Below are 53,423 nucleotides of genomic sequence, written 5' to 3' on the forward strand. Positions count from 1 at the left end.
CACGCCGTCGCATCATCTCCCACGGCCAGAGCCGACAGCAGCGGCAGCAGCGCGACGAACGCCGCACCCTGTGCCAGCGCGGCAAGCGCGGCCAACGCAATGAGCCACGCCAGCGTCATCTTCGAGCGCCGATCCGTCATCGACCACAAGTCCCGGATCATCGGTTCCCTGCCTTTTCATCGTCTGCTTCAGTGCCCCGCGGGGCGGATGGTTCGTCGTCGAGCGCGAACGCGCGCCACAGATCCCGGTAGCGGCCACCGCGCGCAAGCAACTCGTCGTGGGTGCCCGCCTCCGCGACCGCTCCCCCATCGAGAACGAGGATGCGGTCGGCGTTGCGGATCGTGCTCAATCTGTGCGCAATCACGATCACCGTCCGCGAACGAGCCAAACGCTCGATTGCGGACTGAATGAGGGCCTCGGAAGCCGGATCCGCGTAAGCGGTTGCCTCGTCGAAGATGAGCACCGGCGCGTCCGTGACAATCGACCTCGCGATGGCCACGCGCTGCGCCTCACCACCGGAAAAGGTCACGTCGACGTTGACCACCGAATCCAGGCCCTTCGGCAGCGCCGCGATGACCGTATCGAGGTTCGCGAGCTTCGCGGCCGCCATGATTTCGCCGTCGGTGGCGTCTCTCCTGGCCAGCCGGATGTTCTCCCGCAAGGGCAGCGTGAGCAACTGCGGATCCTGGAACACCACCGACACCGAACGGTGCACGTCGCGCACGGCGATGTCGCGAAGATCGTCGCCGCCCAGCAGCACCGAGCCTTCGACAGGGTCGTGGAAACGTGCCAACAGCCGGGCGACGGTGGACTTTCCGGAACCGGAGGACCCCACCAGCGCCGTGAGGGTCCCCGGTTCGAACGTCGCGGACATCCCGTCGAGGACCCGCGGCCCATCCCCGTAGGAGAAGACCAGGTTCCGAACCTCGAGCGCGCCCCCGCGCGCGGGCACCGGATCGGCGGGCTCGGCGATCGGCGGCGTGCTCAGCACCTTCGCAATGGACTTCAGAGCGGCGAGCCCCGCGATGATGGGTTCGGAGTTCATGGCCACCCGCACGATCGCCGCGGAGAGTCCAAGGCCGAGAACCAGCCCGGCGACGAGACCCTCGGGTTTGCCGCCCGCGGTGTCCCTCAAAGCGAGGCCGGCGCCGCACACCACTGCGAGGACCGTGATCGGGGACGTCACCACGTCGATGAGCCCGAGATAGATGTTCGACTGCCGGGACCAGGCGGACCACGCGCGGACGAACGACGACGCCGCGGCATCGTAGCGGCCCGCGCCCTGGTTGGCGCGTCCGAAGGACTTCATCACAGGGATGCCGCGCACCAACTCGATGACCGCAGCCGTCACTTTTTCAGAGGCTCGCTCGTAGTCGCGCTGAAGATCGGCTCCGCGCGAAATCATCATGCCCATCAGGGCGAAGGTGACCAGCACTGGGACGACCGCCACCGCCGCGATCCGCCAATCGACCGCGACGAGCGCGATGAGGGAAAGCAGGGGAACCAGCACCGCCACCACGGTCTCGCCGACGGTGTGGCCCATGAGCTGGTGGACGGCCGCGACGTCCTTCTCAACCGACCCGATGATCCCCGACGAGCGCCGGGCGTCCAGCCAGCCCAGCGGCAGCTTCCGGATATGGGCAACCAACCGGCGCCGGAGGTGGAGCTGCAGGTCGTTATCCGCCCGGTGCGAGAGCATGCCGGCGGCGCCGTCTGCAGCCATTCGCACCGTCGCGGCGACGACGATGACAGCCACGGCCAACCACGTCCGATGCACCGGGGCCTCCGGGTACGTCATCGCGATGTCGATGATGCCGACCAGCGAAGCGACGGTAGCCACCGACGACAGGACGGACAACGCGACCACCGCACGCATCCGGGTCCGGATCGGGGCGAGCAGCGACCACGGGCCGACGGTCCCGTCCACGGCGCTCACTTCCCCGCCTCCCCGATCACGCTTTTCTTCGCGAGAGTGCAGAAATACACCATGCCGGCGCGTGAGGCTCCGTCCAGCTTCAGCCCGTTGGCTTCGGCGAGGTCCTCGAGCTCGCTGCCCCGGAACACCCGGTGGCCCATCTTCGCCATGACGGCCATGTCGACCCGCTCGTTCACGTCGGGATCCTCGACGAACGTCTGCACGTAAGCGATGCCGCCGTCGGCGAGCAGCCCGGAGACCCTGCCGAGCGCGGCTCCCGCATCCTTCATTTGGTGGAGCGCGCCGCACACCCAGATTTCACAGGCCCCGCCGGGCTCTCCCGCGAGCGGCGTGAGGATGTCGGCAACGTGGAATTCCGTCCGGGCCCCGAGCCCGTCGGCGGCGGCGCGTTCGCGGGCGATGCGGATCGCATTGGGCGACAGGTCGTAGCCGACGATGTTCGCCCTGCGATAGCGAGACTCAGCGGCGAGCGTGCGGGCGAGCCACCCGGTTCCGCAACCGAGGTCGAGGACCCGGGCCGGCGCATCCGGCCCGGGATCCAGCGCACGGAGCTTCCGGTACACGGCGGCGGCGTCCATCGGTTCGCGCGCATAGCGGCTTAGGAACCTCGGCTCGACCTTGTCCTCGTAGGCCGCGAGGAGCCTGCGGTTGTTCTGGACGATCTGGGCGATCGACTTCATCTGGTTCTGTCTCCGGGTGTGTGGGCCGCGTCCACGCGGCGGTTTCGGGTTAGATGCTCGGATTCGCGGGCCGTCATGCAGACTCCCCCGGCCTCGTTTTCACGGCGATGCCCCACGCCGCGAGCACGGCGATACCAAAGAACCAGGCCGCGCAGACCACCAGACCCGCAGCCCCGGTGCCGTTGACGGCCTCGCCGGCCGCGGATACGGGGGTGTGCCCGGCGATTCCGCGCAGGAGGGGACGGAAGTGGTCGGCGGGCATGAGCACCGTGTTGACGAACATCGCAACGATGATCAACGGGATAAGGGCCACGGATCCCTGGGGGCTAGTGATGGAGAACGCGATGTACGTGCCGGTGCATGCGGCCGCCGCGGCAACCATCGCGCCGGTCACCGTGATCCTCCACCACCAGGACACCTCCGGGGGGCCGTCGGAAAGCAAGGCGGCCACCGCCGCGACGACGACCGTCATCGCCATGATTCGGATGAACTCGGCGATGATCCGTGCGGTCGGCACGGCCGCGTACGGTGCCGGCATTGTGATCAACCGCTCGTGGAGGCCATTGCTGCGTTCAACGAACACGGTGGACGATCCCGTGATGGCCAAGATGAACGCCCACGCCGTCACGACAAGGATGACCGCGTCCCGGAGTTCGAACTCTCCGGTGAGCTGCCTGACCAGGCTACCGAACATGCGGTTGACGATGAACAGGTACACGAGCGGAGCAATGAACGTCATGAACCAGAAGTCAGGGCGCCGCAGCCAAGTGTGGACGATGCGCCGCAGATGCAAGAAAATAGCGTCGATCATGATTCGCTCCTCAAGGTGAACCGGCGGATGAACAGGACGATTCCGACGACCGCCGCGACACCGAGCCACAGGGCGGCCTCTTCCCCGGCGTGATCCGGGAAGGCGCCCGGGGACGCCGCCCTGATCACCTCGATCACCGGCGAAAAAGGCATGTGGCGCACGATGTCGCGCAGGGAGCCGTCCAAAGCGGTCGCCGGAATGAACGCGGTGGAGAACATGAGCAGCAGCATTTCCAGCGCCTGGATCGATGAGGCCGTCGACACCGGGGCGGGCACCATCAGGATCACCCCGTCCGTGACCAGGGACAGGACCGCCGCGGCGAGCAGCGACCACAGGACAGTCCACGCGACGTCACCGACAGCCATGTCGAGGCCGCAGGCCCACGCGACGACCAGCAGCGCCGCGATCGACGCGGACATCCGCAGCACATCGGTGGCGAGCCTGCCGGCGACATAGCCGCCTGTGGCCCCGGGCAACACACGCACGCGGTCAACGAGCCCGGATTCGACGTCCTGTCCCACCGCCATCGCCGACGCCGCGGCAGTGAACATCGCCGCTTGGAACAGGCAGCCGCCGAGCACGAAACGCAGGTACCCGAAGCCGGATTGCCCCGCCGAGTACCCAAACACCGCGTACAGGCACAGCAGGAAGAGGGTCGGAACTACGAACATGGAGATCAGCGACGCGGTGTTGCGTCGCAACAGCAGCAAATCCCGACGGAGAAACGCCGCGACCGACGTCGCACTCATCGCGCCGCACCCCCTGCGTTCATCGATATGAACACCTCGTTGAGGGTGGGCGGCGACACGCTCAGCGAATCCGGCGACGCTTCCGAGGCCTCCATCGCCTGCGCCACCGCCTCGAGGACCTGAGGTCCGGGGTCGACGTCGAGGGACACCGACTTCCCCGCGACGCGGGCGCCGTCTAGGCACGTTCCCCCGAGGCAGCAGGCGAACGCCTCCGCCTCGGCGGCGGTGGCGAAGGACACGCGGAGCACGTGCGACCCGAAGTCACGGCGCAATGCCTCCGGCGTTCCGCTGGCGACGATGCGGCGATCCTTGAGCAGATGGACGTGGTCGGCCAGCGCCTCCGCCTCTTCCAGGTACTGGGTGGTCAGCACCAGGGTCATTCCGTCGTCCCGCAGTTGCCGGATGAAGCCCCACAGCTCTTCGCGGCTGACCGGGTCCAGCCCCGTCGTGGGTTCGTCGAGGAACAGCAGCCTGGGCACGACGCACAGCGACGCGGCGATGTCGAGACGGCGCCGCATGCCACCCGAATAGGCCGACGCCAACGTCGAAGCACTGTCCGCGAGCGAGAATTGCGCGAGCAGTTCCGTCGCGCGGGCGGCCGCGTCGGCGCGGTCGAGTCCGCGCAGCCGCCCGAAGAACTCCAGGTTCTCCCGGCCGGTGAGGTTCTCGTCGATCGCCGCGAATTGGCCGGTGGTGGCAATGTCGGCGCGCACGCCCGCCGGATCCTCTTTCACATCGCGCGAGAAGATGCTCACCTCGCCGGAGTCTGCGGTAATGAGCGTCGACAGGATTCGGATGAGGGTGGTCTTGCCTGCGCCGTTGTGGCCGAGGAACGACACGATCGACCCGGCGGGCACGGTGAAACTCACGCCGTCGAGCACATGCTTGCGTATCCGGGCGCCGCGCTTTCCCTTGCGCCCGCCGTCCGGCGGAGCACCTGCCCCGCCTTCGGGCGCGGTGCCGGCTTTGCCCGCAATCGGGTAGCTCTTCGTGAGGTCGCGGACGACGATCGCCGCACCCCGTTCAGCTTGATCTGTCATCGTTTCTCCTTTTCTTTGGTGTCGCAGTGGGCCGCTGCCGGCAGTGGCCCCGTGGTCGGGTTGTCATGCGGCGTTTCGATATGGATGCCCGCATCGCGGGCGAAGGCGAGGACCGGTTCGAGGAGCCGGGGGTGGCCGACGAGATCCCGGCACCCCGGCGCGACCGGCTTCCCCGCGACCGACGCAACGGTGGCGGCAGCAATCGCCGCGGTCATTTTGTAGGAACCTGGGCCGGTCGCCCGGACTACGGTCGTCTCGGCCGCCGACCCCGCATCGCCCGCGCCGGCGGAGGACAGTGCGATGACCAGCTCGGCGGGTTGCGGAGTGCCGTTCGCCCGCGCCTTCCGCGACGTCACGGCCGCCCCGAGACGGGCGAGCAGACCGGAGACGACGGACATCGCGTACAGTCTCGACGTGCGGATCTTCTCCACCGACTCATCGGGGAGAGCATCGAAGGCGACGTGGTAGGAAAATCCGAGGATCGAGGGGCACACCCCGCGTACGACGTCGATGTCCGGGCATTCGTAGCCGATTCCGCTTTGCGACGACACCAGGTTGCGCCACACTTCGACGATGGCGCCGCCGAGCATCGCGCGGTATCCGCCGCGAATGGTCCGGAGCATCGACTCGACCGACGCGGCCCCGGATTCCTGGTCGGCGCCAATTCGCAGATCGACCCGCACATCGCGGACCTCTTCGGCCCCCGCAGCGCAGGCCCCGAGCATCAACAGGGCCGTCGACAAGCCCGGGCACAGGCCGAACCCGGTGAGCACGGGAACCCCCTCCCGCCGAGCATCCCCGTCGAGGGCCATGATTGCGCGGCGGGCGTCGATCGAATCGTTGACGTCGATGTACCCGGTGCCTGAGTCGATGCAAGCACGGGCGAGTGAGTCTGCATGCACCTCGAACGGGCCGATGCCGGCTTCGGCCAGCCGAGTCGCAGCCGCCACCGCCTCCGCATGGACCCGGCCGTACGGGACGAGGACGTCCCGCCGATTCTCGACGAAGGTGATCCCCTTCTTCGTCTCATCGGCCTTGTCCCGAAGCACGTCGCTGATGGTCCGGATCGTGTTCACTGGTACCTCTTTCGGTTGCCGGCGCCATGCCGGTGCCGGGCGGACCGGGCCCGCATGGCGCGACCCGGAGGATGTGTCTGAAGGGTTGAAGCAACTGGGTGGGGCGCGTCTCCGTACAGGCTCGGAAACGCTCGCGGGCTCGGGGCCCGCCGGTTCCGGGTGCCCGTCAAGTCACTGCGGACACCAGGGCGGCAACGAAGGCCGCGGCGGACGCTGCGGCCGCGAAACCGTCACGCACTCGCCAGGGGTGATCGGTGCGGAAGGTACGTCGCGGATGGCGGCCGAAGTTGCGCATCACCAGGGTCAGGGACAGCTTTTCGGCGCAGCGCACGGCGCTGACGAACAGGGGAAAGGCGATGCGCGCGGGCGTCGTCGCGCGAATGAAGCCGGAGCGGAAAGACTGCCCCGGTCGCATCGAGCGCAATCTAATCGCCCATGTCAGCTGGGGGATTTCGCTGCGCAGGAACGCCGCGATGCTCACCCCGGAAATCGCTATGGTGCACCATGTGTAGGGCACCCGGAGGCGTTGCACCATGGCGTCGAAAAGCTCCTCGACGCGCATACACGCGGAGACCAGGACCGTCCCCGCAAACACGGCCGTCAGTAGCAGTCCGTGATGGATGCCGTGGCGGACAGCCTCCGCCGGATCCCCACTGCCGTAGAACTCGGAGCGCCACCCGAGCAGGCCGAAGAACACCCCGATCAACAGGACGAGGAGGACCTTCCCCGCCGTCGCCCGAACGTCGCGTTCCGCGATCGCAGCGAGTGCGAGGAACGCGACCCCCGTCAGAGCGAGAACGGCGTCTCCGCCGGAGAGCAGCCCGGCGACGAGGACGAGCATCACCGCCGCGACAATCGTGATGGCGTTCAACCCCGCGCGCCTTCGAGCGGCGGATCCACTGGTCCAGGGGCTTTCGTCCAAGGACGTCCGTGCGCCGGCCGCGGGCAGTGCGCGATCCCGCCGGGACGACTCCGGGGAAGCCGGCACGTCGGCTGCGGGACCGGACCAGGCGACCTTCCCTTCGGCGACGATGCTCGCCCGATCCGCCCACGTTCGCGCAGCACGGCGGTCGTGGCACGTGAACACAACGGTTCCGCCGGCCCCTGCGTATTCCGCTAGGGCATCCAGTACGATGCGCGAGCTCGGCGAATCCAGATGCGCCAACGGCTCGTCGAGAAGCAGCAAACGGCGATTGGCCGCCACCGCCAGGAAGATGCCCAACCGTCTTTTCTGTCCGCCCGACAGGACGAACGGCGAGACGGGGTCAAGTGCCCGGGGGCACAAGGCTTCCCGCAGTTTCCACAGCTCATCGGCGCCGAGTGGTCCGTGCGGGTCCGTGCCGGCCAGCGCGGAGTCGATTTCCGCGGCGACGGTCGCGCGGGTGAACTGGTGCTCGGGGTTCTGGAACGCCAACGACGCGAAGGCGTCGGGGACGCGCCGGGCGGACGCGCCGTCAATCCGGAGGTCCGCTCCCGCCTTCATCTGGCCCGACAGCACCGCCAGCAAGGTGGACTTACCGACTCCGTTGGCACCGACTAGGGCATGAATCTCGCCCCGTTCCAGTGTCAGATCGGCCCCGTTCAGGATCCGCTCCCTGCCCCGGGCCACATGGGCTCCGGTCAAGGCCAGCAGTGGAACGGCGTCCGCCTCCGATTCCGGATCGGCGCCATCCCCGGCTCCCCGGGGCCTTCGCCGCCGGTCCGGACTGAGACGGTCCGGTGCCCCCGTGCCCGGCGTACTGGCGTCCGGCGCTCCGGCGGTCGCGGCCGACGTCGCAATGCCCTTCACCGCGATACCCTCCGGCGCTCCGTGCGCGGCGACGCTCCCGTCCGCATCGAGGATTGTCACCGTGTCGACCCACCCGTCGAACGGACGGAGGTCGTGCTCGATGAGCAGGATGACGCGCCCCGGGGCCCGCAAATCACGGATGGCGGCGAACAGCGCCCGCCGACCGTCCTCGTCGACGTGGGCGGCGGGCTCGTCGAAGATCATGACCTCCGGCGCCCTGGCCACCGCACCAGCGATGGCCATCCGCTGGCGTTGCCCGCCCGACAAAGCCCACGGATCCTTCTCCGCGAGCTCTGACAGCCCGAGCTCCGATAGAGCCTCGGCTGATCGCTTGGCGACGATACCGGCTTCCACGAGGGAAAACTCGAGGGCCATGGCCACGTCATCGACGACTCGGAGCGTGAGCACCTGCGTCGCCGGGTCTTGCCCGACGAAGGTGACCCGGTCCCCGTCCACGGGGCGTTCGGTGCCGTCGGCATCGACGATGTGCACGAATCCGGCATGGTCGATGGGGATGTGCGAGGGAATCAGTCCAGCGATGAGGTGGGCCAGGCTTGTCTTTCCGCATCCCACGGGTCCCGTGATGGCGTTGATCGTGCCGAAATCGAAGGAGAGATCCACCATGTCGGGTGCCCATCGCCCATCGGCGTGCCGCACGCCCGCGCCCCTAACCCGTAACCGGGCCGGGGCCGTCCCGCGTGTCGCACCGGCGCACGCGGGTGCTCCGCCGGTCACCGGGTGACCCCGCGGCTGCGAAGCCCCTTTGCGACGGCAAAGCCCAGGACCAAAAACACCAAGCTCGAGGCCAAGGCTACGGCGAAGCTGATCAGGGTCATGGGCGTGGTCGGCGAGTCGACGCCAACTGCGCGCGGGGCCATCGTTCCCATCAGCGCGGAGAACAACATCGCCGACGCCACGAACTGGGTACGCGTCCACCGCCGGTACAGGGTGACCATGAATGGAAGCTCGATGAGCAATCCTTCCATGATCAGCGCCCCGATCGCGGCGACGCCGAACGGGGTGGTCGCCGCGGACACGACGCCCATGGCAAGGCACGCAATGAGGCTCGCGCCAGGCTTGCGGACGACGATGAGGGGAACGACGCACTGCAGGAACCACAACCCGAGCGTCGCCGCGACGAGATAAACGTGGGCGATGCCGGCGAACACCTGCAGGTAGGTCAGGGGCACGACGACGAGAGACCCCGCGACGCCGATCGCGGCGGCGACGAGCATATCGCGGGTGGATGGTCGGCCACCCGCTGCGACCGGTGCGACGTGTACCAACCGCCCGTCGTCCGTCTGCGACGCCACCGCGTCGCCGTCGCCCGTCCCGTCCGGGCCCGCGTCCCCGACTCCCCCTCCGGAGAGGGGTTCTCTGGTCGATCCACGTTTTCTGTTCATCGTCGCCGCCTCGCTTCCGTTGCCGATTCCCGATCGGAACATAACTTGAAACAGTATTAGGTTAGGCAATCCTTATCAACTTATGCCAGACTCGAATTATTGACTTTGCCCCCGCTTCCCCCCATTACGTTGTTAGCAGTTCCACCTCAGGGCACCGAAGATTCATAGCCTGTCCACCCGATTGGGCTGGTTATGTTTATTTCCGGTCCCTCCGTCTGAAAGGACAGTGGAACTAGTCGCTGGCTTCGGTATGGCTTGTTCCCGCCCCTGTCTGAAAATGATCCGGGGGTGATGCCGCCGAAGACAGTGACATCCTCAAACTGCTAATAGGAACCCGACCCAGCCCAGGTGGTATGAGGTCTCACAGTAATGTGGATGCCAGCGCAAGCATGTCCGACAACCCCAGCGATGAAGCTTAAATAGTCCAACTTCTCATTCATCGCTAGGAGGCATACACCCATGGCCTATGACTTCGTCATTGGCGTAGACGTCGGCAAATACTTCCACCACGCCTGCGTCCTCGATCCCCAAGGCAGGCAAGTCCTGTCCAAACGCATCAATCAGCATGAAGGCTCGCTACGCAAGCTCTTCGGCCAATTCCTCGCCGACAACGCCTCGGTCCTTGTTATTCCCAACAACATCGGCCGGTTGACCGTCGCAGTCGCCCAAGACATGGGGGCAGATGTTCGCCATCTACCAGGGCTTGCGATGCGGCAGCTCTCTCGCATCCACGTCGGCAACTCCAAGACCGATGTACGCGACGCCTACGTCATCGCCCATGCCGGTCTTAACCTTCCAGATTCCCTGCGCAGTGTCGACCGCGTTGAGGAAGTCTTTATCCAGCTGATTTAGGCCGTGACAGCGGCATCCTCCGAGATGGGCTCGATTCCCAGGCGGTTGAGCATGTAGAGCACGCGGGCGCCGAGGTCATCGGCCAGCTCGCGGGTCTCCTCCACGGTCTCGGCGGTGGCGATGTCCCAAATCTTGATGTCCTTGCCGGCCTCGTCGCGCGGGATCTCGCGGCCCAAGTACACGATGTAATCCGGGATGGTCACCAGACGCAGGTCCTCGAGGTAGCGGTCCGGGTGCTCCGCCATGCCGCGCTCTTGAAGCACGTGGGCCATGTGGGAGTCGGGGTCGTTTTCGGGGTGGGCTACCGCGGCATCGACGAGCAGGGCCTCGCCGGCGTACTTCTTCGTCAGCGCCACGGCAGCCTGCGCCAGCGCATGGTCGGCACCTGCCGAGAAACGCACGTGGATGCGGTGGGTGCCGAAGTGCTCGCGCACCTCGCGCTCCACCATCACGGGAATGAACTCTTCTAAAGTCGCGCCAGCCTCGTGACGCTCAATGGTGGCATCGAGGAAGGAGTCAATCTCCTGGGCGGTGTACTCGTGGCCATAATCTGCGTGTAAATCCTGGCGCAACGTATCGAAACGGCGGGCGTTCGGGGAAGTCATCTCTAAACTCACTTTCTGTTCGCCTATTGTTAACCTGCTGTTAACTTTAATCAATCGTTGAGCGCCCGACAAGTTTTATGTGCGGCATCCCGGCCCCGTGCGCTGGCGAAACCTCCCAAAGAAAGGCCAAAGGCCCGCCGGGTGTTCCGGCAGGCCTTCCTGGATTGTTCCTTCTTCTTATCGGGAATGCGCGTTGCGCGACTGCGCAGCTTAAGGTGTTCCTCGAGCCGCTCCGGGGACATCTTCCACATGCTGCGGTCTGCGCGCTTCTTCTTGCGCTGAGCCATGCCGTCACCTCCTTCCATCGAGGTGTCTCAGCATAGCGCGCCACGGGGACTAACCCGTACAGGCCGCACGCGGCTTAGTGGCCGCGCTCCTGTTCCAGGGCCTTGCCCTCATTCCAGAACGGGGCCAGCTTGTTATCGAACATGCTCAGCGCGGACGCGATGGCCATGTGCATGTCCAGGTACTGGTAGGTGCCCAGGCGGCCGCCGAATAGGACCTGGTTTTCGCGGGCCTCCGCGGCGGCGAGCTTACGGTAGGCCTCCAGCTTGGAGCGGTCCTCCGGGGTGTTGATCGGGTAGTACGGCTCATCGCCCTTCTCCGCGAAGCGCGAGTACTCCTTCATAATCACCGTCTTGTCCTTGGGGTACTTATCGGCGCGCTCCGGGTGGAAGTGGCGGAACTCGTGGATGCGGGTGTAGTCCACGTCCGCATCGTTGTAGTTCATCACCGGGGTGCCCTGGAAGTCACCGGTCTCCAACACCTCCAGGTCGAAGTCCAGCGTGCGCCAGCCCAGCTCACCCTCGGCGAAATCGAAGTAGCGATCCAGTGGGCCGGTGTAGACCACCGGCGCGCTTGGCGACGCCCCCCGCACCTCCTCGCGCACGTCAAACCAGTCGGTGTTGAGACGGACGTCGATAAGCTCGTGCTCCGCCATCTTCTCCAGCCAGGCTGCATAGCCGTCGACGGGCAGGCCTTCATAGGTGTCGTTGAAGTAGCGGTTGTTGAAGGTATAGCGCACCGGCAGGCGCGTGATGTTGCCGGCCGGCAGCTCCTTCGGGTCGGTCTGCCACTGCTTGGCGGTGTAATCACGGATGAAGGCCTCGTAGAGCGGGCGGCCAATGAGCGCGATCGCCTTCTCCTCCAGGTTCTGCGCCTCATCCACGGCGAACTCGCCGGCCTGCTCCTTGATGAGCTCACGCGCCTCGTCCGGGGAGTAGTAGCGGCCGAAGAACTGGTTAATCAGGCCCAGGCCCATGGGGAACTGGTAGGCCGTGCCGTCGTGCATGGCGAAGACGCGGTGCTGGTAGTCGGTGAAATCGGTGAACTGGTTGCAGTACTCCCACACGCGCTTGTTCGAGGTGTGAAAGAGGTGTGCGCCGTACTTGTGAACCTCGATGCCGGTCTCCGGCTCGGCCTCCGAGTAGGCGTTGCCGCCCAGGTGCTCGCGGCGCTCCACGATGAGCACCTTCTTTCCCAGCTGGGAGGCTGCGCGCTCGGCCACGGTCAGGCCAAAGAATCCGGATCCAACAACGATGAGGTCATATGCAGTCATGGCCATCAGCTTAAAGCAGCAACACGTGCAAAACGGCGGGTGACACCCAAGCGAGGAAACTCGCGTGTCACACCTTCTTTCACTCCAACACCTGACGTAACATCTGTCCCGTTAGTTAACTTTTTGCGCTTCTCTTAACCTTGTGGCGCCACCATCCTAGGGAGTAACAGTGCACCTCAAACGTCGTCTTGTTCCCGCGAAATCGACGTGGTCAACGCCGGTTATCGCCACGGTCACCTCGATCGCTGTGGTCGCTGCCGCAGCCGTGGGCGGCCAAACCCTCATCCAGACCCAGGAAGCGGGCAGCGGCCCCATCGAAGTGAGCTCGGCCTCCGAAACCTTCGGCTCTGGCGAAACGGTCGTCGTGGATGACCCGGCCATCGCAGCCCAGGGCGAGGGCGAAGGCCCGCGCGCCGTCAAGCAATTCCACCGCGATGAGACCTTCTCCTCCTTCGCCGTCACGTGGAAGGGCACGCGCGATGTCGCGGCCTTCGTCCGCGCGAAGCAGCCGGACGGGTCCTGGTCCGAGTGGTACGACATGGACTCGATGTCCTACAACAACGATGACCCCAACGCCACGAACGGCACCGAGCTCATCTTCGTGGGCGATACCAACGACGTGCAGGTCTCCATCAACAACGTGGACCTGGTGACCGGGTCGAACTTGGATGAGAAACTCACCGAGTCCCCCGTTGAGGACGCCGCGCTTGACGACGCCCCCTTCAACGTCGGCGACATCGCCCCCGTTGCCGAGACCGAAGAGCTTCCGGCCAACAGCGACGTCGAAGGCCTCGAGGCTGTCTTCATGGACGGCAACGCCCAGGAGGGCGAGGGCATTGAGCCAACCGCTGAGACCGATGGCATGCCGCGCGTGGTTTCGCGCGCCGGCTGGGGCGCGAATGAGAATATCCGCTGCAAGGGCGCCGACTACGACGACGGTGTGAAGGCCATCGCGCTGCACCACACCGCGGGTTCCAATAACTACACCCGCGCGCAAGCAGCCGCGCAGGTGCGCGCTGCTTACCAGTACCACGCCCAGAATTTAGGTTGGTGCGATATCGGATACAACGCGCTGGTGGATAAGTACGGCACCATCTACGAGGGCCGCTACGGCGGGCTCGCTAAAGCTGTGCAGGGTGCGCACATCGGCGGTTTTAACAAGAACACGTGGGGTATCTCCATGATCGGCAACTACGAGACTGCGCAGCCGACGGAAGCCCTCTTGGAATCTGTCACCGACCTTGCCGGCTGGAAGGGCGCCATTTCCGGTGTCGATCCGACCTCCCGCGTCTCCCTTCGCTCGGAAGGCTTCGGTGGTTCGCGCTACCCGGCTGGTGCCCCTGCCCCGGTCTACGGCCTTTTCGGGCACAGCGACGTTCACTTCACTGCCTGCCCGGGGCGCTACACCATCGCCCAGTGGCCGAAGATCCGCCAGGCGGCGCACAAGAAGTACCTCGCCATCAAGTCGGGCGCGTCGGGCTCGACGTCAACGGACTGGGGCAGCGGCAATACCTCTACCCCAGACTCCTCTGGCTCTGCGCCGAAAAACAATGCGCCGTCTGCTCCCGCACCGGCTGCCCCGGCACAGGAGGCAACGTCCTCGCTGGGTGATACCGAAATCCCGATGGGCACCATCACCGCACTAGTCGGCCTGGCTGGCACGCTCTTCGCCATCATGTACGCCCGCTCGGACCAGCAGATTGACACGGATAAGACGGTCAATGGCCTGCCGGTGGAGCAGATCCCGGGCATCGTGACCAAGGTGTTGGCCCTGAGCAAGAACAAAGGCCTGAAGCAAACGTGGACGGCAGTTCTCAATGCCTTCGGCCCAGCACTTGGCCTGGCAGTTGGCGGTCCGGATGAGTCGGCAGGCATCATCTACCAGCTCTTCCAAAACGGCGTCGTGCTCAGTTCCGAAGACACCGGTACGCACGCGCTCGTGGGACGCATCGCCAAGGAATGGGCGTCTGGCAACAACTCGGCAACGCTCGGCTTGCCGACGTCCGACGAAGTCCCCACCGGCCTCGGCAAGGAAGTCCGCGTGCAGTTCCAGGGCGGATCCATTGTCTACAACCCGGAGACTGAGCAGATTCAGGTCTTCACGAACTAATCCCAGCCGCACCATGTGCGCGTGCAGCTCTGTGGGATCGCCGATGTTGCGGGAGCCACCCGGTGGCTTCCGCTTCGGCGTTTATTTGCGCTTGGGGTTTAGGTATCCGGTGGTGCTGAACCTAATAAGTCCCCTGTGGCTTGCTGTTTCAATGCTGCCTGTGCCGCTTGGTATGCCGGCTGCGAAGTAATCGGCTCCGCCCAGGGTGGTACATACCCCACCCCGCCCCGCAACCTAAAGACATAGCCGGCACCAGTCGGCTTATCCGGGTCATCATCATTGATGCCATTGTGATAAGCACACAACATCGTCAGATTCGGCGGATCCGTCGCCCCACCCGCCTGCCACGGCACTAAATGATGCACCTGGCAATAATCCGCCGGCTTATTACACCCCTCACGCGCACACGTCGGATGCTCCGCACTCGCCATAATCCGCTGCTCAAACCCCGCCAAACGCCGCACACGATGCAACCACACCGGCCCTATAGTCGGATGCACCAACGTCACATACCCAACCTCCGCAAACTTATAAGACACAAACTCCCGGCCCGTCATCCGCCCACCGTTGGTAAGCACGAGCTCAATATCATCGCCCTCACCCCGCACAATCTGGTCCAACTCATCCAAGGTGACCACCACATTGGTTGCTACCGCAGGCTTCGAACCCCCATGCGCCTGGTTAAAGAACACCTGACCTGCCGCATCCAATAAATCAGCCGGATTAATCGACTCCAAAGTCCCGCGCATCTCACTAATGCGCAAGGCTGAATCAGTAATCGTCAACGAATGCGGCCCCACCTTCCGATACGTCAAGCGCACCCCAGGTTCAGGCACCCGCTGCGGCCGCAACTGCTTCAAGCGTTCCTTCGCTACCTTTGGGATTTGGTGTGCTGGAGTCCCTGCCAACCTGACACGCAGATTCCACGCATCCAACTCCTTTTTCACCTTGGCGGTATACGACTCAATCAAACTCAACGTCGCCACATCATGCCTTTGAGCAACCGCAGCCGCACGCGCTTGGCGCTGCTTGCCCGTAAAACGCGTCGACCCAAAATACACACGATGCAGCCCAGCTAACTCCACCGCATCAGCCAATGAAGCGCCACGCGCGCGTAAATCATCCACACTGCCTACCGCAAGCCCCACAAGATCCAACCCCGAACTGCGGTAGGAGAAATAAGTCTCCAAATCCCCCATGCGACAAAGACTAAAACACCACCACACACCCCGCAACCGGAGATATCAGAACCAGCGCTCGAGGACCTTTGCCACACCTGCTTGATGGTGCGGCAGCGTCACTGCATCTGCAGCGGCCACGACATCCGGATGCGCATTCTCCATGGCAACACCGCACCCGGCCCACTCAAGCATCTCGATATCGTTGGGCATATCTCCAAAGGCGATGATGTCTTCGCGGGCGATACCGTGATGCTCAGCCAGCCACTTCACTCCGCGGCGCTTCGTCACGTTGGGGGCCGCAACCTCTAGAACGCCCTCGGACATCGAGTAGGTCACGTGAGCAAGCTCGGAATCAATGTGCGGCGCGATGAGTTCGTAGAGTTCCGGCGCCGAGAACGCGGTATTACGAATCAACAGCTTGACCGCCGGTCGAGACACCAACTCCCCCACGCTCACCAGCCCGAAGCCCTCAAAGAGCGCGTTCTCTGAATAGTGCGATTCCACCACGAAGAGTTCCTCAACCGGGTCCAAGACCGAGCCTCCCGCGCGCTCCGCCCCGAAGCCAACCCCGCCATGCGGTTCGAGCACCTTTGCAGCGATCTTCACGGTTTCAGCGAGGGCCTCAGGCGAAAGCTCGTGGGCGGAGAGAACGCGGTCCTCCGCCGAGTCATAAATCACCGCACCATTTGATGTCACGCAGACTGGGCGCACGGTCAGCTGCTCGAGCACGGGCATGATCCACCGGAAGGGGCGCCCAGTTGCCAGCGCAAACTCGCTGCCCGCGGCGACCGCACGGGCCACAGCTTCGCGGTTTCGCTTGGGCACCCGGTGGTTTCGGTCCAACAAAGTACCGTCGATATCGCTGATGATGAGGCGCGGAGCGTGGTCCGAGAATACTTCATTGGCCATAGCCCCGAGTCTACGTCAGGTTGAGACACACGACGGCACGGATAAGCGCCCAACGACGAAAGCGGCCGCCACGAGATTACTCGTCACGGCCGCGTCCTCGTGCGTCGTTCAGGTCTTAGGCAATCACGTCGTCATCGTCCACGTCTTCCCAGTTCAGGGAACGCTTGATGGCGCGCTTCCAATCGCGGTAGAGAGCCTCGACTTCTTCCTTTTCGCGTTGCGGCTTCCACACCTTGAAGTCACCCTGCTGGGAGCTCAGCACGCTGAGGTCATCCCAGAAGCCGGAGTCAAGGCCCGCGGCGAATGCAGCACCGGTGGCGGTGGTCTCCACGTTCTTCGGGCGGTGCACCTCCACGCCAAGCATGTCCGCTTGGAACTGCATGAGCAGCTCGTTCATCGTCATGCCGCCGTCGACGCGCAGCTCGGTGATCTCCACGCCGGAGTCCGCCACCATGGCATCGGCGACGTCGCGAGTCTGGTACGCCGTGGACTCGAGGACCGCGCGGGCCAGGTGTTTGCGGTTGGCAAAGCGGGTCAGGCCCACGATGACGCCGCGGGCATCCGGGCGCCAGTACGGGGCGAACAGACCAGAGAAGGCAGGAACGATGTAGACGCCACCGTTGTCCTTAACCTCACGGGCCATGTTCTCGATGGAGGCAGAGTTCGGGATGATCTGCAGGTTATCGCGCAGCCATTGCACCAAGGAACCGCCCATGGACACGGACCCTTCGAGCGCATAGACAGGGCGCTCGCCCTCGCGCTGGAAGCACACGGTGGTGAGCAGGCCGTTCTCGGAGAACTTCGGGGTAGTACCGGTGTTGAGCAGGAGGAACAGGCCGGTACCGTAGGTATTCTTGGCGGAACCCGGGCGGAAGCAGCCCTGGCCGAACATGGCGGCCTGCTGGTCACCTAAAATGGCGCGAATCGGCACGCCGGCCAGCGAGCCGCGCTCGCGCACGGTTCGGAAGTCACCCAGGGACGGGCGGATCTCCGGGAGCATGGACGTCGGGATACCCATCTCCTTGCACAGTTCCTCATCCCACTCGAGCTTCTCGATGTCCATGAGCAAGGTGCGCGAGGCATTGGTGACGTCGGTGGCGTGCAGGGCCTCCTGGCCGTTGTCACCGTCGGCACCACCGGTGAGGTTCCACAGCAGCCAGGTATCGATGGTGCCGAAGAGCAGCTCGCCCTTTTCAGCGCGCTCGCGCGCACCCTCGACGTTATCGAGGATCCACTTGACCTTCGGACCGGCCGGGTACGAGTTGATGATGAGGCCGGTGCGGCGGCGCCACTTGTCCGCACCCTCGTCGCCGGCGAGCTCCTTACAAATCTCTGTGGTGCGGGTGTCCTGCCAGACAATGGCGTTGTACACCGGCTTGCCCGTGTTCTTGTCCCACACAACGGTGGTCTCACGCTGGTTAGTAATACCGAGGGCGGCGATGTCTTCGACGTTGATATCGCCGTTGGCCAAAGCCTCACCCACCGCACGGCGGGTATTGCTCCAGATCTCCTCCGGGTCATGCTCGACCCAGCCCTTCTCCGGGAAGATCTGCTCGTGCTCGAGCTGGCCGACGGACACCTGTTCGCCGTCGTGGTTGAAAATAATGCAGCGGGTAGACGTGGTTCCCTGATCAATTGCTGCAACGTAGCTCTTGGTAGACATTGTTTTCTCCTTGTCGGGGTTGGTTTAAAGAACCATGGACAACAGGCCAACGGCGACGGCCGCCAGCATCGGTGCAACTACCGGGACCCATGCATAGCCCCAGTTGGCGTCTCCCTTGTCCTTGATGGGAAGGACGAAGGCGTACATGATGCGGGGGCCAAGGTCACGGACCGGGTTAATCGCGTAGCCAGTGGCGGTGCCGAGGGACAGACCAATAGAGACGATGACGAAGGCAACACCGAAGTAGCTCAGCGGGCCCAGCTCTCCTCCGGTTGGGCCGAAGGCGATGAACATGAGCAGCACGCAGGTAGCGATGAACTCGGTAACCGCGTTCCACCCGTTATTCGGGTGCGCGGGCTTGGTAAAGAAGATGCCCCCGGTGTTCTTGTTGGCGCCGGTGACGTTGCCGGCTTCGTCGAGGTTGTTGGCGTCGAAAAGCTGCTTAAAGGTAGCCCAGGCAAGGAATGCACCAAGCATGGCGCCGAGAATCTGCCCCAGCAGGTAGTAGGGAACGAGGCCCCACTCGAGGGAACCGTTCACGGCCAGCATGATGGTGACCGCCGGGTTGAGGTGGCCACCGGTGGGGTCGGCAACACTAGCGCCGATGAACACCGCGAGGCCCCAGCCCATAGCGATGACGATCCAATCCGAACCGCGTGCGCCCGAGGTTCGAAGGTTAACAACGGCGCACACGCCGTTACCGAGCAGGAGCAGCAGCGCAGTGCCGATGAACTCCCACAGGAATGCATCCATTCCGGTCATTAGATGTCCTTTCTTATCTGCCTAGGCCAAGGGCCCAGCGAGGGATATCCACCGCTCGCTGGGCCCCGTAACTTTTAGGCTTCTTCCTTGGTGGCTCGTGCGCTGCCTGCGCGCTCGAGGATGTCATTTGCCTCACGGTCGGTCAGCGCTGCCTCGGCGGCGAGCTCTGCCTCGGTGTGCTTGGTGAAGTGGGAGACTTCGCGCTCAATATCGGCCTGATCCCAGCCCAGCAGCGGGGCAACGAATTCAGCGATCGGCTGCGCAGCGGCGACGCCGCGGTCGGCGAACTCGATGGCCACGCGCAGACGACGGGTCACGATGTCGTCGATGTGCAGGGCGCCCTCGTGGGTGACGGCGTAGCGAACCTCAGCCCAGATGTAGCTCTCGGCGCCTGGAACCGGCTCGAGCAGCGTGGCGTCCTCAGCGGCTGGGGCCAGCACCTCACCGATCAGCGAGCCATAGCGGCCGAGCAGGTGCTCGATGCGGTCTTCGCTGAGGTTATAGCGGCGAGCCAGCGCCGGTACCTGGTTGGCCAGCGCGTGGTAACCATCCGCGCCCAGAATCGGGGTGCGCTCGGTAACGGACTCGGACACCTTGGAACCCAGCTCCTTCACGGCCAGGTCCACGGCGTCCTTACCAATGACGCGGTAGGTGGTGTACTTGCCGCCGGCGACGGAAACCATGCCCGGTGCCACGCGGGCCACGGCGTGGTTGCGGGAAAGGTTGGTGGTGGAATCGGACTTGCCGGACAGCAGCGGGCGCAGGCCGGAGTACACGCCGACGATGTCATCGCGGGTGATCTTGTTGCGCACGCGCTGGTTGACCTGGTCCAGGATGTAGTCAATATCCGCCTTGGTCGGGGCCGGATCCGGCAGGGATAGGCCCTTTTCCCAATCGGTGTCGGTGGTACCGATGATCCAGTATTCGCCCCACGGGATGACGAAGAGCACGGACTTTTCGGTGACGAAGCACAGCGCGGCTTCCGCGTCGAGGGCATCCTTCGGAACCACGATGTGCACGCCCTTGGAGGCATGAACCGTGAACTTTCCTTCGACGCCTGCCATCTGCTGGAGCTTGTCGTTCCACACGCCGGTCGCGTTGATGAAAACCTTGCCCTTGACGGTGGCCTCGCGGCCGGTTTCCAGGTCACGGACCTTCGCAGCGGTCACGCGCCCGCGGGCGTCCTTCTCAAAGCCAATGACCTCAGTGCCGGTACGCACGTTGGCCCCGTATTCGGCGGCGGTGCGCAGGACGGTCATGGTGTGGCGGGCGTCGTCGACAAGCGTGTCGTAGTAGCGCACGCCACCGACGACGGCGTCCTCCTTGAGGCCCGGGGTCACCTTCAGCACGCCCTTGCGGGTGAGGTGCTTCTGCATCGGAACGCTCTTGGCGCCACCCATAAGGTCATAGAGGGTAAAGCCGCCAAACATCATGACGCGCTCCCAGCCGCGGTGGGTCAGCGGGAAGATGAACTTCAGCGGCTTCACCAGGTGCGGTGCGAGGGTGGACATGTTGAGCTCGCGCTCCTTGAGGGACTCCGCCACCAGGCGGAAATCAAACATGGCCAGGTAGCGCAGGCCACCGTGGAACATCTTGGAGGAGCGCGACGAGGTGCCAGCGGCGAAGTCGCGGGCCTCGAGCACAGCCGTCTTCAGGCCACGAGTGGCCGCATCCACGGCGGCGCCGGCGCCTACGGAACCTCCGCCGATGATGACGACGTCATAATCCTCGGTGGAGTAGTCGTTCCAGGTCTTTTCAAAATACTCAGGGTTGAAGCTTGTAATACTCGTCGTGCTCATTGTTGACTGAGTCTCCTCTCTCGCTGCACGGCGTCAGAAAGTCCTGTCCAGTTGACGGAATGCGCAGCATATCGTGCTCATCCACCACGAGCGCCCTGCTCACCGATACCTCGGCTACCTGCCCGAAAGGCGGATGAAGAAGAAGTTTTCTCCCAAAGCCAATGCTATATATCACCTGGATTTCTCTCCGGAGACGCTACTCACACGTAGGTTTCGTTGCCGTAAGCTGGCGTTTTTAAGGCATTCCATAGGTGAACAAAATAAAATAACACCCCCTTGCGGGGGTGTTTGCGGACTTTTGCAACCCTCGGCACACCGAGGATGTTAACGCCTATTCCTTCTCACGCTGCAGGCGTGCCATCGCCTCCAACACCTCAGCCATGCCATAACGCTCCGAGGAATACGTCACCGCACGGGCAGCCTTAATCACCTCAATGGGGGCGGTCTCCAGCGCCACCATATGCACAGCGACGCCTTCCCCACCCTCCGCAAAGGTCTCATCCCCTGGCTCGTTGGCAAAGAACAAGAGATCCTTGGACTCGGCGCCGATCTTCTTCACCACGGCTGCCAACCCCTCCGCAGGCGAAGACGCGGTCACCACTGCGCCGCCAGGGGCATCGTTAAACTGCACCCCTTCGGCCCCGTCCGCGCAGGCAATGCGCCAGCAGGTTTGGGGGAGATCCCCAAAAGCCGCAGCGTCCAGCACCTCGCCCTGCGGCGAAATCACGATCACTTCCTCAACCTGCGGGTGCAGTTGTACAAGCGCCTCCTGGAGCCGCTTCGAAATCTCGCCGTTCTCCATACTCAACGCACTCTGATCTGCCGCAATCACCCGCGGCGCTTCAGAGTATTCAGCCTTCACCCGGTGAGGCAGGCGGGAAACGATGATGCGCGATTGCGTCGCCGCAGACAGCAAGCCCTGCTCCACCACGGATCCCGCGAAAATCTCCTTGCTGCTCGCCGTCATCGAGGCCTGGGCTTCCATCACGTCGGATTTCAGTTGCGCCATGACCTCCGTGACCTTGTCGCGGCCTTCCCCGACGCCGCGCATGGCTTCCTCAACCACCGAGTTGAGGTTCTCCTTGATCCACTCGAGGGTTTCCGGCGCAGTACGCGGGCGATTCTTCTCTGCGGCGTCGGCTCCAGCTTCTGCGGTACCGGTTTCCTCGTTACTGCCCGGCTTCATCAGCGCCATCCGGTCGCGCATAAGCTCCACCGTGGCCTCGGAGACGCGGTCCTTAAGGCTTGTCAGATCATCGCGCAGCCGACGCACGCGGTAGCGCTCACTCTCCACCTCGGAGTCCTGGGCCTCTGCCTCCTCCAACGTCGGGGCGCCGCCGCCCTTGCGTGCCGGCACCCAGAACTCGCCGGCCGGCATCGGGCCAAACTCCGCTTCGTAGTCGGCCCACAGGCCCTCCAGGGCCTCCTGCATCCGGCGGCGTACCTCAGCGATGTCCGCGTCAAAGTCACCCGTCGTGTAATAAGGCTCCAAGGCCTTAATCAGCACAGGCGTCTTCGTGCGGCCCAGGTGCTTCTTCTGCCCCTTCGTCCACAGGCGCTGGGAGCCAAAGATAACCTGCGGAATAATCGGCACCCCCGCGCCATGAGCAATCCGCGCTGCGCCATTGCGCATGCTGCGAATCTCGAAGCTGCGGGAAATCGTCCCTTCCGCGAACACCCCAACGAGCTCCCCGCTCTTGGCCAGCTCAATGCCCTTCACAATCGACGCCCCACCATCGATACGATCCACCGGTACATGGCCCATCAGCCGAAACAGTTGCCCCGCCACCGGCGTCTTAAAGATAGAGGCCTTAGCCAGGTAGCGCACCAAGCGGCGCTTGCGGTACGCCAGGAAAGCCCCAAAGAGAAAGTCCATGTAGCCGGTGTGATTGCACACGATGACGGCCCCGCCCTTATCCGGGATATTCTCCTCCCCGGACAAGCGCATCTTGAGCCCCTGAGCAATAGTCACCCCGCGCCCGATGTGCGTGATCTGCCGGTAGAGGAAGTTAGCCACAGCGCTCATAGTGCTCCAAATGCTTAAGACCTCGCCGCCGGCGGAAGGCAGCAAGGAGGGGACAAAAGTAAGCGGCGCGCGAGCCGCCGCGCGCCGCGTTCTTCTAGGAGTTTACGGGGTACAGAACGTCCTTGCCCACGAATGGGCGCAGTGCCTCCGGAACCACGACGGAGCCGTCCGCCTGCTGGTGGTTCTCCAGAATGGCCACGAGCCAGCGGGTGGTAGCCAGGGTGCCGTTGAGCGTAGCGGCGTACTGGGTCTTGCCGTTCTCATCGCGATAGCGCGTGGACAGGCGGCGGGCCTGGAAGGTGGTGCAGTTCGAGGTCGAGGTGAGCTCGCGGTAGGTCTCCTGAGTCGGCACCCACGCCTCGTTATCGAACTTGCGCGCCGCGGAGGAGCCCAGATCCCCGCCCGCGATGTCGATGGTGCGGTAGGGAAGCTCCATCGCCGCGAGCATGTCCTTTTCCATGTTCAGCAGCTTCTGGTGCATCTCCTCGGCGTCTTCCGGCTTGCAGTAGACAAACATCTCCAGCTTGTCGAACTGGTGCACGCGCAGGATTCCGCGGGTGTCCTTGCCGTGAGAACCCGCCTCGCGGCGGAAGCAGGAGGACCAGCCCGCATACTGCAGCGGCCCCTTCGACAGGTCGATGATTTCTTCCTTGTGGTAGCCGGCCAGAGCCACCTCGGAGGTACCAACCAGGTAGAGATCATCCGCCGGCAGGTAGTAGATCTCATCCGAGTGCTGGCCCAGGAAGCCGGTGCCTTGCATGACGTCCGGGCGCACGAGCACCGGCGGGATCATGAGCTGGAAACCGGCCTCGCGGGCCTTCTGCGCAGCCAACATCAGCATGCCCAGCTGCAGGAAGGCTCCATCGCCGGTGAGGTAGTAGAAACGTGCGCCACCGACTTTGGCGCCCCGCTTGACGTCGATAAGCCCCAGCGTTTCACCCAATTCCAGGTGATCCTTCGGTTCGAAGTCGAACTGCGGCTTCTCGCCGACCTCCTCGAGCACGATGAAGTCATCCTCACCGCCCGCCGGGGCACCCTCCACCACGTTGGAGAGCTGGTACTGCAGCTCCGTCACCTTGGCCTCGGCTGCGGCCGCTTCCTCGCCGGCCGCCTTGACCTTCTCCTTCAGCTCGTTGGAGCCCTCCAGCAGCGCGGGGCGCTCCTCCGGGGAGGCCTGGCCAATCTTCTTGCCAAAGGCCTTCTGCTCCGAGCGCAGCTGGTCTGCCTTCACAATGGCCGCGCGGCGCTGTTCATCGGCGGCGAGCAGCTGGTCCACCAAGGCGGGGTCCTCCCCACGGGTTACCTGGGAGGCGCGGACGACATCGGGATTTTCGCGAAGAAACTTGAGATCAATCACGCCGGACAGTTTAGCGCACGGCCACACCTTTGCGCTGGTAATAACCAGCGGATTATCATGGATAACATGGCACCTCACATTATTACCGACGGCCCCGTGCCCAAGCACGCTCAGCTGCGGGATATTCTCTCCGAGCTCTGCCGAACCACTCTCAAACCCGGTGACATCCTTCCGGGCGAGCGCATCCTCGAGGAAACATACGGCGTTTCCCGCATCACCGTGCGCCGCGCCATCGGTGACCTAGTAGCTGAAGGCCGCCTGCGCCGCGTGCGAGGAAAAGGCACCTTCGTGGCCCCCAACCCGCTGGTCTCCCGGCTTCATTTGGCCTCCTTTTCTGATGAGATGGGCTATCAGAAAGTACAGGCCTCCTCGCGCATCCTGCTGGGTGAACGCAGCGCCGCCCCCGGTGAAGTCTGCGCCTTTTTCGGTACGGAAGCCTCGGTTTCCCATACCCACCTGCGGCGCCTGCGCTTGGGCGATGGCGAGCCTTATTCCATCGACGATGGCTGGTATAACTCTGCCTTCGCGCCCACGCTGCTGGAAAATGACATCTACAACTCTGTCTACTCGATTTTGGATAACACCTTCAAGGTCCCCATCACCGAGGCCGAACAAACCGTCACCGCCGTGGCAGCTGAGGAGGACATCGCCGAGCTTCTCGACGTCCCCCCAAACACCCCGCTCCTGCACATCACCCGCCTCGCCCGCTCCGGGGACCGCCCGGTTGAATGGTGTTCCTCGGTCTACCGCACCGACCGCTACCGGCTCACAACACACGTCTCCCGCTCGCGCATCTAGTGATTCTCCCGCCGCCTTAGCCTTGGGCGGGCTAGAAGCCCGGGCCGTTGAGGGGGTAGTATGAAGAGTTCTATGAGCACTTCATCTGCGTGGCGCTCCGCCTCCGCCATCCGCGTCGTCCTCGTTGCTGCCGTGGCCGCGGCCGTCTTCTTGGCGTTCTACGGTCTCTTCAGCGGCGGGCCAACTGGCACCGATTCGGCCGCACATGACTCCGCTTCCCCCAGCGCCGACGGTAGCCAGGCCGCTGATTCCTCCGAAGGCGAAGCCGCATCCTTCACCACCGCCTCCGCGGGCTCGTGTGTGACGTGGGATATCGCCCCGGACGGCACTGCCACAAGTTTTGAGCAGACCAGCTGCGATAAACCGCACCGCTTCGAGGTCTCCGCCCGAGAGGATCTCAGCGCCTACCCCACCAGCGAGTTCGGCCCCAACGCCAAGCGCCCAGACGTCACGCGGCAAAACGCCCTGCGCGACGAGCTATGCGAGGCCCCCACGGTGAGCTACCTCAACGGCAAATGGGATCCCAACGGACGCTACGACATTGCTTCCATCCTTCCGCCGGCCGGTTCCTGGGATCAGGGTGACCGCACCCTCCTGTGCGGCCTGCAGACTACCGACGCCAACGGCGTACCGCAGGAGTCCACGGGCAAGGTCAGCGAGGTGGACCAGGCGATCGTCGCCAAGCCCGGCGAATGCCGCAAGGTGGATGACAAACAGGTAGTCAGCACCGTGCCGTGCCAGGAACCGCACCAGATGGAGACCGTGTCCGTCATCAGCCTGGCAGAGAAGTTCCCCGATGCTTACCCCAGCGATGAAGAGATGGATAAATTCCTCTCCGAAACGTGTACCCAGAACGCCATGGATTACCTGGGCGGCGAGGAGAATCTCTACCAATCCACGCTGCAGCCTTTCTGGGGCGCGATGAGCCGCGAATCGTGGGAGGGAGGCTCCCGTTCGGTGAATTGCTCGCTGATCCACATCAAGGACGGCCACTTCTCCGAGATCACCGGCTCTGCCACGGGCGGCCGTGATGCCCTGAGCATCAATGGCGCCCCGCCCACGGAGCAGCCGAAGCGCAACCCATTGCGCGACCCGAATGCCCAGCCAGCCGAGCAGAACTCCCAGCAGGGCAGCGAGAATGCCCAGCCGGCCGGGCAGAACGCCGATCCCGCCGCGCCTGAAGCCGTGGCACCGGCCCAATAAACCCCCGTCCGCTCAACAGGGAGTAAGCACATGTACGAGGTCAGCGAGGAACGCTTCGAGGAATTAGTCGGCGAGGCCCTGGACAAGATCCCGGATCGCTTCGTCGATCAGATGCGCAACCTGGTCATCCTCGTCGAAGAAGAGCACCCGGATAGCCCCAACCTGCTTGGGCTTTACGAGGGCGTGATGCTCACCCACCGCACGGCCTCACACACCGGCCACCTGCCAGACACCATCTCGATCTACCGGCAGCCTTTGCAGGCGATAAGCAACTCGGAAGAAGAGCTCGCCCACGAAGTCATGGTGACTGTCTTCCACGAGGTCGGGCACTACTTTGGTTTCGAGGAGGACCGTCTCCACGAGCTCGGCTGGGGGTAGGTACCTACCGTGGCCGCAATGAACTAAACTTCGGTATCCGCCCAGCGCCTCAGCACCCACTGGCCAAAGGGCTGGCCCTGGGGCTCCATGAGGGTAAAGCGGCAGTTAGGCATGTATCCGGTGTAGGCAAAATCGGGGTCCACGCCGCAGGCGTGCGTCGTCACCACACGAATGGCGGCGCCGTGGCTAACGACGACGATGTCTTCATCATCCTCCAGCTCAGCAGCGAGATCCTCCAGCACAGGCTGGTAGCGCCCCAACACGTCCACGTAGCTTTCACCGCCCGGCATTCGGGCCTCCGGGTCGCCGTCAACCCAGCCGCGCAGCGCCACCATGTACTCGCGGTGGGTATCCTCGCTGCCGCTCATCTCGTGTTCGCCGGCGAAGACCTCGTGCAGGCCCACGAGCACCTCCACCGGAACGCTGCGCTCATCGGCTGCCTCGCCGTATGTGCGGGCGGCCAGCATCGCCGTCTGCTGGGCGCGCAGGGCAATAGAACACACAAATCGCACGCGGCGGCCTGCGCACAGCTCAGCCAATTCGCGGCCGACATCTTCCGCCTGGCCGCGGCCGCGCTCGGTGAGCTCGGCGCCCGGCGGGCGGGTATCCATGATGCGGTCAATATTGGAATAGGTCTGGCCGTGGCGCAGGAGGATGATTCTTCCGGTCATGCTTCACCACACTATTGACCGGTGCGCGCCTGCGCTACCCAGTCATCGGCCTCTTTCAGCCGCGCCAAATCCCGTGGGCCCTCCCCGAGTTTTACCGCGGAAGGCCAGGAGCCGACAAAAACGACGTTCTCCGCGCGCAACCACAGCGCCCGCAAAGCCTCCGCCACCGGTTGGTCCTCGATGTGCCCGATGAGGTCGGCGTGGAAGCGATAGTTACCGAAGACGGTGCGCAGCGGTCGGGATTCGATGCGGGAAAGATCCACCCCGCGGTGCGCGAATTCTTGGAGGGCGCCGACGAGGGAGCCGGGCTCGTTGGGCAGGGTGAAGATGACCGACGTCCTGTCGTTGCCGGTCCGCTCGGTCGGTTTTCCGGCTGGCCCCACCAGGACGAAGCGGGTCGTGGCCCCGGCAACGTCCGCGACATTCTCCGCAATCGAGTCCAGCCCGAAGACCTCCGCTGCCCGGGCAGGGGCAGCCGCAGTGTCCACCTCCCCGCGCGCCACGGCCTGCGCTGCCGCGCCATTCGACGCCGCCGGGACATACTCCACGTCCGGCAGGTTCTGCTCCAACCAACCGCGTACCTGCTGGTAGGCCACAGGATGCGTGGAGAAGGTTGTGTGGCTGGAACTGCCGGGGCGCACCAGAATGGAGAAGGACACCGGCAGGTCTACCTCGCGGTAGATCTGGACCCGGGAGCCGTCGGCAAGCGCGTCAAAAGTAGCCGTGACGGGTCCGTCCACGGAGTTCTCAATGGCCACGCAGGCATAGTCCGCCGCACCGGAGCGCACCGCCGCCAGCGCCTCGGCCGGCGAGCTCACCGGAAGGCCCTCGGGGGAGTCAAAGTCAGCGGCAAAATGCTGCATCGCCGCTTCTGTGAAGGTTCCGGCGGGCCCGAGGAATGCGATGGTGGTGCTCATGGCAGCAACTTTATCCCACTCAACTACTAGACTGAGCCGCCATGGAGAGAACCGAGTTCACACTGGACAAGCTGCGCGAGGATCTAGCGGGCCTGAGCCCTGCTGAGCACGGCTTCACGTATCTCGATCTCGAGCGCCGGCCACAGGCACACGGGCGCTTGAGCGGGTGGATTCTCTCGGTCAAGGATCTCAACGACGTCGCCGGCATGCCCACCACGCTCGGCCATGCCGAGCGTGCCTACGTGGCGGAGGAGACTGATCCTTTTGTGCAGGAGCTTATCGACGCCGGCGCGCGAGTCGTCGGCAAGTCCGCCGCACCCGAGCTGGGCCTGCGTGTGGACACCGAACCTGTCGGCCTGCCCCACCCGGATAATCCTCTCTATCCCGGCCATACGCCGGGCGGTTCCTCCGGCGGGGCAGCGGTCCAGGTGGCGCGAGGATTGCTGCGCGCCGCGCATGCTTCCGATGGCGGCGGTTCCATCCGCGTTCCGGCCGCTGCCTGCGGCGTCGTCGGGTTTAAGCCCGGCGGCGAGGACCTCTCGGTGCAGGGGTTCATCACGCGCAGCATCGCCGATACCGCCGCGCTGCATGGCCTTCGTCCGCGTGCCCAACGCGCCCGCATTGGCGTGCTAACGGATTCCCTCTTCGCTAAAACCGAGGTGGCCCCGCACATGCTGCGCGCGGTCGCGGAGGCCACCGCCACCTTTGAAGGCGCCGGCTTCGAAACCGTCGCCATCTCTGCCTACCCTCAAGCTGCCCGCACCTTTGAGGCCTTCCAGCACATCTTCACCCGGAGATTGGCGGGCCTCGACTTTGCGGAGGGTTACGCGGAATGGATTCGCGCGAAGGGCCGCCGCGTCACGGATTCCGAATTCGCCGCGGCCCGCGCCCATGCCGCTCAGCTGCCGGAGATGCTGGCCCAGGAATGGGACGTGGATGCCATTTTGAGTCCCATGCTGGCTTTCGATCCGCCGCGGCGCGGGCATTTCCTGGCGCTGGATCACCAGGCCAACTTCGATGAGCAAACGCGGTGGTCACCGTGGGGCTCGCTGTTCAACGTGGCGCAGCTGCCTGCCATCTGCGTGCCGTGGCCGGTGCGCGATCACCCGCCGGTGGGCGTGCACTTAGGGTCAATCACGCTTGACGAGTCCTCCCTCCTCGGCCTCGCCCAGGTGCTTCACCCATGAGCGCGCGCTCACGCCTGCGGGCGGAAATACTCATCGTCCTCACCATCACCTTTGGTATTTCGGGTGTGCGCGCCGCGTTGCGTCTGACCGATTCTCTGCTCAACCCGGCGCCGCTCAATGAGCAATCGGTCACCATCAACGCTTCGCAGTCAGCGACTACGTTGCTCGACCTCGCCTTCCAGCTGTGCAGTGCCGCGGTGCTCTTCGCGTGGGGAGCGCTTGCTCTGTACTTGATTTCCTCTCCACCCCGCCCGCAGTGGCGGGATGGCCTGCATGGCGCGGCGTTGGCGGCGGTAATCGGTCTGCCGGGTCTGGCGCTGTATTACATAGCGCTGCACTTCGGCTGGACCAAGGAGGTCGTCCCGGGAGCTTTCGATACGCGGATTGAGATTCCCGTGCTGCTCATCAAGTCCTTTGCTAATGCCTGGGCGGAGGAGCTCGTGGTGGTGTATTGGCTCATGACCAGGCTTAAGCAGTCTGGGTGGGCCCTGCCCGCAACGCTGGCGGCTTCCTCCATCCTGCGCGGCTCTTATCACCTTTACCAGGGTGTTTCCGCGGGCTTCGGCAATATCATCATGGGCGTGGTCTATGGCTGGTACTTCCACCGCACGGGCAAGGTGTGGCCGTTGGTCATCGCGCACTTTCTTATCGACGCCATCGCTTTCGTTGGCTACGCCCTCCTCTTCGGCGCTTAAATAAGAGCTATCAGCAAGCCACAGCGAAAAGACAGCTACCGCCCCCTGTGTGATAGGTGGGGCAGAAGTTGTTTCGCGGTACAGTGTTCCCCATGACCTACCAAGGACGCGATCCAGAGCGCGAAGCCCGCCGTGCCGGCGAGCCCCACGGCAGACCTCGCCGCGCGGACTCCGCTAGCTCTGCAGGCCCTTCCCGCCCCCGGAACATGGCCAGCCCACGCGGCTCACACGCAGCCGGTGATGACGCTGGCGAGTTCGTCCTTGGTGCCGACGGGCAGCCCTTGCGTGATCGCTACGGCCGACCGGTGCGCCGCCGTCCATCCGCGCAGCAAGCTAATCCTGCGCATTCATCCTCCCGCGCTCAGCGCCCCAGCGCGCGGCGTTCCCGGCCGGAGGAGACCCGCTTCGACGTCGACGCCTACATGGCCCAGCGCTCCCCTGCGCGCCCAGCGCCCCGCCGGAGCGTACCTTCGCAACAGCCTGCTGTCCGCGCCAATCGGTACACCCCGGATGCCCCACCGCGTAGCTATGCTCCGCAAGCCCCCACCCGCAGGCGTGCCGAAGGTCGCCCGCACAGCCGCCGCAAGAAAGTAAACCCAGCCAAGCAGGCTTTCGGTTGCCTGGGCTGGATCGTCGTCATCGCCCTCGTCTTCATGGTGCCCTTCACCCTGTGGACGGATTCGCGTTTAACGCGCATCGATGCCCTGCCCACCGAGCAGGTGGCACAAACCTCTGGTACAAACTGGCTGCTCGTAGGTTCGGACTCGCGCCAGGGGCTCACTGAAGAACAACAGGCGGAGCTAGGCACCGGTGGCGATGTGGGCGTCGGCCGCACCGATACCATCATGCTGCTGCACATTCCCGCATCCGGAAAGGCCCAGTTGGTCTCCATTCCACGCGATAGCTATGTCGACGTTCCCGGCTTTGGCATGGACAAGGTCAACGCAGCCTTTACCTACGGCGGCCCACAGCTGCTGACCCAAACCGTGGAGCAAGCCACCGGCCTCCACATCGACCACTATGCGGAGATCGGCATGGGCGGCTTGGCCAACGTCGTGGATTCCGTCGGCGGCGTGGATATCTGCGTCAAGGAGCCCATCAACGATCCGCTTGCCGGCATCGACCTCCAAGCGGGCTGCCAAAAGCTCCGCGGGCCGGATGCCCTCGGCTACGTGCGCACCCGCGCCACCGCGATGGGTGACTTGGACCGCGTGGAGCGCCAGCGCGAATTCTTCGCCGCACTGCTGGATAAGGCAACGTCTTTCTCCACCATCGGCAACCCCTTCAAGGCAATTTCACTGGTTAACCACACCGCCGACTCCTTCATCGTCAACGAGAAGGACCACGTCTGGCACCTTGCCCGCGTGGCGCTATCCATGGCCTCCGGCGTGGAGACGAAGACGGTTCCCATCGGCGGCTTCGAGGACACAGTCGTGGGCAACGTCGTCCTCTGGGACGACGCCGAAGCCCAAGCGCTCTGGGACTCCATGCGCTAAGGCTTCGGCCGGTCGTTTCGATCAAATAAGGCTCCAAAACCTTGTGGTTTTGGAGCCTTATTTGATCGTTTCGTACCCGCGCCTCGGGGGCGAAGGCACCGAGATACTAGCGCAGCGTCACCTGACGGGACTTGATGTTCTGCAGCTGCTTGCGCTCATCGGCGTCGAGGTTGGCGTCGTTGGAGATCTCCTCCTCCAGCGCCTTATTCACGCGAGACAACTCTGCCTCGTAGGAATCGTGCGCAACCTCCGGATCGAGGTCGAAGACCGGAGCGATGAGGCCGTGGGTACGGAAAACGCCGGCAAACTTGGTGTTTTCTCCCAGGTTGAGCTCACCGCGAGCGGCGATGCGCGCAAGGGCGTTAAGGAAAGCATTCTCGTCATCGCAGGGGCGGACCCAGCGGATGTGCGCCTTGCCGCCACCGGCATTAGCCCAGAAGGCGGTACCCACAAAACCCTCGGCCTCCTGGCCTACCTGGTAGGACTCAATGACGGAATCGTTGGCGCGCTGCAGAGCCTGCGCCATATGCGGCGGGACCTGCGCGCCCTCCGGCATCCACCACGCGAAGTCCTGGTAGACGTTGATCTCCAGCTCGGCGTCCTCCTCCAGCAGCTCCTTGAGCTCCGGCTGGGAGCCATCAGCAGCGGTGGACTCGAGAGTGGAACCCGGCGCGTTGTTCTTCACCCAGTTCAGGGCGAAAGCCAGGTCGCGGCCCGGATTGTGCGTGTGGGACTGCACCTGCAGGCCCACGAAGGCCTCACCGCCGGACTCCTCATCACGGATGAGTGCCGCGGTAGCACCGGGCAACACGGTGGCGACGTAAACGTCCTTGTCAAAGCCTTTCACAGACAGCTTCGCCGTTGCGGAAGGAACGAATTCCTGCAGGGCGACGAGGCTAGCCTCAGCGGCGAGCCCACCGAAGGGGCGGGGGTCCTTTTCCAGGGCAGCGCGCTCGGCGGCGCGGGCAGCGAGCTTAGCTTGGCGGCGGGACATGCCCTCCGGCAGCTGTTCGTTCTTCTTTTTCTTCTTGGCCATACTGAACAACTTACCTGTTCATTACAGCTCAATGGCATGCAGGGCCACTTCCGGCTGGTTCGTGGCGAGAATATCCACCCCATTGGCCCACGCCCACTTCATATCCTCAGGTTTATCGATGGTCCACATGTACGTGGGCAAGCCGTGCGCGCCAATGGCACCAGGTTGGAGCTTGCCGCGCAACAGCGACATGCCTAGGCCCGTGGGCTGCGATAACAGGATGTCCGGGCGGTTGAAATGGCGCTCCCAATCGCGGCGCAAGTAGATGCGGTCGATATGCGGGGCGAGCGCCGCCATTCGACGGATGGCCCGGTGGGAAAAGGAAATCATGTGGATCCGGGGGTCGTCGACAAGCCCTGCGTAGCGCAACCGCAGCACCATCTGTTCTTCGAGGATGTCGCCCTGCCCCGAGGGATGCTTGGTCTCGATGTAGAGGTGATGCTTCTTATCGCCGAGCATCTCGAGGAGCTCGTCGAGAAGCAGCATGCGCTGGCCGCCGCCAATCTTGAGGCGGCGCAGCTCCTCCCATGTCATGCGAGACACTCGGCCTGAGCCATTCGTGGTGCGGTCCAGGGTGGGATCATGGTGAACCACCACCTTGCCGTCGCTGCTCAGACGGATATCGCACTCGATGCCGTGAATGGGAAGCTCGAGCGCTTTTTCAAAGGCAAGAGGGGATAGCTCCGGATATTTCCCGGAGTATCCCCTGTGGGCGACAATCTTCACTAGCCGAAGATTTCTTCCTTGATGGTGTTGAGAGTGTTGAAGGAGTTCTCGAAGCGCTCCTTCTCGTGATCATCGAGGGCCAGCTCGATAACACGGTTGACGCCGGAGCGGTCAACGATGGCCGGGGTGCCGATGAAGACATCCTCGTGGCCGTACTCACCCTGCAGGTAAGCGGAGACAGGAAGTGCGACAGCCTGGTTCTGAATGACCGCGCGGGTGATGCGGGCCAGGGCCATGCCGATGCCGTAGGAGGTGGAGCCCTTGGCGTCGATGATGTGGTAGGCGGCGTCGCGGGTGTCCTCGAAGATCTTCTCGATGCGCTCGTTGTAGCCCGGGTCCTTCTCAGAACGGTGGGACAGGGAGACACCAGCGATGTTGGCGGAGGAGACGACCGGCAGCTCGGAGTCACCGTGCTCGCCGATGATGTAGGCGTGGACGGAGGTCGGCGCCACGTCATCCATCTCAGAGAGCATGTAGCGGTAGCGGGCCGAGTCCAGGACGGTGCCGGAGCCGATGACGCGCTCGTGCGGGAAGCCGGAAGCCTTCCACACCGCGTAGGTCAGCAGGTCCACCGGGTTGGAGGCGACCAGGAAGATGCCGTCGAAGCCGTTCTTCATGACGTCACCCACGATGGAGTTCATGATCTTGACGTTCTTGTCCACGAGCTGCAGGCGGGTCTCGCCGGGCTTCTGAGCGGCGCCGGCGCAGATGACGACCATGGAGGCGTCCTTGCAGTCTTCGTAGGTGCCCTTGGTCACGCGGGTGCGGGACGGGGCCCAGACAACACCATGGTTGAGGTCCATGACGTTGCCCTCGAGCTTCTTTTCGTCGATGTCGATGATGGCCAGGTGGTCAACAGTTCCCTGGTTGACCAGAGCGTAGGCGTAAGCAACTCCAACGTCGCCCGCGCCGATGAGTACTACTTTGTTTCCAACATGATTTCCCATGCCTCCTATTGTGCCCCCAATGTCCGAATTTTGCTCGTTATGCGCCCGAATTCACAGACCCAGTAGTCCGATCTCACATTTTCATGTCTGATCGGACATCTATGGATGCTGCGCTGCACGTCGCACCTAAAGCTGGTTCAATGGCCAGCATGCGTCAACTTGCGCGCCGCATCGCCCTCAGAACCGCCCGCACGGGCCTTCAGGCTGCAATCTTTTCCTTGGAGATCATCAGCGATCTCACGCCCGGCATGCGCATGACTGGCCGGCGGCGCCTGCCACAAAACATGTGGCCCGGGCTCTTCGGCGCCGAAGTCGCAACGTGGGCAGCCGTCTCCCCATCGCTGTTGCCCCGCCCGTGGTGGGTCACCGCCGCCAACGTGGCCATCGGCCAAGGCGCTGGACACCTCGCCGCGACCACCGCGGCCTTCGCTGCCAAGCGCGCGCTGCACCACGCTGGCCGCCGCCCCCAGGACCGCGTCGGCCCCACCACTCGGCGCTATTCCTACTACGCACTTGGGGTTGGCTCGCTCATCACAGGCATACGTTCCCTGCGCAATCAGACGGAGCAAGCCCGGCTCGTGGGAAAGCTCAATGACCGCGGCCCGCAGTCCGCAGCACTGGGCATGGCCGTGGGCACGGCTGGCTACGGCGCCTTGCTCGTTGTGGGGGAGGCAGCCCAGCTCACCGTCACTCAGCTGTCCCTCCAGGTCCAGCGCTGGCTGCCCAGGTGGATTGCCTGGCCTCTAGCCGGCGGCGCGGTCGGCTTCGCCACCGCCCTGGTCAGCGACCGGATGGTGTGGCGTCGCCTGCTCCGCAAGGCCTCCGTCCAAGGCCTTGCACTCAACAAGCTGGTATACCCGGGCTCCGCCATGCCGTGGGAGCCGGAGCGCTCTGGCAGCCCCTGGTCCCATGAGCCTTGGACGGCCGTCGGCTCACAGGGCAGAGCGTTTCTTGACCGCGGCCCGCGCGCCCAGGACATCAAGGAGGTCATGCACTTCGAGCGCGCCCACGAGCCAATTCGCATCTATATCGGACTCATTCGCGGTCGCGGCCCGCACGCCGCCGCACGCCACGCGGTGGCGGAGATGGACCGCACGGGTGCGTTCCACCGCGACACGATCGTGTTGCAAATGCCCTCCGGCTCAGGATGGATCAATAACTATGCGGTCAGTGGATACGAATTCCTCACGCGGGGCAATTGCGCCACCGTGGCCCTGCAATTCGACTACTTGCCTTCCATGTTTTCCTACCTGGTGGACAAGAACCTCTCCCGCACCTTTGCGCGCGAGCTCATCGCGGCCGTCCATGACCGCCTCGAGCTCCTCCCTGAGGACAACCGCCCCAAGTTGTATTTCAGCGGCGAGTCGCTGGGCTGCTATGCCATCGTGGAGAACTTTGAGACGCTCGAGGAACTCCTCGCCGCCTGCGATGGTGCGGTCTTCACCGGACCTCCGCGGATGACCAGCTTCATGCGGCGCCTGCACCGTGAACGCGGTTCCCTGGAACGCCTGCCGCTTATCGACGGCGGCCGGCACCTCCGCTTCGCCGCCGTTCCTGCCCACATGGAGCACGACGCCTTCGGCGAACCTTATGGCCGCTGGGAACGCCCGCGCGTGGCGGTGGGCCAGCACGCCTCCGACGCCATCGTGTGGTGGGACAGCAAGCTCATCTACACCCGCCCCAACTGGATCCACGAGCCCACCCCGCAGACCCTGTACGCGGATACCTTTAAGAATCTGCGTTGGCACCCGTTCATCACCTTCTGGCAGGTGGCCCTGGATCAGATCAACTCCCTCAACGTGCCCGGCGGCCACGGGCACAACTACTTCGAGGAGACCTTCTGGTACTGGGATTCCGTCCTTGGATCCCAAACGCGCACTCAACTCACCCCGGAATTAGCCGAGCGCATGCGGGTCTTCGTGGAGCGCGACCAGCTCAACAAACCTTCCGACTTCCGCACGCACGTGCGCAAACAGCTCTAGCCGCACTTCACACCGGTGCTGTGGTGCGGGCAGTAGCCATTGGGCACCTTGTGCAGGTACTGCTGGTGCTCGTCCTCAGCCAGGTAGTACTGGCCTGAGTCCGTCTCACTGAGGAGGGTGACTTCGGTGGTGGTGGCGCCGAAGCCGGCGTCGGCTAGCTTGCCCGCGTAGGAATCCACGAGCTTCTGAATCTCCGCGCGTTCCTCCTCAGTCTCTGGGTAGAAGGCCGAGCGGTATTGCGTGCCCACGTCGTTGCCTTGGCGGAAGCCCTGGGTGGGGTCGTGAGCTTCCAAGGCCTTAACCACAAGGTCGCGCAGGCTCACGCGCTGTGGATCATAGGTAATCTGCACAGACTCCGCATGGTTGGTCAGCCCGCGGCAGACCTCGTAGTAGGTGGGGTTTGGCGTGGTGCCGCCCGCATAGCCCACGGAGGTTGCCTCCACGCCTTCGGTCTCCCAAAACATCTTCTCGGCTCCCCAGAAACAACCGATGGCAATGATGAGGGATTTCTGCCCCTCTTTCCACGGGCCGGTAATCGGAGTGCCCAGGACCGCGTGGGGCTGCGGGTTCTCAAGAACAGGCTCCGCGCGCCCGGGAAGAGCGTCCTTAGCTGCCACCAGCGTGGGTTCTGGCTTGAAAAGAAACATGCTGGGTTCTCCTTACACTTAGCGTTGTCCTCCCTCTTATACTCCGCCGCACTGCCCGCAATCCAGGTTTTTGTTCACGGCGACTCCCATAGAAAAATTATTGTGGCCAAATTCTCATCCGGGCCCTACCATGGGGCCTCGTACCCCAAAGAAAGGATGAAACAAATGGCTGTTTACGAACTTCCGGAACTCGACTACGCATACGATGCCCTGGAGCCGCACATCTCCGCTGAGATCATGGAGCTGCACCACTCCAAGCACCACGCTGGCTACGTTGCTGGCGCTAACGCTGCGCTCGAGGCTCTGGAGGAGCAGCGCAACGGCGAGGCTAATGCTGACGCCATCCGCGCTCTGTCCAAGAACCTGGCCTTCAACCTGGGTGGCCACACCAACCACTCCATCTTCTGGAAGAACCTCTCCCCGAACGGCGGCGGCGAGCCGACCGGTGATCTGGCTGAGGCTATTAACCGCGACTTCGGCTCCTTCGAGAAGTTCAAGGCTCACTTCTCCGCTGTTGCTACCGGCCTGCAGGGCTCCGGTTGGGCAGTTCTGGGCTACGACCACGTTGCTGGCCGCCTGATTATTGAGCAGCTGACCGATCAGCAGGGCAACATCTCCGTGAACTTCACCCCGCTGCTGATGCTGGATATGTGGGAGCACGCCTTCTACCTCCAGTACAAGAACGTGAAGGCTGATTACGTTAAGGCTGTCTGGAACGTCTTCAACTGGGATGACGTTGCTGAGCGTTACGCTGCTGCCACCAAGTAAGCACTGTGGCCTCCTTTAAGGCCACGTAGCTTCATCCCGCGCTGGGGCCTCTTCGTTGAGGCCCCAGCGCGGTTTCGCGTTTTCATCCATCTACAGGCCTCGCGGAGGGGCGCCCAATCCCGGCGCGCGAGCCGAAACTGCCCGAGCTGCCAAAGTTATACGCCGTCATTGCCGATCCGCGCGGATCTTCGTCATGTAGGGCAGTTGGCCTCTCGGCAAAGGCAATCTGCGACCCGTGAGGGTGATGGACTACACCCCTTCTGCCCCCACTTAAACGTCATAGAGAGCAACGCGGCGCGGCCCTCGCATTGCTCGCGGTGAAACTGCCGGGCCAACCGGTGCACACCATCCCCTGGCTGCCCCACGAGGTCTCTACCCCGAAGACGCTCGCTGCTCTGGCCGCTAAGCTTCCCTTCGGCAGCTAGTCGGCCTCGACCAAGCTACTGCCCTCAGCGGTGCGGGCCACGACGAAATCCTTGAAGTGCTCGACCGGCGGGGCATCATCGCCCTTCCTCCACACCAGTCCTAGCTCGCGGTAGGCCGCGGGCTGCAGGGGGACGGGGTTGCGGGCTTTGAGGTAGGGGTCGTCGAGCGGCAACAGAGCCGATCCCAGCCCAGCGGCCACGAGGCCCGCCACGGTGGTGAGCTCCATGGATTCGAAGACGAGGCGCGGGGTGAAGCCGGCCTCGCTCGCTAGGGAGTCGAGCAACATGCGCGTTCCATAGCCCGGCAGCATGCCGATGAAGGGTTCATCGCGGAAGTCTTCCATCCGCACCCTGTCTCGCCCTGCGGCCCAATGGCCTTCCGGAACCGCTAGACCGAGGCGTTGCAGTTTGAGCTGGTGCCACCCTAGCGGTCCGGGGGCCGTAGGGCGGGGGCCGACCAGCGCCAAGTCGGATTCGCCGGCGGCTACCCTCTCCACGAGCTCGCGGGCCGCACCCTGGTGCAGACGGATATCCACGTGGGGATGCTGGGCGCGGTAGGCCTTGAGCAGCTCCGGGACCATCCACGTGCCCAAGGAATGCATGAAGTCGAGGCGCACGGTGCCGCGCTCCGGATCCATGAGGCGGGACACGGCATCGCGCGCGGCAGCTTCGGACATCAACATCCGCCGAGCGTGTTCCACGAATGCCTGGCCGCGGGCATTCAGCCGCAGGCGCCGGCCGCTGCGCTCGAAGAGGCTGGCCCCCACCTCCGCCTCGATGCGCTGCACGCGGCGGGTCAGCGCGGATTGAGAAAGCCCGAGGGCGTCGGCAGCCGCGCCGACGAGCCCATGGTCCGCCACCGCGACCACGCCGCGCACATCTTCCAGATTCATGCACACCTCGCATGCTTTAAGTAACTTTCGGACATTTTACACATAATCCGCGCTAGGCCATGCTTGATGCATGACCAGAACGCGGCGCGCCACCATTGCCATGCTCTTCGTGGGCCTGGCAATTTTTTCTTGCCTCTATCCCACCCAAGCCATGCTGCCCACCTTGGTGGAGGACATGGGCATGTCCCCCACCGAAGCCGCCATGACCATCTCCGCGGCCACCGGTGCGCTGGCCATTTGTGTCATCCCCGTGTCCATCATCTCCGAGCGCATCGGCCGCGGAAAACTGCTGCTTGTTTCCACCATCGCGGCCACGCTCATCGGCATGCTCGTGCCGCTTGCCCCCAATCCAGAGATCCTCATCGCCACCCGCGCGCTCCAGGGAGCGGTCATCGCCGGCGCACCCGCTACCGCCATGGCCTGGATTTCGGAGGAACTCGAAAGCTCCTACGTCGCCCGCGCCATGGGGCTGTACATCGCCGGCACCACCATCGGCGGGCTGACCGGCCGCCTCATCCCCACCGGGCTTCTCGAGCTCACCTCCTGGCGCTGGGCCCTGGCCGGCTCCAGCCTGGTCACGCTCATCCTCGCCATCATCGCGGCAATCTTGCTGCCCTACCAGCAGAATTTCACCCCAAAGGAAATCCACTTCCGCTCGGAACTGCGCGCTATCTTCCGCCATGCCCGGGATACCCGCCTCATCCCCTTATTCATCGTGGCCTTCGTGGCCATGGGCACCTTCGTGTCCCTCTATAACTTCCTGGCATTTAGGCTCATCAATCACTTCCACCTCGCGCCCGGTTTGGCCGGCTTGGTCTTCCTCTTCTACCTCACCGGCACGTGGTCCTCGGCGCGCGCCGGCCGGCTGGTCTCGCAAGTAGGCCACGCCAACACGCTGCTCCTATCGTGCCTGCTTTTTGCCGTGGGCATCGCGCTATGCATGGGCTCTTTAATCCCCACCCTGCTCGGCATCGTGTTATTCACCATCGGCTTCTTTGCCGCGCACTCCACGGCCTCGGGGTGGGTGGGGCATATCGCTACTCACGACCGCGCGGAGGCCTCCAGCCTCTATGTCTTCTTCTATTACCTGGGCAGCTCCATCCTGGGCGCGCTGGCCGGCGTGCTCTTTGATTCCTTGTCGTGGACCGGCTTCATCGCCGTCTACACCGCCCTCGCCGCGGGCATCGCAGTATTGAGTTGGGTTGTGAGAAAAACCGGATAAACTCGTGTTTTATGGATAAGTGGTCGCCGCGCACATGGCATAGGAAAGCATCCCGCCCGGTCAGCCTGTGGATGATGGTTTTTCTTCTCGCCGGCGCAACCCACACCCTTATCCTAAACTACCGGTGGGTCCTCATCCACCTCTTCGCGCTGGGCATCCTCAGCAACAGCATCGTGGTGTGGTCCCAGCACCTCACCGAAAAGTTCGTGCAGCTCAAAGTTCCGATGTCCGCCCGCCCTCGCCAGCTCGCGCGGATTTATCTGCAGAATGCCGGCGTTATCCTCACCCTCGTGGGCCAAATCCTCAGTGAATATTGGGGCCACCACTGGGTGCTCACACAGATAGGTGCCACGCTTGTCGCTCTTGCGGTGTCCTGGCATGGGTTGGCCCTCTTTGCTTTGTGGCGCCGCGCGGAATCCAAACGATTCCGCCCCGTCGTCGCAGCTTATGTGGCCTCGGCCTTCTTCCTTGCCGTGGGCGCTACTCTTGGCGCATTCCTCGCCACACACCCCTCCCATCCGCGCCTGCTCATTGCACACGTTGCCGCCAACATCGGCGGTTTCGTCGGCCTCGCAGCCGCCGGTTCACTCACCATCTTGTTCCCATCTATCTGGCGCACCAAGGGAATCAACCCACACATGAGCCTAAGCTTCACGCTGCTGGCGCTGGGCGTGGTGACCACCGTGATCGGCAGCGCGTGGAATGTACCGCAAGCGGGTCTGATCGTCTACTGCGTCGGCTGGGCGCTCAGCCTGCAGAGCTGGCTGCTCAATGCTCTCACCGTGTTCCGAGAACCACGCAGGCGCATCACCTTCCCGGCGCTATCTGTGCTCTTTTCCTGCTTCTGGTTGCTCGGCAGTCTGGTGTATTACACCACCCAGCATTTCTTCTCTAGCGAGCCACAGATTCCCATGCTCGCGCTCGTCGTAGGGTTTGGCGCCCAACTGCTCATCGGCGTCATGGGCTATATGCTGCCCACCACGATGGGCGGCGGCCCTTCAGCGGTGCGGGCGGGCCTGCGCGAATACAACCGCTGGGGGCTGGGGCGCTCGGTCTTCATCAACGGCGGGCTTGCCCTGTGGCTAGCCACCTCCAGTTCCCTCACCATGGTTGCCGCCTCCCTGCTCTGCCTCGGTTCCATGGCCATCATCCCTGTACTCACCGCTCGCGCGGTCAAGGCTCAGAAAGCCGTGCTCCTCAAGAAGGCCGAAGGCCCAGCGCCCACGACCACCACGGACTGGGACCAGGTGTGGGTGGCCCTTGCGGTGCTCATCATCCTCGGCGGACTCAGCCTCATCCTGTAGATCCCCAGACCTGAAACCCGCAACCTCCTGGGGTGGGTGGTGGGGCGTCGGCAAGCGCTTGGCGACGCCTACCTGGGCAGGTTGCGGGTTTCAGGTCTGGGGACTTGCACACGGGAGGGCAGGGAGAAGCTAGGGCTCGAGGGATGGCACTCCCGGCGCGCCGTGAGACATCCACTCGCGGACGGCATGGGTCGCGCGCACATCGCCGGCGTTATAGCGCAGAATCTGCGCACGCGCGTCCGTGTCACCGGCGAGGGCGGCGCGGCGGGCATTGACGGATTCCTCGCCATCGAACTCTTCCGGCCATTCAAAGCCAGCGACGGGCGCCACGGTTTTCAGCCCCAGGCCCGCAGTACCAGCGAAACTGCGCTTGACGTGGACGAACATGTCCACCCATTCCTCTGAGGAGATAAACTCTTCAACTTCCTGCAGGCCCGGGGAGGAAAAGCGCTGGGCGGACCTGCGCATCCAATGGTTTTCGCCGTGGGCGGAGTAGCAATAGGCCGCGAAGGTCTTGCCCGCCGCATGCGCGTCAGCGCGCACCCCCATGAGCCACTCCCAAAACTCGGCGAAATTCTCCGCCTCGGCCCGCCCTCCCAGCGGATCCCAGGTCACAAAGGGGTGGTACTCGCCGTCCAGGAGCGCGCCCCACAGGTAGGCACCTTGATCCAGGTAGGCCTCCATATCGACGTCGACTTCCACATCCGCGCGGGGAACGCTGATGCGGCCGCGGCGCAACAGTGGGATGCCCTCGCGCCACGCAGCAGCGAGGGCGGAAGGAGCGCCGAGGGAGGCGTCGATAAGCCCCTGCACCGTCGTGATGCCGCGCTCGCGGTAGGGGTTAGCGCGGTCGCCCGGCAAGAAGAGGGAGATATCATCCCGGGCCTCCAGCTCTTGCTTACACAAGGGCCAAAAGCGGCAGGAGGCGCACTCTTTGACGCGGCGCGGCCCAGCGGGAAGCGGCTGTACGAGCGCCTCATCGATGCCGAAGCGCGAGGTATCCGTGACAAAAGCTTGGCTGCGGTCCTGTCCAATCGCCGCACCCCTGCCAGAATTCAGACCGACGTCCTCCAAACCCCGCGCGGCCAAGGCTAGACGGTAACCATCGACGGCATGATGCTTAATCTTGTATTTCGCCGGGAGCGGCTCACTCAACCCCAAACGATGCGTGGGGACAACCAGCGTTCGCGCACCCTCGTGTGGGCGGGCCACGCGGTGATCCGAGACGATAACGGGACTGTACTTATCACCATCCCGCACCAGAAGCTCCACGCGCACCATCCACTCCGACGTGGAAAAGACGGCGTTGGTGATGTGTGTGTAACCGTGAGCTAGGGCCTCCAGCGTAGCAAGCGCCCGCTCGAAATCATCCCCCTCCAGATCGATCCGGCGGAAACGGCCAGGCCCCTTCTTGGGAAGGCGAGCGAGCGCGGCATCGATAGCCGCGGCGTGACGCTCCGCCCGAGCTTGGCTCACCGCGGTGCGCGGGATCTCGGGATGCGCGCGGCGCTGCACCAAGCGATAACGGCAGCCCACGAGATCCGTGGCGACGAGCACATCCTTCACAGCAGGTGAGCTTAGTAGACCACCTTGCTAGAGTTGTAGCGAGACCCTAAAGATAGATTTTTTAAGGACGTTTCAATGGGCATTATGAAGAAGATCCGCAAGGCCCGCCGTGAGGCCCGCGCCGAGATCAAGGCTGCCAAAACCCGCGCAAAGGCAGAGGTAAAGGCCGCGGATAAGGCCAAGCACCGCCAGCAAAAGCTATTGGCCCGTCAGGAAAAGGCGCTTATCAAGTCCGAGGAAAAGGGCCTCAAGAAGCGCCGCAAGCACGAATACAAGATGGCCAAGAAGGAACTCGAGCGCATTAAGGAAGGCCGCTTTAATAAGAACAATGTCAAGCGTTATACCGGCGCCCTGCGCACCGCAGCACCCCTTCTTTTGCCTCTCCTTTACCGCGGCATCACCGTTGCCCAGCGCGAGGTTGAGAAGAAGCGCGCGCAGAAGGCCGGCGTCAGCGCCGAGCAGCTGGCCTCCTTCTCCGGCCACGGCGCACCGCTCAAGGCCCGCACCGCCGGTATCCGCAATTCGCTGAAGGATGCGCAGCTTCCCGCCGGTTTCAAGCGCGACGTCAAGGAGCGCCTCAACGAGCTTGATTCTGCGATCGACAATGCCGAGTACATGACCGATCAGCAGCGCCAGCGCGCGCACCGCTCCATCTCCGGTGAGATCGACTCGCTCAACGACGAGATCCAGTCCAAGCTGCGCGCATAGCCGCTCGCACGGATTCTCTACGCCTTCGGGCCGCTGCCTTCCCCGCTTTTAGACGGTGGAGGATAAGCGACCCGAAGGCTTATTCTTTCGCGCTCAAAACCCCTTTTTGGCAATGCATATTAACGCTGTCACGGAATTTGTTTTCGTTCTATAGTTAATAGCGGGAGAATCAGTTTAGAGCTCGAATGGAGAAACATGGCACGCCGCGAAATCACCCAGTTTTTTGACGATATTGATAATTCGCCCCTCAATGAAGATGAAGTGATCGTTATCCGCTTCAGCGTTGACGGTAAGGATTACCTCCTCGACGTCTCGCAGGAGAATGCTGACAAGTTCCACGCCGCCCTGGAGCCTTTCGTGAAGGCTGCCCGCCACCCGGTCAAGAAGGACACTCGCCGCTACAAGCCGGCCGATGTCCGCGCTTGGGCCGCCAAGCACGGCTACGAGGTGGCCGAGCGCGGCAAGATCCCCAACGACGTCATCTTGGCGTACCGCGACGCCAACAACCTCTAAAGAACGCCCTGCTCGCGTGCTGCCGCCACGGCGGAGGTGCGGGAGCGCACGCCCAATTTGTCATAGATGTGGACCAGGTGAGATTTCACCGTCGCCTCCGACAGCATCAGCTCCACCCCGATCTCACGGTTTGAGGAACCCGCCGCGACCAGCTTCAGTACCTCGAGCTCGCGCGGGGTGAGCGAGGTGCGCGGCGTACGCACGCGGGTCATCAGTTTGTCAGCAACCACGGGCGAGAGCGCCGAATCACCTTCCGCCGCCGAGCGCACCGCCGCGAGCAGCTCTACCGGCGGCGCGTCCTTGAGCAGGTAGCCCACTGCGCCTGCCTCAATTGCGCCGAGGATATCCGCGTCGGTGTCGTAATTGGTCACCACGAGCACCTTGGGGGGATTCTCCATGGAGTAGCGGATAGCGGCGGTCGCTTCCGCACCACCCATGACGCGTGTGCCCTCGATCCCCGCACCAAAACGCAGGTCCATGAGGAGAACATCGATGCCACCCGCTTGGGCTGCGGACACAGCGGCTTCGGCCGTAGCGACTTCGCCCACAACCTCGATGTCCTCAGCCCCCTCGAGCACCGAGCGTAAACCTAGGCGCACGATCTCATGGTCGTCGGCAAGCAAGACCCTAATCACGGGCTTCCTCCTCATTGGTACGGTGTGGACAATTTCCTAATCTACATCGTTGTTTAAGGGCACACTAACTGAGACCGCCGTGCCAGTTCCCGGCGTGGATTCAACCACGACCTCGCCGCCGAGTTCCGCCGCGCGCCGGCGCATGGCGGATAGACCAATGTGGCCCAGCCCCGCCGGTTTATTTTCCACCGCTTCCACATCAAAGCCCTGGCCGTTATCCACCACATCCACGCGCACCTCGTCCGGCGCATACGTCACGGTCACCCGAGCCTTCGTGGCGTGGGCATGCTTGACGACGTTCCCCACCGCTCCCTGCGCAATCCGCAGCAACGCGGCCTCCACCTTCATGGGTAGCTGTTGCGCATCGCCTTCTACGTCCACTGAGACGTCGAGGCCACCGGTCGCCGCAAAATTCTCGGCCATCCTTGTCATGGCCGCCCCCAAGGAGGTTTCGGACAACGCCGCCGGCTGCAACGCCGCGATCATCGCACGCGCTTCGTGGAGGTTATCCGCCGCTGTTCGCCGAGCCAGTTCGATGCGTTCCTGCACCTTGGGGATGTCCTCCTGTGCGAGATCGCGGTCAGCGGCATGCAAAAGCATCTGAATGGAGGACAAGCCCTGTGCCAGCGTGTCGTGGATTTCGTGGGCGATGCGCTGGCGCTCAGCGGTCATGCCGGCCGTGCGCTCGGACTCCACGAGCTGGGAACGGGTCTTCATCAACTCCTGGTTCATGCGGCTCAACGCCCGGAAGGCATAGGTAATAGCAATCGTCACCAAGGCCGATACCGCCGGGCCCATGATGCCGCCGAAGGAGAGCCCGCCCGGTACTTGCACCAGGATGGTCACCGCCGTGGCCGCGAGCACGCAGATGATGCCGGGGATCATCTCCAGCACGTAGAGGTAGACAAAATACAGAGAGAACACGAGGTAGATGGCCGCGGGCGCCACCGCTATATCCGCTAGCCACAGGACCGTGAGGATAACCATCCAGCCATAGCGCGCGATGCGCGGCAGGGTCTCCATATAGGCCGAGCCCCCGAAGTACACCACCGCGAAGGAGACCAACAGCAGCAGATTGAGCACGCCCTGCCACAGCGGCAGGCGCACCGTCATAAATATCGCCACCACCAGCAGCGTCGCCGTCAGGACGTGGATACCGTTGCGCAGTGCATCCGATTCAACCGAGCGCTGGTCTAGTGTGGACGTCATGCGCCACAGCCTACTTCCCCCGCTCGCCGCCTGCCTGATCGGCATAGGCTTTGCCGCGGTGGGGTGTTCGGATGCAGCCGACCCCGCCCCCAGCACCGAGGCCTCCAGCCCCGCGTCCGACACAAACTCAGGCGATGGCCTGCCCATGGACGCTACCGCCGAGGTCAGTGACTGGGAAGACTGCCCCTACCTGGACACGCAGTGGGTGGCCGATACGAATGGGCAGAGGATGACCCGGTGGGGCATCGACAAGCGCTTTAGCACCCCTGCCTGCGTGTTCTGGTCCTACCCCGAGGAACCACAGGTTACCGTCCTAGCCCGGCAGATGCCCAGCGTCGACGAGGCGCGCGCGGTCGTGGATTGGGCCGCACCGGTTGAAGATACGGAGCTCGCCGAATTCGATGGTTGGTCCGGCGGGCGCGGCGTCTTTGAGGATCACACGGTCTTTGCCGTCCAGAAGGACAACCACGCCGTGGTGGTGTGGTCGAATCAGCTGCAGACCCTCAAGCCCCAGCTCATAGCGCAGGAAGCAATCAACCGCTTAGGTCTGTAACGACCTAAGCACAGTAACGACCTAAGCATTTAATGGTCTAAACAGCGACTAACGCCTAAACGGCGACGTCATTATAGGGCATCTGCGCCGCTACCCAGGGGAAAATCACCTCCATGAGCAGGAAGAAAACCCCCACGGCGAGGGCCAGAGCCAACAACGCCTTGACCGCGGTGGGGCCGGGCAACAGGTTCCAAAGTGCGCGATACATTAGTTCTCCTCCAAGACGGCGGGGCGGGCATTGTCATCTGCTCCGGGTGCTTTAGCCTCGCGGTCAGTCTCCATCGCGTGAATGATCATGCGCTCTGCATTGGAGAACTGCGGGTGGCAGGTGGTGAGGGTGAGCAGGGATTCGCTGGGCTCAGCCCCTTCCATCCCGGGAACAGGCTGGAGCACGCTCACATCACCCGGCAGGGTGATATGGCGCCCCTGAACAGCTTGGTATTCCGGCTTGGCTTGCTGCTCTGGGCTGAAGCAGTCCCCCGCAGCCCCTTCGATAGGCAGCACGCGGTAGGTAATCCAGTCAGTCGCGGTTTCGATGACGATGGCATCGCAGGTCTGCAGGTTTCCCAGGTCATTGAAGGGAGCGCCCTTGCCCACACGGTGCCCGGCTACCGCGAAATTGCCCGGCTCACCAGGCATCTGCGTGTCGGTATAGTGCCCCGGCCCGCGCAACAAATCGTCTTCGTCGGTTCCTTCGAGAACCGCGAACGCGAAGTCCGAGCCGAAGGCCGGGATATAAAGGCGTGCAAAGGCCTCACCGAGCTTCGGGGCATGGCCCGCTCCGCGTGGGTTGTGCCATTCTTCCTGCAGCGTCTCGTTGGCTTGGTCCTGCTTGTGACCAGACTCGATATTTGTCCAATAGGACTCATAAAAGGCGAAGAGGAGCAGAAGCACGCCGGCCGTCAGCATAAGCTCACCGATGACGGTCCCTACGGTCGGCCGAGTGCGCGCGGTGGGGTGGGGCATACCCATACCTTAGCCTCCCGGTAACGTATAAGTGCCCCATCACCCTGCAGAAAGAGGAGTAGGCGATGATCAACATCTTCATGTACCCGGTCTCCGGAATCATGAAACTGTGGCACTTGCTTTTTGGTTCCTTCCTTGACGGCTCGACTGCGTGGATCCTCACCATCGTCTTCCTCGTGCTCACGGTCCGCGGCATCATCGCTCCGCTGAATTGGCTCTCCGTGAAACAGGGCCGCATCGGCGCCCTCATGCGCCCGGAGATGACCGAACTCAATGAACACCTCACGCAGGCCGATTCGGTCGATGAGGCTGTCGACATCCTCACCCAGCAACGCGAGCTCAAGGAGCGCTTCCAGCACAACCCGCTGGTGGGTTGTTTCCCCGCCTTCCTCATCATCCCGGCTTTCATTGGCCTCTACCAGGTGGTTCTTCGGGTGTCAGGCTCCGCGAATGAACCGGTGGGGATGCTCACGCTTGGCGACGTCTCCTCCTTCCGCACCTCCACCGTCTTCGGCGTCCCCCTCACCGATTTCGCGCGCGAGCATCACGACTTGGTCCTACCGATGCTCGTGGCGGCTCTCGTGTTCACCTCCCTCAACACGCTCATCACGCTCTACCGTGGCTTTCTTACCACGGTCTTCGATCAGAAGATTCCGCGCCGCTTGCTGTGGTTCATGGCGCTCATGGTGGTTCTCATCCCCTGGATGCTGTGGAAAGTGGCTTGGCATGGCCCCATCCCCGTGACCATCATCTTCTACTGGGGCTGCTCCTACCTCTTTACCCTGCTACAGACCTTGGTATATGAATTGATCCTGCACCGTCGCTATCCCCTACCGGAGGCCGTCCACGAACAGCGGCGCGACAGCATCCGGCGGTGGCGGGCTAAGGAAAAGAAGAAAGAGAAGAAAGCCGCTAAACAGCGCCTTAAGGAAGACCCTGCCCACAAAGAGGAGGTTGCTGCTGCCCGCAAACGCCACTCGGCCATCGTGGCGGAGGCACGCAAAATTGTTAAATCGAATAGTCAGCAGGAGGCGCCGAGAGAAGCTGAATAGCCAGCTGCTTCGCGGTTACCAGCGGGGCGACGTCGCGGGTCAGGCGGGCGCCGGCGAGCCCGCCATCGAGGAAAATGAGGATTTGGCTCGCCTGCTCCTCTGAGGGGTAGCCATTCTTGGCGTTGAGCAGGGCAGTGATCGTGGAATGCATCCATGTGCGGTGATCGACGCATGCCGCCACGATGCCCCGCTCGGCATCCGTCTCTGGACGCGGGTATTCACCGGCCGCGTTGAGGAAGTGCGAGCCCCGGAACTCCATGGAGGGTTGTTCCTCGATGGCCTTGTCGAAGAAGGCGAGGATCTTGCTCTCCGGATCGGTCGCGTCCTCGGTGCGCCTCTGCCAATCAGCGCGGTATTCCTCATCGAGGGCCTCGACGTAGGCGATAACGAGGGCATCCTTGGAGCCGAAAAGGGAGTAGAGCGACGCCTTCGCCACGTCGGCCTCGCGCAGGATACGGTCAATGCCGATAACGCGGATGCCCTCGGTGGTAAAGAGCCGCGTGGCGGATTCAAGTAGTCGGCTCCGCGGGCTCGGGCGGTTGCGACGCGACTTCTTTTCGGCCATTTCTTCTCCTCACATGACAAAACCGGTTCATCTATACAATATAGACAAACCGGTATGTATGCGAATTTTTACTTCTTGCGGCCCGTAATGGCTCCCACGATCCACAGCAAGATACATGCACCGACCGTTGCCGTAATGATCATCAGGAACCAGCTATCGCCGACGCTCTTGTTGAAGAGCGCTAGCAATCCGCCACCGATGAGGCCGCCGATAACACCAACGATGAGGTTGGTGAACAGCCCCTGGTCACGCTTCATAATCTTCTCAGCGAGCCAGCCGGCAATGATGCCAACAACAATCGAACCAAAGAAACCGAGACCGAGTCCCATGACACTCACTCCTTTGAATAACAGTAAATAGCGTTTATCTACGTACCCTCCCACCGTACGCGTTAAAACACCAAAACGACTCGGGCACACCACTTATCCAATAAAAGGGCCCGAATCGTTATAGCGAGGTTATGCGATGGTTACTCCGAGTCTGGTCGAACCACCATCATCGGGCACGGCGCGGACTGCAGCAGTGCGCGGGAGGTAGAGCCCAAGAGCATGCCCTTGAAGCCACCGCGACCGTGGGAGCCCACAACGAGCAGCTGCGCACCTTCGGAGGCCTCCGAGAGTGCACGGACCGGGCGGTCACGGGCGATAACCTTCTTAACCTGCACGTCCGGGTACTTCTCCTGGAACTCCGCGAGGCGTTCGGTCAGCAGTTCTGCTTGCTCCTTCTCGACCTCGGCCCACTCCGCTTGGGCTGCTGAAAGCCCAGCCAGGGAAGCTTGAACCTGCATGTCCATCCAGGTGTGAACGGCGATGAGTTCAGCGCCGCGGGCATCTGCTTCCTTGAAGGCGTAATCGGTTGCCTTCTGGGAGACCTCGGAACCATCGACACCGATAACAACGGGACCGTACTTCGTGGATTCGGTGACGTGGTTATCCTCACGGACCACGACCACCGGGCAGGATGCGTGGGAGACCACAGATGCAGATACCGAGCCCATGACCATGCCGGACAGGCCGCCCATGCCGCGGGAACCCATGACAATCATGGTGACGTCCTTGGACATCTCCAGCAGCATGTCGATCGGGGAACCCTCAGCCACGGTGTGGCCAATCTTCAAATCCGGGGCAATCTTGTGAGCCTCGGCGCGGGCCTCCTCGATCTTCTCTAAGGTCTCTGCCTGGAGGTCATCAAAAAGCTCCTTCGGCGGGACCATGCCTTCGGCGTAGAGGAACTGCGGCATCGTGTAACTCGATGCGATACGTAGCGGGATACCCCGTTTCACCGCAGTATTTGCAGCCCAGCGGACGGCGTTCTTCGACGCTTCCGAACCATCAACGGCGACGACGACAATGTCTTCCTTTGCCATGACCTTTCCTTTCGAAGTGCTTACACCTCCAGTCTAATACCTACTGGCCGACCTGTGGGGCGGTAGCGGCATCAGCATTCGCTGGGAAAAGAATGTTGTAGGCAGCCACAGCAATATCACGAATGACGGCACCGATACCATTAGAGAAGAAATCGATGACGGGCGCGAGAATAGAGTTGAAATCCATGGGGCAAAGAATATCGCAAAAAGGGCGTGGCGCAACACCACTTCCTATCCGCGATGGACTAAACCCCACTCACGCCCGCGTTGTCGAAGGCCCCATCACCGCGTGGGACTTTGTGCACGACCTCATCGTGACCCAACGTCACCGCCACCCCGACGACAACGACTCGGCCCTCCAAGCCCGCTTCACAGCGAACGAGGTTGTATCCCAAGACGGCACCCCGCTTAGTCCCGACAGCACCCTCGCCACCAACGCGATGGTGTACTTCTACCGCATGCCGGCTCCCGAAACACCCGTCCCATACGACATCCCAATCCTGCACGAAGACGAGCACCTCTTGGTCGTCGACAAGCCGCCCTTCATGGCTACGATGCCTCGCGCCCGCCACATCACGGAGACTGCCACCGTTCGCCTTCGCCGAATGACAGGCAACAACGAGCTTTCCCCCGCGCATCGCCTGGACCGGCTTACCTCGGGCATACTCGTCTTCACCAAGGACCGCACCGTTCGGGGCGCCTACCAAACGCTCTTCGCCGAGCGCCGCGTCACCAAGACTTACGAAGCCATCGCCCCGCTTGCCGACGTCTCCCCCGGCACCGTCTGGCGCTCCCGTATGGAGAAGACCCCAGGGGAATTGCAAGGTCGCATCGTCGAGGGCGAAGTCAACGCCATCACCGAGGTCGGCGGCGTGGAACCAGTAGATAAGGCACCGTACGAAGCCATCCACGGTTCACTTCCCGAGATAGCGAAGTACACTCTCAAGCCACAGACCGGCAAGACTCATCAGCTCCGGCTACACATGCTTCAGGCGGGCATCCCTATTATTGGTGACCCCATATACCCGGTCATTTTCCCTGCAGAGGCCGAAGACATGCGGATTCCCATGCACCTGACGGCGACACACATTTCTTTTGTTGATCCATTAACAGCCAGACCCCGAGAATTCTCCTCTCAACTACCGCTTGAAACCCACCATTTATTGAGCCCGTAATTAGGAACATTTAACCATTGTCAATGGCCTTCGACCTACCTTTCGAAGGCCGGGATCTCGCGTTCATTTCCAAGCGGACGCCCGGCCGCCTCCCACCAGGTGCCCGTGTCCCGCGCGCCCTTCCACCCGGCAACGTAGGCCACCACCAAGCCAGCGACCGGAACGACGACAGCGCCAATCGGACTGAACAGAGACGCCGCAAAATCAATCACATGGTCAATCTGGAAGAACTCAAACACCATGCCGTAAAACTCACCCCGGCTATGCAGGTCCGAAACGCGCTTAGCCACGGGTTCAATCACTGGTTCTAGTCGGTCACGAATCGCCGGCCCGAAAAGCAAAAGAACAAAGGACAGCGCCGCCAATGCGAACTTCTTACTGAGTTCCCACGCGCCCGCGCGGTGGGGATGTGTGGCTAAGTCAACGCGCCTCTTCCGTGCTGACTCGTTGGCAACCGGAAGAAAGTCGATCCGCTTAAGGTCATCACCGAGTCTTACCCGCGCTGAACGACTATCGGGCTCAAAGACATTTACAGTCTTGTCCGCAAAGAAGTGGCTCAGACCGTCCTCTTCCCACCCTGGGGCCGGCCTCTCCCTCAAGACCAAAGAATGCTCAATATCTTTCACCCGGGAGACAACCTGCCCCTCACGTATCAGACATGCAGCCGGCACCTTATCCATCAATCCACGGGGTGTAGGACACTGCGAAACCCGCGTCTGAATCTCATCCGAGGTAGCAAGACTTTCAGCACTTTCTGAGTCCGCCAGAGCAGAAACTTTGCCCCGTGCTGCAAGCAGGACATAGACGGTCTTTCCCTCATAGGGAAGTTCCCACAGGTCAAACTTGTCGGTCAAACGCAACGCCCCCAACTTTGACAGTCTGCGCGAACAACACCAATAACCACAGCCTCTACTGTAACTGACCCTGCCAAGGAAGACGAACAGAACAACTTCACCCCAGCATCGACAGACGTGGTGCCGAGGAGGGCCCTCATGACTCGGTCACTAAAAAGCTATTTGTTCAGACCTGGAAGTGCAGACGTGGTAACGCATGCCGGTAGTGCTGGCAAAACGAAAAAGAGACCGTTAAAGCAATGATGGTGCTTTAACGGTCTCTCTTTGTTGTATTGAGTTGTTTGTTGTTGTTTGGTGTCGGCGGTTTCTTACTCTCCCACAACCTCCCGGTTGCAGTACCATCAGCGTTAGCAGGCTTAGCTTCCGGGTTCGGAATGGGTACCGGGCGTTTCCCTGCTGCTATAGGCCACCGACAAACACTCGGGGCAACGTCTAGTTGCTGGTGTTGTGTCAGATACTGTGTAGTGGACGCGAACACGGCAGTGATTATTATTTATCGTGTTTGTTGTTGACACATCCTAAAGAATGGGTGTGTGTGTGTGTTTGTTTTGGTCTATTAGTACCAGTAGCCTTCACACCTTGCGGTGCGTCCAGGTCTGGCCTATCAACCCCATCGTCTTTGGGGGACCTCAAATGAAACCTCATCTTAAAACAGGCTTC

Annotated in this window: 52 protein-coding genes, 2 rRNA genes and 1 pseudogene (1 of these 55 only partly in view); 17 read left to right on the plus strand and 38 right to left on the minus strand. The window is 63.1% G+C overall.

Features of this window, described 5'->3' with window-relative positions:
• The 9 genes from ACUY3D_RS05495 to ACUY3D_RS05535 all read right to left on the minus strand — a co-directional run.
• A protein-coding gene (locus tag ACUY3D_RS05495) for an ABC transporter ATP-binding protein (protein WP_448240548.1) crosses the window boundary here: on the minus strand, positions 1-161 show its 5' end (the start). It extends 1,573 nt beyond the left edge of the window; only the first 161 of its 1,734 coding nucleotides appear in the window; its start codon is at positions 159-161; its stop codon lies beyond the left edge, outside the window.
• The gene (locus tag ACUY3D_RS05500; RefSeq protein WP_070531852.1) at positions 158-1,936 is read right to left on the minus strand and encodes an ABC transporter ATP-binding protein; all 1,779 of its coding nucleotides are present in this window, start codon (positions 1,934-1,936) and stop codon (positions 158-160) included. Before ACUY3D_RS05500 ends, ACUY3D_RS05495 begins: the two co-directional genes overlap by 4 nt.
• Positions 1,933-2,616: a class I SAM-dependent methyltransferase gene (locus tag ACUY3D_RS05505; RefSeq protein ID WP_070523823.1), complete on the minus strand. Its 684-nt coding sequence runs from the start codon at positions 2,614-2,616 to the stop codon at positions 1,933-1,935. The genes ACUY3D_RS05500 and ACUY3D_RS05505 overlap by 4 nt, the downstream gene beginning before the upstream one ends.
• 73 nt (positions 2,617-2,689) lie before the next feature.
• On the minus strand, positions 2,690-3,427 hold the full coding sequence (locus ACUY3D_RS05510; RefSeq protein ID WP_269948856.1) for an ABC transporter permease: 738 nt from the start codon (positions 3,425-3,427) through the stop codon (positions 2,690-2,692).
• Entirely contained in the window at positions 3,424-4,176 is a 753-nt protein-coding gene (locus tag ACUY3D_RS05515) for an ABC transporter permease (RefSeq protein ID WP_269948855.1), read from the minus strand. The genes ACUY3D_RS05510 and ACUY3D_RS05515 overlap by 4 nt, the downstream gene beginning before the upstream one ends.
• Positions 4,173-5,216, minus strand: coding sequence for an ABC transporter ATP-binding protein (locus tag ACUY3D_RS05520; protein ID WP_269948854.1), 1,044 nt, complete (start codon positions 5,214-5,216; stop codon positions 4,173-4,175). Before ACUY3D_RS05520 ends, ACUY3D_RS05515 begins: the two co-directional genes overlap by 4 nt.
• On the minus strand, positions 5,213-6,292 hold the full coding sequence (locus ACUY3D_RS05525) for a saccharopine dehydrogenase family protein (RefSeq protein WP_347948350.1): 1,080 nt from the start codon (positions 6,290-6,292) through the stop codon (positions 5,213-5,215). The genes ACUY3D_RS05520 and ACUY3D_RS05525 overlap by 4 nt, the downstream gene beginning before the upstream one ends.
• A gap of 166 nt (positions 6,293-6,458) precedes the next feature.
• Positions 6,459-8,705 carry an ATP-binding cassette domain-containing protein gene (locus tag ACUY3D_RS05530; protein ID WP_232770745.1) on the minus strand — a complete coding sequence of 749 codons (2,247 nt, stop codon included), beginning with the start codon at positions 8,703-8,705 and terminating at the stop codon, positions 6,459-6,461.
• A 107-nt stretch (positions 8,706-8,812) separates the two neighbouring features.
• Positions 8,813-9,316 carry an ECF transporter S component gene (locus ACUY3D_RS05535; protein ID WP_230307979.1) on the minus strand — a complete coding sequence of 168 codons (504 nt, stop codon included), beginning with the start codon at positions 9,314-9,316 and terminating at the stop codon, positions 8,813-8,815.
• A gap of 627 nt (positions 9,317-9,943) precedes the next feature.
• On the opposite strand from ACUY3D_RS05535, the pseudogene ACUY3D_RS05540 reads away from it, so the two are divergent.
• Positions 9,944-10,330: pseudogene (locus ACUY3D_RS05540) on the plus strand (IS110 family transposase); the annotation flags it as partial.
• Between the two features lie 2 nt (positions 10,331-10,332).
• Here ACUY3D_RS05540 and ACUY3D_RS05545 read toward each other — a convergent pair.
• The 3 genes from ACUY3D_RS05545 to glf form a co-directional block, all read right to left on the minus strand.
• Positions 10,333-10,941 (minus strand): three-helix bundle dimerization domain-containing protein, encoded by a 609-nt coding sequence (locus tag ACUY3D_RS05545; RefSeq protein ID WP_448240554.1) that lies wholly within the window; start codon positions 10,939-10,941, stop codon positions 10,333-10,335.
• 50 nt (positions 10,942-10,991) lie between these two features.
• A complete protein-coding gene (locus ACUY3D_RS05550) occupies positions 10,992-11,228 on the minus strand; it encodes a hypothetical protein (protein WP_070597020.1) in 237 nt (78 codons plus the stop codon).
• Positions 11,229-11,302: 74 nt separating this feature from the next.
• Positions 11,303-12,499 (minus strand): UDP-galactopyranose mutase, encoded by a 1,197-nt coding sequence (glf, locus tag ACUY3D_RS05555; RefSeq protein ID WP_070597021.1) that lies wholly within the window; start codon positions 12,497-12,499, stop codon positions 11,303-11,305.
• 169 nt (positions 12,500-12,668) lie between these two features.
• Between glf and ACUY3D_RS05560 the strand changes: the two genes are divergently transcribed.
• Positions 12,669-14,609, plus strand: a complete 1,941-nt coding sequence (locus tag ACUY3D_RS05560) for an N-acetylmuramoyl-L-alanine amidase (protein WP_448240557.1) — start codon at positions 12,669-12,671, stop codon at positions 14,607-14,609.
• 98 nt (positions 14,610-14,707) lie between these two features.
• Here the strand turns inward: ACUY3D_RS05560 and ACUY3D_RS05565 are convergent, their stop codons facing one another.
• The 7 genes from ACUY3D_RS05565 to serS all read right to left on the minus strand — a co-directional run bounded on the left by ACUY3D_RS05565 (position 14,708) and on the right by serS (position 24,306).
• Positions 14,708-15,808 carry an HNH endonuclease signature motif containing protein gene (locus ACUY3D_RS05565; protein WP_448240559.1) on the minus strand — a complete coding sequence of 367 codons (1,101 nt, stop codon included), beginning with the start codon at positions 15,806-15,808 and terminating at the stop codon, positions 14,708-14,710.
• 45 nt (positions 15,809-15,853) lie between these two features.
• A complete protein-coding gene (locus ACUY3D_RS05570; RefSeq protein WP_448240561.1) occupies positions 15,854-16,699 on the minus strand; it encodes an HAD family hydrolase in 846 nt (281 codons plus the stop codon).
• 115 nt (positions 16,700-16,814) lie between these two features.
• Positions 16,815-18,362, minus strand: a complete 1,548-nt coding sequence (glpK, locus tag ACUY3D_RS05575; protein WP_070523843.1) for a glycerol kinase GlpK — start codon at positions 18,360-18,362, stop codon at positions 16,815-16,817.
• 24 nt (positions 18,363-18,386) lie between these two features.
• Positions 18,387-19,124 (minus strand): MIP/aquaporin family protein, encoded by a 738-nt coding sequence (locus ACUY3D_RS05580; protein WP_101736142.1) that lies wholly within the window; start codon positions 19,122-19,124, stop codon positions 18,387-18,389.
• Between the two features lie 74 nt (positions 19,125-19,198).
• Entirely contained in the window at positions 19,199-20,923 is a 1,725-nt protein-coding gene (locus ACUY3D_RS05585; RefSeq protein WP_070531823.1) for a glycerol-3-phosphate dehydrogenase/oxidase, read from the minus strand.
• A 331-nt stretch (positions 20,924-21,254) separates the two neighbouring features.
• Positions 21,255-22,949 (minus strand): lysophospholipid acyltransferase family protein, encoded by a 1,695-nt coding sequence (locus ACUY3D_RS05590; protein WP_070562214.1) that lies wholly within the window; start codon positions 22,947-22,949, stop codon positions 21,255-21,257.
• A 94-nt stretch (positions 22,950-23,043) separates the two neighbouring features.
• On the minus strand, positions 23,044-24,306 hold the full coding sequence (gene serS, locus ACUY3D_RS05595; RefSeq protein WP_070531816.1) for a serine--tRNA ligase: 1,263 nt from the start codon (positions 24,304-24,306) through the stop codon (positions 23,044-23,046).
• A 66-nt stretch (positions 24,307-24,372) separates the two neighbouring features.
• On the opposite strand from serS, the gene ACUY3D_RS05600 reads away from it, so the two are divergent.
• The 3 genes from ACUY3D_RS05600 (at position 24,373) to ACUY3D_RS05610 (ending at position 26,685) form a co-directional block, all read left to right on the plus strand.
• Positions 24,373-25,104 carry a GntR family transcriptional regulator gene (locus tag ACUY3D_RS05600; RefSeq protein ID WP_448240564.1) on the plus strand — a complete coding sequence of 244 codons (732 nt, stop codon included), beginning with the start codon at positions 24,373-24,375 and terminating at the stop codon, positions 25,102-25,104.
• 72 nt (positions 25,105-25,176) lie between these two features.
• On the plus strand, positions 25,177-26,307 hold the full coding sequence (locus ACUY3D_RS05605; protein WP_448240566.1) for a septum formation family protein: 1,131 nt from the start codon (positions 25,177-25,179) through the stop codon (positions 26,305-26,307).
• A gap of 30 nt (positions 26,308-26,337) precedes the next feature.
• Positions 26,338-26,685: a metallopeptidase family protein gene (locus ACUY3D_RS05610; protein ID WP_070531807.1), complete on the plus strand. Its 348-nt coding sequence runs from the start codon at positions 26,338-26,340 to the stop codon at positions 26,683-26,685.
• Positions 26,686-26,708: 23 nt separating this feature from the next.
• Here the strand turns inward: ACUY3D_RS05610 and ACUY3D_RS05615 are convergent, their stop codons facing one another.
• Entirely contained in the window at positions 26,709-27,356 is a 648-nt protein-coding gene (locus tag ACUY3D_RS05615; protein WP_070531803.1) for a histidine phosphatase family protein, read from the minus strand.
• An 11-nt stretch (positions 27,357-27,367) separates the two neighbouring features.
• The gene (gene pheA, locus ACUY3D_RS05620) at positions 27,368-28,273 is read right to left on the minus strand and encodes a prephenate dehydratase (RefSeq protein WP_070531800.1); all 906 of its coding nucleotides are present in this window, start codon (positions 28,271-28,273) and stop codon (positions 27,368-27,370) included.
• 41 nt (positions 28,274-28,314) lie between these two features.
• Between pheA and ACUY3D_RS05625 the strand changes: the two genes are divergently transcribed.
• From ACUY3D_RS05625 to ACUY3D_RS05635, 3 genes are all read left to right on the plus strand, one after another.
• On the plus strand, positions 28,315-29,460 hold the full coding sequence (locus ACUY3D_RS05625; protein ID WP_448240570.1) for an amidase: 1,146 nt from the start codon (positions 28,315-28,317) through the stop codon (positions 29,458-29,460).
• On the plus strand, positions 29,457-30,155 hold the full coding sequence (locus tag ACUY3D_RS05630; RefSeq protein WP_269948845.1) for a CPBP family intramembrane glutamic endopeptidase: 699 nt from the start codon (positions 29,457-29,459) through the stop codon (positions 30,153-30,155). Before ACUY3D_RS05625 ends, ACUY3D_RS05630 begins: the two co-directional genes overlap by 4 nt.
• A gap of 206 nt (positions 30,156-30,361) precedes the next feature.
• Positions 30,362-31,651, plus strand: coding sequence for an LCP family protein (locus ACUY3D_RS05635; protein ID WP_269948874.1), 1,290 nt, complete (start codon positions 30,362-30,364; stop codon positions 31,649-31,651).
• A gap of 106 nt (positions 31,652-31,757) precedes the next feature.
• Here the strand turns inward: ACUY3D_RS05635 and ACUY3D_RS05640 are convergent, their stop codons facing one another.
• Genes ACUY3D_RS05640 through ACUY3D_RS05650 form a run of 3 tightly spaced genes read right to left on the minus strand, consistent with a single transcriptional unit; the run spans position 31,758 to position 34,360 of the window.
• Positions 31,758-32,687, minus strand: a complete 930-nt coding sequence (locus ACUY3D_RS05640; protein WP_154736578.1) for a DUF5926 family protein — start codon at positions 32,685-32,687, stop codon at positions 31,758-31,760.
• A gap of 21 nt (positions 32,688-32,708) precedes the next feature.
• A complete protein-coding gene (locus tag ACUY3D_RS05645; RefSeq protein ID WP_070523881.1) occupies positions 32,709-33,413 on the minus strand; it encodes a glycerophosphodiester phosphodiesterase family protein in 705 nt (234 codons plus the stop codon).
• Positions 33,413-34,360, minus strand: a complete 948-nt coding sequence (locus ACUY3D_RS05650; RefSeq protein WP_070523884.1) for an L-lactate dehydrogenase — start codon at positions 34,358-34,360, stop codon at positions 33,413-33,415. Before ACUY3D_RS05650 ends, ACUY3D_RS05645 begins: the two co-directional genes overlap by 1 nt.
• Before the next feature lie 140 nt (positions 34,361-34,500).
• Here ACUY3D_RS05650 and ACUY3D_RS05655 point away from each other — a divergent pair, with 140 nt between their 5' ends.
• Positions 34,501-36,342 carry an alpha/beta-hydrolase family protein gene (locus ACUY3D_RS05655; RefSeq protein ID WP_448240573.1) on the plus strand — a complete coding sequence of 614 codons (1,842 nt, stop codon included), beginning with the start codon at positions 34,501-34,503 and terminating at the stop codon, positions 36,340-36,342.
• Here ACUY3D_RS05655 and msrA read toward each other — a convergent pair.
• Complete coding sequence (gene msrA, locus ACUY3D_RS05660) at positions 36,339-36,989, minus strand: peptide-methionine (S)-S-oxide reductase MsrA (RefSeq protein WP_144014303.1); 651 nt, start codon at positions 36,987-36,989, stop codon at positions 36,339-36,341. The two genes, ACUY3D_RS05655 and msrA, sit on opposite strands and share 4 nt — an antisense overlap.
• Positions 36,990-37,154: 165 nt before the next feature.
• On the opposite strand from msrA, the gene ACUY3D_RS05665 reads away from it, so the two are divergent.
• The gene (locus ACUY3D_RS05665; RefSeq protein ID WP_269948841.1) at positions 37,155-37,757 is read left to right on the plus strand and encodes a superoxide dismutase; all 603 of its coding nucleotides are present in this window, start codon (positions 37,155-37,157) and stop codon (positions 37,755-37,757) included.
• A 421-nt stretch (positions 37,758-38,178) separates the two neighbouring features.
• Here ACUY3D_RS05665 and ACUY3D_RS05670 read toward each other — a convergent pair whose 3' ends face one another.
• Positions 38,179-39,075 carry a LysR family transcriptional regulator gene (locus ACUY3D_RS05670; RefSeq protein ID WP_239249465.1) on the minus strand — a complete coding sequence of 299 codons (897 nt, stop codon included), beginning with the start codon at positions 39,073-39,075 and terminating at the stop codon, positions 38,179-38,181.
• Between the two features lie 70 nt (positions 39,076-39,145).
• Between ACUY3D_RS05670 and ACUY3D_RS05675 the strand changes: the two genes are divergently transcribed.
• Both ACUY3D_RS05675 and ACUY3D_RS05680 read left to right on the plus strand, forming a co-directional pair.
• Positions 39,146-40,297: an MFS transporter gene (locus ACUY3D_RS05675; protein ID WP_070523901.1), complete on the plus strand. Its 1,152-nt coding sequence runs from the start codon at positions 39,146-39,148 to the stop codon at positions 40,295-40,297.
• A gap of 11 nt (positions 40,298-40,308) precedes the next feature.
• Positions 40,309-41,601, plus strand: a complete 1,293-nt coding sequence (locus ACUY3D_RS05680) for a copper oxidase (protein WP_448240577.1) — start codon at positions 40,309-40,311, stop codon at positions 41,599-41,601.
• A 129-nt stretch (positions 41,602-41,730) separates the two neighbouring features.
• On the opposite strand, the gene ACUY3D_RS05685 is transcribed toward ACUY3D_RS05680, so the two are convergent.
• Entirely contained in the window at positions 41,731-43,167 is a 1,437-nt protein-coding gene (locus tag ACUY3D_RS05685) for a TM0106 family RecB-like putative nuclease (protein ID WP_193634808.1), read from the minus strand.
• A gap of 75 nt (positions 43,168-43,242) precedes the next feature.
• Between ACUY3D_RS05685 and ACUY3D_RS05690 the strand changes: the two genes are divergently transcribed.
• Positions 43,243-43,875, plus strand: a complete 633-nt coding sequence (locus ACUY3D_RS05690) for a DUF6474 family protein (protein WP_144268952.1) — start codon at positions 43,243-43,245, stop codon at positions 43,873-43,875.
• 195 nt (positions 43,876-44,070) lie between these two features.
• Positions 44,071-44,388: a histone-like nucleoid-structuring protein Lsr2 gene (locus ACUY3D_RS05695; protein WP_070523909.1), complete on the plus strand. Its 318-nt coding sequence runs from the start codon at positions 44,071-44,073 to the stop codon at positions 44,386-44,388.
• On the opposite strand, the gene ACUY3D_RS05700 is transcribed toward ACUY3D_RS05695, so the two are convergent.
• Positions 44,385-45,023: a LuxR C-terminal-related transcriptional regulator gene (locus ACUY3D_RS05700; RefSeq protein WP_010188464.1), complete on the minus strand. Its 639-nt coding sequence runs from the start codon at positions 45,021-45,023 to the stop codon at positions 44,385-44,387. The two genes, ACUY3D_RS05695 and ACUY3D_RS05700, sit on opposite strands and share 4 nt — an antisense overlap.
• A gap of 36 nt (positions 45,024-45,059) precedes the next feature.
• Positions 45,060-46,232: a sensor histidine kinase gene (locus tag ACUY3D_RS05705; protein ID WP_448240581.1), complete on the minus strand. Its 1,173-nt coding sequence runs from the start codon at positions 46,230-46,232 to the stop codon at positions 45,060-45,062.
• On the opposite strand from ACUY3D_RS05705, the gene ACUY3D_RS05710 reads away from it, so the two are divergent.
• The gene (locus tag ACUY3D_RS05710; RefSeq protein ID WP_070523913.1) at positions 46,231-46,785 is read left to right on the plus strand and encodes a DUF2020 domain-containing protein; all 555 of its coding nucleotides are present in this window, start codon (positions 46,231-46,233) and stop codon (positions 46,783-46,785) included. The genes ACUY3D_RS05705 and ACUY3D_RS05710 overlap by 2 nt on opposite strands.
• 55 nt (positions 46,786-46,840) lie before the next feature.
• On the opposite strand, the gene ACUY3D_RS05715 is transcribed toward ACUY3D_RS05710, so the two are convergent.
• Complete coding sequence (locus tag ACUY3D_RS05715; protein ID WP_167595825.1) at positions 46,841-46,993, minus strand: hypothetical protein; 153 nt, start codon at positions 46,991-46,993, stop codon at positions 46,841-46,843.
• On the minus strand, positions 46,993-47,751 hold the full coding sequence (locus ACUY3D_RS05720; protein ID WP_070523915.1) for a class E sortase: 759 nt from the start codon (positions 47,749-47,751) through the stop codon (positions 46,993-46,995). Before ACUY3D_RS05720 ends, ACUY3D_RS05715 begins: the two co-directional genes overlap by 1 nt.
• 65 nt (positions 47,752-47,816) lie before the next feature.
• Here ACUY3D_RS05720 and yidC point away from each other — a divergent pair, with 65 nt between their 5' ends.
• Positions 47,817-48,803 carry a membrane protein insertase YidC gene (yidC, locus tag ACUY3D_RS05725; protein WP_070523917.1) on the plus strand — a complete coding sequence of 329 codons (987 nt, stop codon included), beginning with the start codon at positions 47,817-47,819 and terminating at the stop codon, positions 48,801-48,803.
• Here the strand turns inward: yidC and ACUY3D_RS05730 are convergent.
• The 4 genes from ACUY3D_RS05730 to ACUY3D_RS05745 all read right to left on the minus strand — a co-directional run bounded on the left by ACUY3D_RS05730 (position 48,760) and on the right by ACUY3D_RS05745 (position 50,921).
• The gene (locus ACUY3D_RS05730) at positions 48,760-49,368 is read right to left on the minus strand and encodes a TetR/AcrR family transcriptional regulator (protein WP_070523919.1); all 609 of its coding nucleotides are present in this window, start codon (positions 49,366-49,368) and stop codon (positions 48,760-48,762) included. The two genes, yidC and ACUY3D_RS05730, sit on opposite strands and share 44 nt — an antisense overlap.
• 68 nt (positions 49,369-49,436) lie before the next feature.
• Positions 49,437-49,697 carry a GlsB/YeaQ/YmgE family stress response membrane protein gene (locus ACUY3D_RS05735; protein ID WP_010188457.1) on the minus strand — a complete coding sequence of 87 codons (261 nt, stop codon included), beginning with the start codon at positions 49,695-49,697 and terminating at the stop codon, positions 49,437-49,439.
• Between the two features lie 140 nt (positions 49,698-49,837).
• The gene (locus ACUY3D_RS05740) at positions 49,838-50,734 is read right to left on the minus strand and encodes a universal stress protein (protein WP_070523921.1); all 897 of its coding nucleotides are present in this window, start codon (positions 50,732-50,734) and stop codon (positions 49,838-49,840) included.
• Between the two features lie 40 nt (positions 50,735-50,774).
• A complete protein-coding gene (locus ACUY3D_RS05745) occupies positions 50,775-50,921 on the minus strand; it encodes a hypothetical protein (protein ID WP_167595824.1) in 147 nt (48 codons plus the stop codon).
• Between ACUY3D_RS05745 and ACUY3D_RS05750 the strand changes: the two genes are divergently transcribed.
• Positions 50,857-51,909: a pseudouridine synthase gene (locus ACUY3D_RS05750; protein WP_101736155.1), complete on the plus strand. Its 1,053-nt coding sequence runs from the start codon at positions 50,857-50,859 to the stop codon at positions 51,907-51,909. The two genes, ACUY3D_RS05745 and ACUY3D_RS05750, sit on opposite strands and share 65 nt — an antisense overlap.
• 35 nt (positions 51,910-51,944) lie before the next feature.
• Here the strand turns inward: ACUY3D_RS05750 and ACUY3D_RS05755 are convergent, their stop codons facing one another.
• From ACUY3D_RS05755 to ACUY3D_RS05765, 3 genes are all read right to left on the minus strand, one after another.
• Positions 51,945-52,778 (minus strand): hypothetical protein, encoded by an 834-nt coding sequence (locus ACUY3D_RS05755; RefSeq protein ID WP_448240586.1) that lies wholly within the window; start codon positions 52,776-52,778, stop codon positions 51,945-51,947.
• 280 nt (positions 52,779-53,058) lie between these two features.
• A 5S ribosomal RNA gene (gene rrf, locus ACUY3D_RS05760) occupies positions 53,059-53,177 on the minus strand.
• 121 nt (positions 53,178-53,298) lie between these two features.
• Positions 53,299-53,423, minus strand: a 23S ribosomal RNA gene (locus tag ACUY3D_RS05765); the annotation flags it as partial.

It is taken from the genome of Corynebacterium guaraldiae, assembly GCF_053480195.1.

Bases quoted from the DNA above. Each gene is read 5' to 3' on its own strand.
- ACUY3D_RS05505 (WP_070523823.1), bottom strand. From the start codon at position 2,616: ATGAAGTCGATCGCCCAGATCGTCCAGAACAACCGCAGGCTCCTCGCG.
- ACUY3D_RS05510 (WP_269948856.1), bottom strand. From the start codon at position 3,427: ATGATCGACGCTATTTTCTTGCATCTGCGGCGCATCGTCCACACTTGG.
- ACUY3D_RS05515 (WP_269948855.1), bottom strand. From the start codon at position 4,176: ATGAGTGCGACGTCGGTCGCGGCGTTTCTCCGTCGGGATTTGCTGCTG.
- ACUY3D_RS05520 (WP_269948854.1), bottom strand. From the start codon at position 5,216: ATGACAGATCAAGCTGAACGGGGTGCGGCGATCGTCGTCCGCGACCTC.
- ACUY3D_RS05530 (WP_232770745.1), bottom strand. From the start codon at position 8,705: ATGGTGGATCTCTCCTTCGATTTCGGCACGATCAACGCCATCACGGGA.
- ACUY3D_RS05535 (WP_230307979.1), bottom strand. From the start codon at position 9,316: ATGCTCGTCGCCGCCGCGATCGGCGTCGCGGGGTCTCTCGTCGTCGTG.
- ACUY3D_RS05545 (WP_448240554.1), bottom strand. From the start codon at position 10,941: ATGACTTCCCCGAACGCCCGCCGTTTCGATACGTTGCGCCAGGATTTA.
- ACUY3D_RS05550 (WP_070597020.1), bottom strand. From the start codon at position 11,228: ATGGCTCAGCGCAAGAAGAAGCGCGCAGACCGCAGCATGTGGAAGATG.
- glf (WP_070597021.1), bottom strand. From the start codon at position 12,499: ATGACTGCATATGACCTCATCGTTGTTGGATCCGGATTCTTTGGCCTG.
- ACUY3D_RS05565 (WP_448240559.1), bottom strand. From the start codon at position 15,808: ATGGGGGATTTGGAGACTTATTTCTCCTACCGCAGTTCGGGGTTGGAT.
- ACUY3D_RS05570 (WP_448240561.1), bottom strand. From the start codon at position 16,699: ATGGCCAATGAAGTATTCTCGGACCACGCTCCGCGCCTCATCATCAGC.
- glpK (WP_070523843.1), bottom strand. From the start codon at position 18,362: ATGTCTACCAAGAGCTACGTTGCAGCAATTGATCAGGGAACCACGTCT.
- ACUY3D_RS05580 (WP_101736142.1), bottom strand. From the start codon at position 19,124: ATGACCGGAATGGATGCATTCCTGTGGGAGTTCATCGGCACTGCGCTG.
- ACUY3D_RS05585 (WP_070531823.1), bottom strand. From the start codon at position 20,923: ATGAGCACGACGAGTATTACAAGCTTCAACCCTGAGTATTTTGAAAAG.
- ACUY3D_RS05590 (WP_070562214.1), bottom strand. From the start codon at position 22,949: ATGAGCGCTGTGGCTAACTTCCTCTACCGGCAGATCACGCACATCGGG.
- ACUY3D_RS05600 (WP_448240564.1), top strand. From the start codon at position 24,373: ATGGCACCTCACATTATTACCGACGGCCCCGTGCCCAAGCACGCTCAG.
- ACUY3D_RS05605 (WP_448240566.1), top strand. From the start codon at position 25,177: ATGAGCACTTCATCTGCGTGGCGCTCCGCCTCCGCCATCCGCGTCGTC.
- ACUY3D_RS05610 (WP_070531807.1), top strand. From the start codon at position 26,338: ATGTACGAGGTCAGCGAGGAACGCTTCGAGGAATTAGTCGGCGAGGCC.
- ACUY3D_RS05615 (WP_070531803.1), bottom strand. From the start codon at position 27,356: ATGACCGGAAGAATCATCCTCCTGCGCCACGGCCAGACCTATTCCAAT.
- pheA (WP_070531800.1), bottom strand. From the start codon at position 28,273: ATGAGCACCACCATCGCATTCCTCGGGCCCGCCGGAACCTTCACAGAA.
- ACUY3D_RS05625 (WP_448240570.1), top strand. From the start codon at position 28,315: ATGGAGAGAACCGAGTTCACACTGGACAAGCTGCGCGAGGATCTAGCG.
- ACUY3D_RS05630 (WP_269948845.1), top strand. From the start codon at position 29,457: ATGAGCGCGCGCTCACGCCTGCGGGCGGAAATACTCATCGTCCTCACC.
- ACUY3D_RS05635 (WP_269948874.1), top strand. From the start codon at position 30,362: ATGGCCAGCCCACGCGGCTCACACGCAGCCGGTGATGACGCTGGCGAG.
- ACUY3D_RS05640 (WP_154736578.1), bottom strand. From the start codon at position 32,687: ATGGCCAAGAAGAAAAAGAAGAACGAACAGCTGCCGGAGGGCATGTCC.
- ACUY3D_RS05650 (WP_070523884.1), bottom strand. From the start codon at position 34,360: ATGGGAAATCATGTTGGAAACAAAGTAGTACTCATCGGCGCGGGCGAC.
- ACUY3D_RS05655 (WP_448240573.1), top strand. From the start codon at position 34,501: ATGGCCAGCATGCGTCAACTTGCGCGCCGCATCGCCCTCAGAACCGCC.
- msrA (WP_144014303.1), bottom strand. From the start codon at position 36,989: ATGTTTCTTTTCAAGCCAGAACCCACGCTGGTGGCAGCTAAGGACGCT.
- ACUY3D_RS05665 (WP_269948841.1), top strand. From the start codon at position 37,155: ATGGCTGTTTACGAACTTCCGGAACTCGACTACGCATACGATGCCCTG.
- ACUY3D_RS05670 (WP_239249465.1), bottom strand. From the start codon at position 39,075: ATGAATCTGGAAGATGTGCGCGGCGTGGTCGCGGTGGCGGACCATGGG.
- ACUY3D_RS05675 (WP_070523901.1), top strand. From the start codon at position 39,146: ATGACCAGAACGCGGCGCGCCACCATTGCCATGCTCTTCGTGGGCCTG.
- ACUY3D_RS05680 (WP_448240577.1), top strand. From the start codon at position 40,309: ATGGATAAGTGGTCGCCGCGCACATGGCATAGGAAAGCATCCCGCCCG.
- ACUY3D_RS05690 (WP_144268952.1), top strand. From the start codon at position 43,243: ATGGGCATTATGAAGAAGATCCGCAAGGCCCGCCGTGAGGCCCGCGCC.
- ACUY3D_RS05695 (WP_070523909.1), top strand. From the start codon at position 44,071: ATGGCACGCCGCGAAATCACCCAGTTTTTTGACGATATTGATAATTCG.
- ACUY3D_RS05710 (WP_070523913.1), top strand. From the start codon at position 46,231: ATGCGCCACAGCCTACTTCCCCCGCTCGCCGCCTGCCTGATCGGCATA.
- ACUY3D_RS05705 (WP_448240581.1), bottom strand. From the start codon at position 46,232: ATGACGTCCACACTAGACCAGCGCTCGGTTGAATCGGATGCACTGCGC.
- ACUY3D_RS05715 (WP_167595825.1), bottom strand. From the start codon at position 46,993: ATGTATCGCGCACTTTGGAACCTGTTGCCCGGCCCCACCGCGGTCAAG.
- ACUY3D_RS05720 (WP_070523915.1), bottom strand. From the start codon at position 47,751: ATGCCCCACCCCACCGCGCGCACTCGGCCGACCGTAGGGACCGTCATC.
- yidC (WP_070523917.1), top strand. From the start codon at position 47,817: ATGATCAACATCTTCATGTACCCGGTCTCCGGAATCATGAAACTGTGG.
- ACUY3D_RS05730 (WP_070523919.1), bottom strand. From the start codon at position 49,368: ATGGCCGAAAAGAAGTCGCGTCGCAACCGCCCGAGCCCGCGGAGCCGA.
- ACUY3D_RS05735 (WP_010188457.1), bottom strand. From the start codon at position 49,697: ATGGGACTCGGTCTCGGTTTCTTTGGTTCGATTGTTGTTGGCATCATT.
- ACUY3D_RS05740 (WP_070523921.1), bottom strand. From the start codon at position 50,734: ATGGCAAAGGAAGACATTGTCGTCGTCGCCGTTGATGGTTCGGAAGCG.
- ACUY3D_RS05750 (WP_101736155.1), top strand. From the start codon at position 50,857: ATGACGGCACCGATACCATTAGAGAAGAAATCGATGACGGGCGCGAGA.
- ACUY3D_RS05745 (WP_167595824.1), bottom strand. From the start codon at position 50,921: ATGGATTTCAACTCTATTCTCGCGCCCGTCATCGATTTCTTCTCTAAT.